Raw genomic sequence first — 56188 nt, 5'->3', positions numbered from 1 at the left:
AGTTGTGGCACCACCTGAATCCATTCCGAACTCAGAAGTGAAACGCAATATCGCCGATGGTAGTGTGGGGTCTCCCCATGTGAGAGTAGGTCATTTCCAGGCGCCTATTTAGATTTTCTAAGAAAATCGAGTCTCCTAGCCCTGACAAGCTAGCGACTTAAAAAGCATTTAGCATGATGCGTAAGCACTTTGCTAAAGGAGCGGTAGTTCAGTTGGTTAGAATACCGGCCTGTCACGCCGGGGGTCGCGGGTTCGAGTCCCGTCCGCTCCGCCAACATTACGATAAGCCCTGCTAGCAATAGCAGGGCTTTTTCGTGTCTCTAATTTAGTAATATACAGCGATAAGCTCTTTTTGATTGAGTTTTTATTCAGCTATCTGCGGTTGGTAAATTGTATACACTGATCACGCTTCTACAATATCGTGTGTCACTTGCTGTATAGTATGTGACTTCGCACAACTCTCTGTTGCTTTATAGAGCTATAATACCGCTCGAATGTAAAAAGGTTTATAAGATGGATTGCCGTTTAGGTTGTGGTGCTTGCTGCATTGCGCCTTCTATTACAACACCTATTCCTGGTATGCCTGATGGTAAACCTGCCGGAGTACGCTGTATTCAGCTCAATGAGCAAAACTTGTGTAAGCTGTTTGGTAAAGCTGAAAGGCCTGCTGTGTGTGGTCTTTTTGCTGCAACTGATGATGTATGTGGTAAAACAGATTCTGAAGCACTATGGCTAATAACTACGTTAGAAGCCGCAACAAATTAATGAAAGCTTAGTGTAGAGCTTCATCTAATATTTATTTTACGGATTGTCGATTAATGCAATTAACTCGTTATACAGATTATGGTTTAAGAACGTTGATGTACTTAGCGTTAAACTCTGAAAGAGAATCACTGTTTCGTATCTCTGAGATAACTGAAGTGTTTGATCTATCTGCTAACCATATATCAAAAGTGGTTCATCACTTGGGTAAATTGGGTTATCTACAAACTGTGCGTGGTAAGAGTGGCGGCTTTAAGTTAGCTAAGCCAGCATCTGAAATAAATATTGGTCAGGTGGTGCGCTCACTTGAAAATTCTTTGGCACCCATTGATTGCACTAAACCTTACTGCTTGTTTACCCCTGCTTGTAAGCTTAAAGGGGTATTAGGTGAGGCGGTTAATGCGTACTTAGCCGTGTTAGATGGCTACACTTTAGAGATGATTGTGGCTAATAAGCCAGAGCTTAAAGCTCTACTGCCTGATCTTTCGATCTCAATCCTGCAATAACCTAGTTTCTGCTGCCGCTGTGGCAACACTTGGTTGTGGCAGCAAATTCGATGCGTGCACCAATTGGATGTTCTCAGCATTCAACCTGAATAAGTTTGTGGTCAAAAAGGCTATTGTTTCAGGGTAAGGGTGCGCGATCACCACTATTTGCTCTTTGGTTTTTGCGAGTGCCATTGCTTGTTTGAATTGCTTTTCTAAACCTGCCTTTGACTTATCATTATCTAGAAATATTTCTCTTTTAAGTAAAGGTACACCTACAGACTGTGCCATCGCGCCTGCTTGGGTGTATTTGGTGGTTCTGCTATCGATAAAATAGATATTTTGTTGCTGTAGCGACTCCATGACCCAGCGCATAGGTTCACCTAACTGGGTGAGAAAACTACCCATATGGTTGTTGGCCCCACTTGCATGAGGAACACTTGCAACAGCATTGCTGATTTGGGTTTTAAGCTCGGTTTCGCTCATGGCATTGGTGAGCCCGCCGGGACCAATGGCTTTGCCGTTTAGTGCCTGCATTGGTAGATGCACTAAAATCTCATTCCCTTGTTGATAAGCTTTTGAGGCGAGCGTTTTCCCTAAAGGCGTATGCGGTAATATCGATAAGGTAATATTGGCAGGCAAAGTAAGTACAGCCTTATCTGATTGACGATATCCGATATCGTCAATAATGATGGCAATTTTGCTGGCGAACGCACTAGTGCTTGGTAACAAGAATAATATTAATAGTAAAAAATAACGCACTGGTATTTAGTTTTCTGCCTTAATCCATGCAATTGCCGAGCTGACCAACTTATCTTGAGCAACAGACTCACGGAGTGAATTTGTTGCGATTATAGGCATACTTTCTTCATCTGATACAGCCTCGATTTCAATTTTTATATCTGGTTCAATACCTTTCGAGTGGATATCTTTACCATTAGGCGTGGTGTATTTTGCTATGGTGAGCTTTATTGCATTGCCATCCATTAGGGTTGGAATAAGGCTTTGAATGGTGCCTTTACCAAAACTGGTTTGGCCGATAACGGTTGCGCGTCCATTATCTTGTAGTGCTGCTGCCAATACTTCAGACGCTGATGCAGAGCCTTTGTTGATTAGCACCGTAATCGGTGTATTCGCTGCCATGGTTTGCGGTGATGCGTAGTAATCTGAGTTTGCATCGAAGAATCGCCCTTCGGTAGCAACAATACGGCCTTTATCGAGAAACAGATCTGCTATGGTAATCGCTTGGTCAAGCAGTCCACCAGGGTTATTTCTCAGGTCGAGAATAATGCCGTTAAGCTCTGCTGATTGCCATGCTGACAATTGTTTAACAAGTTTGGGAGTGGTGTTTTCTTGAAAGCTGGATAAGCGAATGTAGCCTATTTTATTGTCTAAAATTGCCGCTTCAACTGAATTGATGGCTATGATGCTAGGTTGCAAAGTGACGGTGTAAGTATCTTCGCTATTGGCTCTAAGCATTTCTAGCTCAATAGGGAGCTTGTCATAGCTGTGCTGCTTAATTTGTTTTAGCAGACTTTCTAATTTATCAGCAGTCACTAGTTGGTCATTTAACTTGATGACACGGTCACCAGGTTTTATGCCCGCAGCAGCTGCTGGAGATTCAGCAAAAGGCGTGACGATGGTAATCTGATCATTATCGGTTGCTATCTCGACTCCAAAGCCGAAGTACTCACCGTTATTTGATTCTTGTACGCTGGTAAAGCTCTGCTTGTCGAGGAAGCTTGAATAGGGGTCGAGTTTAAGAAAAATACCTTCTATAGCGCCCTCTATTAACTCTTCTTCGGAAATTTTATCGACATAATAGGTTTCAATCGTGTCGATAACGTCCAGCAGCATAGGGTAATTGATACGTTGTTTATATTGTTGACTATGCTCTTGGCCAACTAAGGTTAGCGATATTCCTAGCGCTAACCCCGCGAAAACGCAGCAAAAATAGCGTATACATTGTGTCATAATAACCCCTTGCTTTATAAGGGGTTATTTGGTCTAACGTTTGCAATACCTTGCAGGATCGACAGCTTGCCCCTTGTGCCTTACTTCAAAGTATAGGCCAGGCTGAGTCTGTCCACCTGAACGACCGACTAAAGCTATCGATTCACCTTTGCTTACCGTGTCGCCAGCATTTTTAAGTAACGCTTGTGCGTGACCATAAAGGCTCATATATCCCTTACCATGGTCGACAACTAAAACCATACCGAAACCACGCAGCCAATCGGCATAAATAACCTTTCCGCCAGCAATAGCATTTACATTTTGGCCTTCAGCAGCGGAGATGGTGACACCTTTCCATTTTACTTGGCCTGAACGCTTACTACCAAAGGCTGATTTTATACGTCCTTTAGTTGGCCATTTGAGTTTATGTCGGCTCGATAAACCATCGAAAGAAGGATTATTCTTTGCTGCCGCCAACGCTTGCTTGATGACTTGTTTAAGGCTTGCTTCTTCGATTTGTAACTGCTCCAGCATTGCACCGCTGCTGTTTAGCGTGCGTTGAAGCTGAGTAAGGGTATTTTGTCGCTGAGACTGCTCTTGGTTTAACTTTTTAGCCTGCTGCTGTTGTTCAAGTACAAGCTTGTTGAGTTTACTTTGTTGTTCTCGTTGCTCAATTTGAATTTCATCAAGCTCTGTTAGCGTGGTTTGTAATTGGTTAATTGAGTCGATACGGGCGTTGTTTAAATATTGATAGTAGGCCAGTAGTCGCTCGATACTTGCAGGTGACTGTTGATTTAACAGCATTTTGCTGTAATCATGGTTACCAGATAAATAGGCGCTTTGTAGCTGACTTGATAGTGATTTTTGCTGTGCAGACTTGAGTTTGTTCAATTGCACTTGCTTGCTTTCTAGCTCGGTAATTTTTTTATCGGTCTGACTTAAGTCTTGCTTGGTACGATTGACTTTAGTTGCCGCTTGCGCGATCGCTTTTTCATCCTCTTTTAGAAGCGAGACTAATCTTTCCCTTTGCTTATTGGTGTTTTTCACCTCAGATTGTTGCTTGTTAATCTGCGCTTGAATTGATTTAAGCTCAGATTGACGACGCTCGAGATCCGTGGCGTTAACCGCTAAAGGAAGTGATAGAAAGCCAGCAATAATGCTGGCTTTAATAAAAAATCGAATGTTCACGTGTTGGTATACTACTCTTTGAGTTTTATTATCGAGCGGCCGGTCATCTCTGCAGGCACGTCTTGTCCCATCAAGGTTAACATAGTCGGCGCTAAATCACTTAAACGACCACCATTTTCGATTTCTGCGTCACGTCCAACATAGATTAGTGGCACTAATTCGCTGGTGTGTGCAGTATGTGCTTGGCCAGTAGATTCATCGGTCATTTGCTCTGCATTACCATGATCGGCTGTAATCAAACATTCGCCGCCCACTTTTTCTAATGCTTCCACAACGCGACCGATGCAGCTATCAACAGCTTCACAAGCTTTGACTGCCGCATCGAAATTACCAGTGTGGCCAACCATGTCGCCATTTGGATAATTACAGATAATCACATCGTAATCAGTCGACTCAATAGCGGCAACTAACTTGTCTGTTAGTTCTGCTGAGCTCATTTCTGGCTGTAAGTCGTAAGTGGCGACTTTTGGTGATTGGATCAGAATGCGGTCTTCACCTTTAAACGGCTCTTCTTTACCGCCGTTAAAGAAAAAGGTTACATGGGCATACTTTTCAGTTTCAGAAATACGTAACTGAGTCAGATCGCGATTCTGCAGTGTTTCACCTAAGGTATTAACTAAATCACTTGAAGGGTACGCAATTGCTGTGTCGATATCTGCTGCGTATTCAGTCAGCATCACAAAGTTAACTTTAGGCGTAACCTTGCGTTCAAAACCGTCAAAGTCTGCATCAACAAAGCTGCGAGTAATCTGGCGAGCACGGTCAGCACGGAAGTTCATGAAAATCAGTGCGTCATCGTCTTCAAGTTTGGCGATGTTACCAGCTGCATCAGGAATAGCGGTGCTGGCAACAAACTCATCATTTTCGTCGCGAGTATAAGCCGCTTCAATGGCTTCTACCGCGTTGGCAGCTTGATGCAAGCTGTTACCTTCGGTAATTAGCTCGTAAGCTTGCGATACGCGATCCCAGCGGTTGTCACGGTCCATTGCGTAGTAGCGACCGATAAGTGATGCAATTTGGCCGGTACCTAAGTTTTTAAATAATTCGTCGAAGTAAGCTAAACCAGGTTTAGCACTACGTGGCGGCGTATCGCGGCCATCGAGGAATGCGTGCAAGTAAACTTTTTTAGCGCCACGAGATACAGCTAAACGGCACATAGCTTCGATATGGTCCTGATGACTATGAACACCACCTGGAGATAGTAATCCCATAATATGCACGGCGCCATCGGCTTTAATTGCCGCATCAACGGCAGCGGTTAGTGCTGGGTTACTGTTGAACTCACCGTCTTCAATAGACTTGCCAATTCTCGTTAACTCTTGGTAGACAATTCGGCCTGAGCCAATGTTGATATGTCCGACTTCAGAGTTACCCATTTGGCCATCAGGTAGGCCTACATCTAAGCCAGAACCTGAGATTAAACTGTTTGGATATTTTGCATTTAACTGATCTAAAACCGGTGTTTTTGCATGAAAAACCGCATTTTTTTGCGTGTTTTCACGGTAACCCCAGCCATCGAGGATCAGCAATGCCAACGGGCGTTTGCGTGTCGTCATGGTAGTACCTTTAAGTTTAAAAAATTAAGTTTGAAATCGGAATTGGTTAAATATTACTACCAATTAGCATCGTGCATAAAGACATTTACCAAGATTAGGCTTATCGAATTGCCCTATTGATGTTATTTGAGAGGTGTTGGAAGGCGGCTAGCGTGACTAACGTTCTGTATTCTGGCCCAAGCGATGGTATACTCTGTGCCCTCATTATATTTGGCCCAGAAGAGTAGGCAGTTAACGATGCAAGAATATATGGAATTTTTTAAAGCGAACCCGATGCTAAGTATTGCTTGGGTTGGTTTGTTTGTCGGACTTATCGTGGTTGTATTTAAGTCTAGCGTGTCTAAAGTGAAAAATGTTAATCATCAAGAAGCCACTTTGATGATCAACAAGCAAGACGCCAAAGTCGTTGATGTACGCGGTAAAGAAGAGTTTAAGAAGGGCCATATCGTTGGTGCAATCAATTTACCATTAGCAGATATAAAAAATAATCAGCTTGGTAACCTTGAAAACGCAAAAGCGAGTCCCATTATAATGGTATGCAACGCTGGAATGACTTCATCTCAAGCTGCTCAGCTGATGGTTAATCATGGTTTTGAAAACGTGAATAACTTGAAAGGTGGTATGGGTGAATGGCAGTCAAATAACTTGCCTGTTTCAAAAAGTAAAAGATAGAAGTGTTAGCCTGGCCATTGATTTTTTGTTGAGTAATTGATTAGAGTGTTAACGCTTAACTTATTGTGGTTACCGGCATTGAACTGAGGGACGAGTTCCCTCCCAAAAAGCGTCTGTTGACTAAATAAATCAAAAACCGGGAGCGCAAATTGGATTGCCCAAGTTTGCAAAGCCCTGAGACTGGCTCTTTTGAAGTAGCCTCATTAACATTTTTTAAAGGTAGGATAGTATGGCTGAAGTAGCAAACAACGAACAACAAGGTCCACAATTCAACATTCAACGTGTTTACACAAAAGACATCTCTTTTGAAACACCAAACAGCCCAGCTGTTTTCCAAAAAGAGTGGAACCCAGAAGTTAAGCTTGATCTAGATACTCGCAGCAACAAACTATCTGATGACGTATATGAAGTAGTTCTGTCTTTGACTGTTACTGCTAAGAACGGCGAAGAAACTGCGTTCCTATGTGAAGTTCAGCAAGCGGGTATCTTCGCTATCGCTGGTCTAACTGAACAGCAGCTAGCTCACTCTCTAGGTGCATACTGCCCTAACGTTCTTTTCCCATACGCTCGTGAAGCAATTGGTAGCCTAGTTAGCCGTGGTACTTTCCCACAACTAAACCTAGCTCCAGTTAACTTTGACGCACTATTTGCTCAGTATGTTCAACAGCGTCAAGCTGCAGCAGCTGAAGCACCAGCAGAAGAAGCTAACGCTTAATAGCATGAAAAACACTGCCGACATTACGGTACTGGGGGCGGGCTCTTACGGGACCGCCCTTGCCATTTCTTTAGCAAGCAATGGCCACAGAACCATGCTTTGGGGCCATGAACCCGAGCACATTGAAAACCTGAAAAATGATAAGTCTAACGAAGCATTTTTGCCGGGTATTCCATTACCAGACTTACTGATCCCTGAAGCTGATTTAGCAACAGCACTGGCAGCATCTAACAATGTGCTAGTGGTAGTGCCAAGCCATGTTTTTGGATTAGTACTGACTCAAGCAAAGCCGCTATTACGTAAAGATTCTCGAATTGTATGGGCAACTAAAGGTCTAGAGCCTGAAACTGGCCGTTTAATTCAAGATGTTGCGCGTGAAGTGATTGGCGATGAGTTCCCGTTAGCTGTGCTATCTGGACCAACTTTCGCTAAAGAGCTTGCAGCAGGTATGCCAACTGCAATTTCGATTGCGGGTACCGATCCACAGTTCACTAAAGATTTAGTTGAATTACTGCATAGCCCTAAACGCTTACGTGTTTACGCCAACGACGACTTTATTGGTCTGCAACTTGGTGGCGCGGTTAAGAACGTTATTGCTATTGGTGCCGGACTTTCTGACGGTATTGGTTTTGGCGCAAACGCTAGAACAGCACTTATTACTCGTGGCTTAGTTGAGTTAACTCGACTAGGTGAAGCGCTTGGTGCTCAAGGTTCGACCTTTATGGGTATGGCTGGTTTGGGTGATTTGGTACTGACTTGTACAGACAACCAGTCGCGCAATCGCCGTTTTGGTTTAGCATTAGGTAAAGGCTGTGATGTTGAAACGGCACAAGATGAAATCGGTCAAGTGGTTGAAGGCTATCGCAACACTAAAGAGGTTTATACGCTAGCTAAGCGTTTAGGCGTCGAGATGCCAATCACCGAACAGGTTTACCAAGTCTTGTATAAAGGTAAGTCTCCAGTTGATGCAGCTAAAGAGTTACTTAGCCGTGAGCAAAAGTCTGAGACATCGTCGGCAGAATAGTATTTCAGCTATTAAACTGAATAACTAATACCGTTGATTAAAGCCGAAGCCTAGCTTCGGTTTTTTGTTTTTGCGGTATTGAGCTGCTGGCATCAGTACTTCCATTTACAACTATCACTTCATGCCATCCGTGGCGTAGATGTTGATAGCAGCATAAGTACTTCCATGTACAAATAACAATGCTAAAATAGCGCCCCTTTTATGCTCAGAACTTACCCTAGTTTTGAGGCTAACTACGTTTTTAGGAGTTATCGAGTGAAGCATCATGACGTCATCATTATTGGAGCTGGAGCGGCAGGCCTTATGTGCGCAGCCTCTGCGGGTTACCGTGGCCGTGATGTATTAGTGCTGGATAACGCTAAGCAAGCGGGACGTAAAATCCTGATTAGTGGCGGCGGTCGCTGTAACTTCACCAATCAGAAAGTAGAACCTAATAATTTTATTTGTGGCAATAGCCACTTTGTAAAATCGGCTTTAGCCCGTTACCGTTCAAGTGACTTTATCGAATTGGTCGAGCGTCATGGCATTGAGTATCACGAGCGCGATCATGGTCAATTGTTCTGCAATGACTCAGCGAAAGAGATTGTGACTATGCTGCTTACCGAGTGTGAGTGGGCTGGCGCGCAAATTAAACTGCGTACTGAAATTAGTGAGATCAGCAAAAATGCAGATGGCTTGTTTGAACTGATAACCGACAAAGAACACTACTCTTGTGAGTCGTTAGTGCTTGCCACCGGTGGCTTGTCTATGCCAAAACTGGGCGCATCTCCTTATGGTTATCATATTGCTCAGCAGTTTGGTTTAAAGGTGCTGCCAACCCATGCTGGATTAGTACCGTTTACTTGGCACAGCGATCAAAAGCAGCGCTTTGAACCGTTATCAGGTATTGCGGTACCAAGCACTATTACTGCTAAAGACGGCACTCAATTTAGCGAGGCATTGCTATTTACCCATCGTGGCCTTTCAGGGCCTGCTATTTTGCAGATCTCAAATTACTGGAACCCTGGCGAAGCCATTAGCATTAACTTGCTACCGGGGGAGGATGTGCGTGCCAAGTTACAGCAAGCGCTTGAGGCGAGTCCAAAACAAAGTCTGCGCAATGCGCTGTCGCAATGGTTACCTAAGCGTCTAGTTGAAGTGCTGTTTGAAGAGTCATTATTGAACAAAGCGCTTAATCAGTTAGTTCATGCTGAGTTAGAGCAATTGGCCGTCGATCTTGAGTCTTGGACCTTAGTTATGAATGGCACCGAAGGTTACCGCACAGCAGAAGTCACTTTAGGCGGTGTTGACACCAATGAGCTATCTTCAAAAACCATGGAAGCTAAAACCGTTTCAGGTTTGTACTTTGTTGGCGAAGTGATGGACGTAAGTGGTTGGTTAGGTGGCTTTAATTTCCAATGGGCGTGGAGCTCTGGAGTTGCAGCTGGCCAAGCTGTATAAGGTGTTTTGGAACAATAAAAACTATAGCCTTGAGATTTTAAATTGTTTTTTGTTTCCGCGCTTAGCGGTATATATTTGAATAATTAGCGTCTAGTTTAAGGAAGAACTAGCGCAATGAATTAGCTTTTTACCATATTTTCAGATACTTCCTGCCAAAGTTTTACTCTCTAAAAAGTCGTACCTTCCAAATACAGCCTTGTAAATCGTATTCGTCAATGTGATCCCTAGCGGTGGCAAAAAATCATGCTCTTTTTCTCTAGACTGCTGCACTTGTAAATAGACTAAGCTTTAGTCAATACTGTGTAGGTTGCTGGTTAGTTACTGAACTGTTGGTAATTATTGTAGTTGCTGAGGTTAAAAGGATATTTTCAGATGCCGACTCCAAATGCTGAGGTTATTTATTACGTAGAGCTTAACGCTGCATTTTGGGCGGTAACGGCTGATGGACAGTGGATTATGATTCTGCCCCATCAGATGTTGACGGATATACCAGTCCACGATCTGCAGACTGAAGCTATTCAAGTCGATAGTAACGGTAATAAATATAGTGTTATTGATGGTATAAAAGTTCCTATTCCTCAGAATGTTACTCAGTTAAGCACCATAGAAAATAATGCCGAGCCGCAAGAGCAAGAACAGCGGGAAAGTCGCAATCAAAGTGACTCTGCGAGTGAACAACAAGATGGCTTGAACTTAATTTATCAAGTGGTTCGATCTGATCACGACAGTGTTATTGCTGAATCAGGTTTTACCACCCAAGGAGATCAACTCACATCCCAAGCTAATAACCAGTTTACCGCTAGTCAGCAAGACACATTTATACCTATCACCTTAACCGTTGAATTTATTGATATCGACGGTTACCTCAATCAGTTTGAAGTACCTAAAGTCATTTTATCTGGTAGCGCTATTAACGCTGCCGATGGCCAAATTCTAGAGCTAACCATTACTGATAGTCTTGGTTTGTCTCAAAGTTTTAGCGTGACAGCTTTTAATCAACAGTGGCAGCTTGATGCTGTTGATTTGCAGTTATTTGCAGAAGGAGAGCTTAATGCTGTAATTACTGCTTCAACTTATCCTGGTGAAGTAACCAGTGATACAGATAGCAGTATCAAAGACACATTAGCCGAGATTTCTATCGAAGTTGATACTGGTAACGACACTGTACTTAATGCTCGCGAGATAAAGCGGGTCGATATGGAAGGTGTTGCCAAAAATATCGAAGATGGGCAAACCGTGACTATTACGGTAACTGATATTAATGGACTGCAGCTCACCTTTACCACAAGTGTATTAAATGGCTTGTGGCAGCTTGAAAATAAAGACCTTTCTAGCTTAGCAGAAGGTCCGTTGCAATTTACTGCCGATAGTATTGATGTGGCAGGTAACCCTGCAAATGGTTTAGCTGAAGCTTATAAAGAGAGTCAAGCAGCAATTACTATCGCCGCGATCGATAACGATGGTGTGCTCAATCAGGTAGAGGCTGGGCAATCAGTGTTGGCAGGTGTTGTACGTAATGTTGAAGATGGTCGCCCAGTTGAAGTGTTTGTTACCGACATTAACGGCAAAACCTTGGTATTTAATAGTATTACCCGCAATGGCACTTGGTTGCTCGACGGAGTTGACTTGTCGTCACTGGCTGAGGGGGAATTAACCCTTAGAGCGATAACTTCAGACTTTGAGGGCAATATTGGCACCAGTACAAATACCGTGCTGAAAGACACCTTGGCCTCGGTCACCGTTGAGATAGTTGACAATGATGAGGTGGTTAATAGCCAAGAGCAGCAATCGGTAACAGTGCGAGGCACGGTCAGTAACATTGAAGACGGCCAAACTATCACCGTTGTTTTAACTGATAGTCTTGGGAACGAGCGTAGTTTCACTACTCTTGTGTCTGCAGGAGCGTGGCAGCTTACAGACATTGATTTAACCGGTTTTGCTGATGGCAGCCTAACCGCAACAGTATCGGTTGCAGATGCTGCGGGTAATCAAGCAACGGCTACAGATTCTATCGCGGTGGATATTCTTGCCTCGATTACCATTGATGTCGATACCGGCAATGACACAGTTATTAACGCACGTGAGATGCTGCGCGTCGATATGTCTGGTGAAGTGACAGACATTGAAGATGGTCAAAGAGTATCGATTATCGTTACTGACAATGCGGGTCAGCAATTACAGTTTATGGCGACGGTAATTAATGGCCGCTGGCAACTCGAAGATAAAGACTTATCTAGCCTCGCTGATGGTCCACTGACTTTTAGCGCTAGTGCAACTGATCTCGCAGGTAATACAGCAAGTGCCACTGATGATGCCTACAAAGAAAGCCAAGCCGCGATAACAATTACCGCCATTGATAACGATGGTGTACTTAATCAAACCGAAGTCGGTCAGTCTGTGCTTGGGGGCTTTGTTTATAACGTCGAAGATGGTCGTCCAGTCGAAGTATTTGTAACTGACATTAACGGCAAAACCTTAGTGTTTAATAGCATCACCCGCAACGGCACTTGGCTATTAGATGGATTAGACCTGTCATCACTGGCGGAAGGTGAACTAACCCTTAGAGCGATAACCTCAGACTTTGAGGGCAACATTGGTGTAGATACCAATACCGTGCTTAAAGACACCTTAGCCTCGGTCACGATTGAGATTGTCGATAATGATCAGGTGATTAATAGCCAAGAACAGCAAGCTGTTACGGTTCGTGGCACGGTCAGTAATATCGAAGATGGTCAGACTGTTACAGTAACCCTCAGTGACGGCTTAGGTAATGAGCGTAGTTTCACAACAGTTGTGGTTGCAGGGGCATGGCAACTATCAGGTTTAGATCTATCAGGCTTTGCTGATGGCAGTTTAACGGCAACAGTATCGGTTTCCGATGCCGCAGGTAACCAGGCAACGGCTACAGATACAATCGCGGTGGATATCTTAGCTTCAATCACCATCGATGTGGATACCGGAACTGATGCGGTGATTAACGCTGCTGAGATGGCAATGGTTGACCTATCGGGCACGGTTACAGACATTGAGGCTGGGCAAACGGTTACGGTAACCGTCACTGATATTAATGGTAAAACCTTAACTTTTACCACTATGGTTGTGGGCTCTGGTTGGCAAATTGATGATGCAGATCTGTCGAGTCTTAGCGATGGAGCGTTAAGTTTCTCTGCCAGTGCAACCGATGTGGCAGGCAATGTGGTTGATGCGACAACCAGTGCCGACAAAGACAGCCTAGCCAGTATAACGGTTGAAATTGTTGATGATAACGGCCTGATTAATACTGCAGAGTCAATAGATGCAACTTTAGCCGGCACAGTTACTAATATCGAAAACGGTCGCCCCGTAGTGATCACTGTTACTGATATCAATGGCAAAACCGTAACCTTTAACAGCGTGGTGGTTAATGGCGCTTGGCAGGTTGAAAATGTCGATTTGTCGGTATTTGCAGACGGTCAGCTATCGTTACAAGCGAGCAGTTCAGATCTTGCTGGTAATCCGGCAACGGCGACTAATAGCGCTGTTTTAGATACTCAAGTCGCTATCGACATCGACACTGGAGCAAATGGTTTTGATGCAGCCCTATTTATATATGGCGTACAAAAATCCCTGAGCGGGACAACAACCGGAGTCGAGGCTGGCCAGACAGTAGTGCTAAACCTCTCTGATGGCGTTAATAGCATAAGCTTTAGTACAGTTGTTGCTGCAGATGGTAGTTGGCTATTTGATAACATTGATGTAGCTGGTTTAAATCGTCGAACCTCTTGGAGTCTAGACGTTACTGCTACCGATCAAGCTGGCAATAGTGCAACAGATGCTATGCCAACCTTGTTGGTTCCTGATATCGCCTCGTTATATGAAGTGGTGCTTAACGTAAGTTCAAGTACCAGTGTAGAAGTGCCGATTGATATTTTTGATGCCGACGTTAGCATCACTGCTGAACAAAGCCGTTTATTGTTGCTCACATCTGAGGGGCAAGCGCTCAGCATTAATGTTGCTGCGGATGGCCAGTCATTTGTTCTTACCCGTGATGGTGACGGTAAAGTCGTGATGACAGCAAGTTTATCGGCATCAAGTTTAAATGTGACCCTGTTTCAACCTATGGATGAGCTCAATAATAAGAATGTGCTCAGTTATATCCGCCTGAGTGGGGTACAACACGATGCTGACGGGACTTCAGAAGAGATCATTACCTATGCAGTGCTGAACATTCGCGACTCAAGAGCTTTTGCTTTTGATGATCATGCGTTTGTGGTCGAAGATACAGTGGCTGTGGGCTCACTACTGGGTAATGATTACACTATTGAAGGGCCGCTAACGCTAACATCGGTTAATTATAATGGTACTGACTATCCTGTTACCCCCGGTGCTGCAGCGGTAATCAACACTCCTCAAGGAGTGATCACTATTCAGTCTAACGGTAGTTGGAGTTTTAGCGTAGCAGACAACCTTGATAACTCGGTATTACAAGAGGTTGAGCTGGTCTATACCGTGGTTGATGTGGATGGCAGCAGCGCTAATGCCAATGCGACCTTCACTATTGCAGATGGCGTCGCTGGCAGTATGACTGATGTAATAGGAACAAATACTGAAGCTGATATTGATGCTGCAGTGCAAAGCACCTTGAAGACCTTCATGGTTACGGCTGGTTCAGATACGTTAATTGCAGACTCTATTCGATTTACCGCATTAACGCCGTTCCAGTTAGCCAATCTTGGCTTAACAAGTAGCGGAGTCGCGCTTAAATTTGAATTGTCGAATAACGGTAAAACCTTAACTGCGAAAACGGATAACGCATCAGCTACGGTAGTATTTAGCATTACGTTATCAGCTAGCAATACTGGTGATGACTTAAGCGTGGATGCCGTTTTTAATCAATCAGCTCCTTTGGATCATTTATCTAATGATCTGATTGAGATTATCACTCAAGTTACCGCCACCGATTTAGACGGTACCGATATCAACCAAGGCAATCTAACTTGGCAAGTCAGCGATGGTAACTCGCCAACATTAGTCAACATTAGCCAGCTTACTTTCGATGAAAACAATCTAATAGGCAGTGCCATTGTTAAAAATGGTAGTTTTGATGTGCTGGTGGGCAGTGATGCTGTTGCTTCCGTTGGTTTTGCCGCTTTAGGACTACAACCTAAATTGACCGCAGCTGGTGAGCTTATTCAGTATCAAATCAGTGCTGATGGTTTGACGCTAACGGGGCATACCGGCGATGTTAATTCACCTGTGTTTGTTATTGAGCTAAGTGAAACATGGAGCGCCACTAGCGACAGCATTAACCAAGCTTATAGTTTCACTTTGTTTAAAGCATTTGATCAAACGTTTAGCGAAGATATCGACTTTTCACTGTTAGTGACCGACTTCGATGGCGACTCATCGACAGCAACGTTAACGGTTACTGTGCAAGATGCTGATGCAGCGACGATAAACGATATCAATTTAAGCGTTAGTGAGCTGCCAAGTATTTCTGCCTTTGATAATACTGCAACGGGTTCTTTTAATGTCACTGCCAGTAAAGATCCTATTGTGGATATCAGTTTTGGTGTTACAGATGGAGCAGAAGTCAAAAATGCTTCCGGCATAACCTTAACTCAAAATGGTTCTACACTTTATTGGGTAGTAAAAGATGGCGGCGCCTCGATTGATGCTGTAACAGCAGACGGTGTATTGGTCTTTACCATGAGGTTACCAACAAATATTGATATCGGTGCTGAGACCAGCGGCACTGTTGAGCTCGATTTTAAATTAGTTAGCGCCATTGACCACTTAGGGGCTGCAGATGTCTTAGACACTCTTAATGTGATGGTCAATATTCGTGATAGCGATAATACCGTGTCATCGGCACAGGTTTCAGTTGCTATTTACGATGGCCAGAATGCCATCTTGCCTAATGCTCTGCAGCTTAATATCAACGAAGGTAACTTGACCACCGCCAATCCGATCTCCACCAGTGAAGTGCTTTCAACATCTTCTGGAAGTGACAAAATAATCGCGATCACACTAACGGACGGCTTCAGTTTTGGCAGCGTCTTTAGCGGTGGCGATAAAGTCATTCTTAATACAACGGCAAATAGTGACGGCTGGTATATAGCAACAACTGAAACTGGTGGCGATAAAGTATTTCAGATCCGCTTTAATGCCAATGGCAAAGTTGAGTTTAAGCAGTTTAAAGCGCTAGATCACGCCAATGCTAATGGCGAAAACTCATTAGACTTAGTATTTGAAGTCAATGCGATAGATGCTGATAACGATAAGTCTGCAGCGCAAACTATCACTGTTACTGTTAAAGATGATATTCCTGAAGACACAGCCAAAACATTAGCGTTCTTTGAAAGTAGCGGCGATGTGTACAGCGTGCAAATGTTCTCGGCCGCTCAGCAAGGTGCGGATGGCGCTAAAGTTACCCAAGTCACTTATAAAGGGGTAGTCTATGCTGTTGGGGCAACAATCGAATTATTTACCGATGCAAACCCTGCGGTTGTGAAGTATGGGGAGCTGGTGGTTGATGAGAATGGTCTCGCAACGGTAACTACTTTTGAATTTGCTTACAATGAACAGCAATTTAGTGAAGATGTGTTGCTGCAAATTACCGATGCCGATGGTGATATTGCCACCGACACCTTAACCATAATAGCTAAAGACGCTGAGGGTTCTGTCGAGGTCTTTAACACACAATTTATTGAAGACACCAATACTGTTTTTGGTGTTGAAGCTAGACCGGGTGATATCGACGAAAGTGAATTTGTTATCAGTATGGTGTTTGATGCTGCGGCACTACAGGGCGGGATTTTATTGCTCGATGGCGTAGAAGTTCCTAAGGATGCTGATGGCAATTATATCTTATCTATTTTAAATGGATTATTAACTGAAGACTTGCTGACGCGGGTGGCTATTCCCAATGGTGACTTAAGTTATCAACCAATTGAAGATGGCTCTGATGCTACGGCTAGTGCAGCATTTGTTATAACGGTCAATATCACTGGCAAGCCGCCGATTACAACGACTGTACCTATTACAGTTGAATCCGTGGCTGATACGCCAACTTGGGATCCAGGCAGTGAGTTTAGTTACTCAGTTAACGAAGATGCTAATGCTTTCAATATTAATATTCATGCCAGTTCTAAGGATGAAACGAACGTAGATCCGCAGGGCTCAGAAACCGTTACTTACGTGATTACTGATATCAGTGCAGGGTTAACGTTGACAGTGCTTGGCCTGACAGTTACCGATGGTATGAGCATTAGCCAAATGCAGTTAGATAACCTGCTTGCTACAGTGGGTGAAAACCTAGCTGGCAAATTTAGTTTTAATGTGCAAGCAAAAACCACAGAAAGTGATAACCGAGATAGCGCATTAAGTAGCGTAGAGACGGTTACCATTAATGTTGTGCCAATTGCGGATAAGCCAACCCTGACAACCCAAAACATACGTAGTGATGAGGATGCCCCGATCCTACTTAAAGCCGTTGTTTCTGGCACACTAACAGATACATCTGGCTCAGAATTTTTGAGTTTTGAATTTACCTTACCCGATGGTTGGTCGATAGACTCGCCTTCAGCTAGCTTTAATGGCAGTGTTTGGACTGTGTTAGCTTCAGAGGTTGATAGTGGCGTCGCCAAGCTTATGCCTGCTGATGACGTAAGCTCTGCCAATTTAGGTCAGTTCTCTATATCGGTTAGAAGTTTTGCCACAGAGACATCGCAAGATGGAGTGGATCCGGCCGACGGGGTTATTCATCCTAACCCAAGGTATAGCGATGCAAGTACGGTGACAGTGACCTTGACCGGGGTTGCGAATGATCAGCCAGTGATTAATGCCGACCCTAATATATGGGCGATAGATAACGCGACAGGGGTTATTTCAAATGTGGTGGCATTTAATGAAGATGACAATATCGCATTAGATTTTACCATTGTGAGTTCAGATGACGATGGGTCTGAGTCGTTAGATTTGCGCGTAACCGGTTTACCAGAAGGTGTTATTTTTGTTGATTCAACAGGTAATGTGGTTAATCTTCCGGTAGTTGATTTTATTAATAATCAGCCGGTATATGGCGTGTCAGCCTCACTACTTGCCAGCTTAAGTTTACAACCAGTGGCTGACTTTAGTGGCCAAATCAGTTTGAGTATATTTGTGCAAAGCACTGAGCTTGATGGTGACTCAGCTGATTACCAATTAACGCTTAATATTGATATCGCTCCTGTTATCGATGCCAATGCAGCTTCTTTAGCCACTCTCAGTTATGGTTACGAAGATCAAGCTATTCCCCTCGACTTTACGCCTAATCTAAATGCTGACACTGATGGTAGTGAAACCGTCACCGGGTTGATCATTCCTTTCCAAGGTGCTGATGGTTTTACTTTAACTTTAGATGGGTCAAAGGTAACGATTCCAGTTGGTGGTTTAGATGTAACGACCTTGCTCGACAGTACCAGCCCAACCTTAGAAGCCTTGCTGCAGTCGGGACGTTTAGCTGCGGTGCCGCCCCAAGATGCCGATGGTAGTTTCTCTTTTGCGGTTAGCTATCAAATTACCGATACCTCAGAAACTGGCACTGTTGTGAGTGAATACATTGCTACTGAAATAACAGTAGTGGTAGATGCAGTGGTTGACTTAACTACCCACTTGCAAAGCGAGCAAGGATTGCTAGTTAGCACCGATGGTAATGCCATTGATTTAACGGGCCAAGGCTTGTTTTTTGATGGTGATATAGATGGCTCAGAAGTATTAGATTATGTCGTTATTACCGTGCCAAGTGGTGACGGTTGGTATGTATATCATCCAAATGGGGCGATTGATGACGGCGATGGCCGTTGGATCATTCCGGTAGATGGCATGACGAGTGATACCGTGCAGGAGTACGCGTTAGATCTGCTTGCAGGAGCCACAATTATTAGTGAGTTTGCCACAGGTATAGAGCAAATAACGCTAGAAGCGAGAGTGCTAGATCGTGATGATGCCGAAATCATCAGCACTAGCTTTGAGGTGCAGTTTACCCAAGGTGCGGGCTCCAGTCAGGCAACGGCAGTGGGTCAATTACAGATTAACCCTGCAGATGCAATTGAAGACACCACTATCGATTTTTCTGGCCACCTAAACCAGGTGCTGAGTGGTGATAGCAACGATCTGATTAGCTTTAGGGTGTTGGCGTCAGATTTACCTGAGGGTGGCTACTTTACCGGTAGTGATGTTACCGCTGTTTATGATGCCAGTGGCGAGAATATTATTGAGTTTGTGTTTACTTCTGCCTCGCTAGGCAATTTAAAACTGCACAACATCAGCGAAGATTATGCTGGTGAACTGAATATTCCTATTCGAATTATTGCTACCGACACCCTAAGTGGTGACACCAAAATTGATGACAGTCAAAGCCTAGAAGTCGAAATTACGCCTGTCGCCGACGGCGTTGAATTGATAGTCGCCAATAGGGTAATGCAAGAAGATGCACCTATACCATTGGGCATTAGCTTGCTATTTGATGACCCAGATGCAAGCCCTACAACGGGTGGCTCAGAGCAAATCCTATTTGGTGACAGCAATAATCCCATCACGATCACCTTGCTTGATGGCGGTGTAATAAATGACATAACCGGGCTATGGTCATTAAAGGCTGGAACTACCGACACATGGGAGTTTACCGGCACCACCATGGCTGCGTTGAACTTGTCCCTAGGCCTGTTAGAGTTTGTGCCGACAGAACATTTAAGTCGTGATTTTAGGCTCAAGTTATCAGCTACAACCATAGATACCGCAAGCATAAACGGCGTAGATGTTACTGACCAATCTCCATTTGAAAACACCTTTACCATAGAGGTTACTCCTGTAACTGATGCGGCAAACTTACCCGGTGATACGCAAATCTTTACTGGTCAAGAGGACAGTTTGATCGCGCTATCGGGGTTGGACATGAGTAGTTTAGGTTTGATCGACCAAGATGGCTCTGAGGTTATTTATCTTACGATTCAAGGCGTACCAAGTGGTGCTGTGTTGTATTTTCAAGATGGCGCCAACTTAGTGCAACTGCCTAACGAAGGTAAAGATGGTGGCAGCTTTAATGGTTCGCCTACCTTTTCTTGGGCGGTCACTCCTGCTCAGCTTGCAGGGCTAGTACTGCAGCCGCCGTTAGATTTCAGTGGTGATATTCCGCTGTCAGTCCAAGCTATTACTCAAGAGTTGGGGACGACCGATTTTGTTACTTCAAGCGCCAATATAGTTGTTGGCGTGTCGCCCGTTGCCGATGGTATTGAAGTGATTACCGCGCCAGAGAGTCAATACACAAGTCTTGAAGATGAAGTCATTAACATCGACCTTAATGCCAAGATTAATGAGTTTGATGGTACAGAGCTTATCTCGGTCAAAGTCATAATCAGCTCGGCAGATGCCTCTGCACTCGTTGGTCTTGAAAGTATAAAAGTGGGCAGCAGTTTAGTGTCGCTGCAATATGACGCGGCTAATAATAACTATTTTGCAGTGGTGACGGTCGTGAGCCCAGTGACACAGTTACAGATTTTCCCTGGGGACTTGGCATTTGGCACCTTAGACGTGCAGTTAGAATTGAGTTCCCTCGACACTGGGGTAGTGCTTGGTAGTATCGAGACCGATACTAGCACAGCTGAAGTGCTTAACTTTGAAGTTGAGATTACGCCAGAAGTGGATGCACCTGTATGGACTCAGGTTGGTGACGTTATGGCGAATGATGTAAATAACGTGGCCTTAAATTTAGGTATAAGTTTACAAAATCCGGCGATGAATGAGTCAGGAATACTCACTATTTACGGTGTACCTGATGGGATGACGCTATCAGCTGGTAGCCAAAGTGGCGACAAATGGGTGGTTGATTTTATTGATGTAGGCTCTTTAAAAATTATTGGTGCTCAAGATGGCGACTCATTTGATTTAACTTTAGATCCAACCGCTGTTCTAGGGACCGATACAGCTGAAGGTGACGCCGAGGTGATTACCGTCACTGTTGATGTTCCCGCTCCTGCCACTATGTCTTTTGGGTCAATGAGAGCCTTTAGTTTGCAAGATGAGATGCGAATGGAGCAGATGCTTGAGCATAAAGAAAACTTTAGAGAAGCCATGCTGGCTAATGCTATTAAGCAAAGCTTAGAGCAGGATAATGAAACGCAGCCGTTAGTGTCTAATCAACATTCAGAATATGAATACGGTAGCCTGCCTAATGATGCGATATCTCGCCTTGAAGAAGATATGGCGCTATTGAGTCAGCAGCCATGATGAATAACAAGGCCGATATGCTTGCCAATGTCATTACTGAACTGTGCCAGCGTCTAGGGCTAGAATGTTCTGAACAAATGCTATTTAGTCAATTGCTGATCAAAGCTAACGGGTTAACCTGTAGGGAGTTGGTGCAAGCCTGTAATAATGTAGGTATTGAGGCGATAGAGCAAAAGCTAACGCTCACTAAAATGGCGTTACCGGCTATCGTATTTTCCAAGTTAGATGTGCCTGCTTTATTAGATAAAAACGCGGCGGGCGAGTGGCTGCTGTTGGCGGGTGATGGTCAGCAAACCATTATCAGCTCGGCGGAATTCAAGGCTAACTACCATCAAGATAGTTGGCACGTTAAGCGTAAACTGGTTACTGATGCCCGTAGCGAAGAACATCATTTTAGTGTTAAGCGTCACTGGTTATTAAGCGCCTTTGATGAAGTAAAACCTTTTTATGGCAGCTTTTTACTGGGGTCATTAGCGATCAATATTTTAGCTCTGGTTACGCCATTGTTTACCATGAATGTATACGACCGCGTTGTCCCCAATCAGGCTATTGACACGCTTTGGGTATTAGCAACCGGGGCTAGCTTAGCGATTATTTTTGACTGGTTACTAAAACAAGCTCGCACTCGCTTAGCCGATGTAGCGGGTAAGCAAGTCGATATCAAAATGTCGAATACCTTGTTTGCAAAAGTACTAGGTATGCGTTTAGAAAATCGGCCAGCCTCAGCAGGTGCTTTTGCCAAACAACTACAAGAATTCGATAGTATTCGCGACTTTATTACCTCTGCAACTTTAGTTACTGCTGTAGATCTCCCCTTTACTTTACTGTTTTTAGCCTTAATTGCTTGGCTAGGCGGTTACATGGTTTTAGTGCCTTTAGCCTGCATGCTATTGCTGTTAATCATAAGTTTTGTGATGCAGAAAAAGCTGATGGCAACGATTGAGCAAACTTCACAGCTTTCTACTCAGCGCCAAGCTCACCTAATCGAAACCTTAAATTTGCTGGTAGAAACCAAGCAAAACAACGGCGAAGCCAAAGCACAACGCATTTGGGATGACACTGTAAGTAGTTTGGCTGACTGGCAAAACGAATCGCGTATTGCTTCAAACACCTTAAGCCACAGCGTGATGAATAGTCAGCAGCTCGTCACCATAGGCCTGATTATCACAGGTGTTTATCAGATCCATGCGGGTAATTTAAGTATGGGGGGCTTGATTGCCATCGTGATGCTAAGCGGCCGAGCTGGCAATGCGATTAATCAAATTTCTATGTTGTTACTTAAGTTTAAGCAAACCCAATCGGCCATGACGGCGGTTAGTTCTATTCTTGAGCTTCCGCAAGAGCAGTACTTTGCTAGCCAGCCAAGCACTGCGGTTGGTTTTAATGGCTCAGTGTCGCTGCGTGATGCCAGCTTTACTTATCCAGACCAGCCATTACCAGCGTTTACCGCAGTAAATTTAGAGATAAAACCCGGCGAAAAAATCGGTCTGTTAGGGCCTGCGGGCGCGGGTAAGTCGAGCTTGTTATCAATCCTTGCTAGTCAATATCAGCTAAGCAGTGGTCAGCTGTTTTACAACAGGTTAGAAGCGCGTCAGTGGTCGGTGAGCGATATTCGAGAGCATGTTGGCTGGATGTCGCAGCAACCTACTTTGGTCTACGGCACAGTGTTAGATAACTTGTTATTCGGCTTAAAAGGCGTCGATGAGAACTTGCTCGCCAATACCATTATTAGCTCCGGTATCGACAAGCTTATGGACCGTTTAGGCAGTGGTCTCGATAGCCAAGTGGGTGAATTTGGCCGCCAGTTATCAGGTGGTCAGCGCCAGGCTATCGCTTTAGCTCGGGTGTTATTGCGCCAACCCAAATTACTGCTACTCGATGAGCCAACCAGCGCAATGGATGAACGCTCTGAAAATCAAATTATCGCGTGTTTATCGCAGGTTGAAACCTCAATGGTGATCGCTTCTCACAACCCAAGACTTCTTAGCCTATGCGATAGGATTTTAGTGGTAGATAAAGGCCGTATCACTATGGAGCAAACACCAGCTGAAATGAATCAGCGAGGTAAAAGCCGTATTAAAGCGGTTAATGTGCGCCAAAAAGGGGATGCCAAATGAGCGGGCGTTTGCACATCAAACATTTAGAGGGTGCCAAACGGGCGAATCAAGTGATCATGCTGGTGGCAGCACTGATAGTTGTCACCATTGTTTGGGCGTCTTTTGCCAAACTTGAAGAGGTGGTTGTTGGCGAGGGCAGAGTGGTGCCAACCCAAGCTGTACAGCAAATAGAAAGTCTAGATGGCGGCATCTTAAAACAAGTTTTGGTCAAAGAGGGGCAAACCGTTACGGCTGGGCAACCATTACTTATTTTAGATGAGCTGCGTTTTGCCTCCGCTTTCGACGAAGCCAGTATTCAGTCTGCGGCATTACAACGACAAAAAGCGCGTTTAGATGCTGAAATTGCCACTGTGGTAATTGATGACAAGGCAGATTTTTGGCGAGACAAGGTATTGATTGATGTGGTGGCAATTAGCGCTGCCGATGTCGCAGTGAGTAGCCGCTCAAAAGCCATATTTAGATCGCGTTTGTCGCAGTTATCTTCGCAATTAGAGCAATCTGCACAGGTGATAGAGCAAAAAATACAAGCCATTGAAGAGGCTAGAATCACTACTCAAGCGCAGTTAAGTGGCCTTAAATTGGTTAAACAAGAGATTGTGATGACTCGCGCTGCGGTGCGCGATGGAGCGGTTGCCGAGTTAGAGCTATTAAAGCTTGAGCGAGATGAGATCCGCCTTAAAGGTGAGTTGTCGGCGTCAAAGGCTAACGGCCGTCAGTTGCAAGCGGCACAAAGTCAGGCTGAGGCGGAGTATTTAACCGTTGCGCTAGACTTTTTGAGTCGCGCCGAGGCTGAGCGAAATGAGGTGGTTAATGAGCTAAATGCATTGACCGAAAGTATTAAAACATTAGCCGACCGTTTAGCGCGTACAAAAATTGTTTCGCCAATAAATGGCAATATAACCAATATATTATTACGCTCAATAGGAGCGGTAGTTGAACCGGGCGAGTCGATTATGGAGGTGGTTCCTCAAGATGGCGCATTGATTGTAGAGACCCGCATCGCCCCCAAAGATATTGCATTTGTACACACAGGACTCAAGGCGACCGTTAAATTTACCGCTTATGACTTTGTTATTTACGGTGGACTAGAAGGTGAAGTTATTTATGTGAGCTCGGATGCTCAGCAATTAGATGACGGCACCACCTATTTTGAAGCTCATATAAAAACTGAGCAAAACGTACTTAATGGCTGGCCGATTATTTCGGGAATGCAAGCCAGTACAGATATCTTAACCGGTGAAAAAACGGTTTTAAATTATTGGCTAAAGCCTCTATTACGCGCAAAAGCGAATGCACTTCGCGAACCATAAGGTAAGGATACGATGCGACGATTGCTACTTATACCCATACTAATATTATCAGCGCCAAGCCAAGCTCTTACGCTTGAAGAGTCTGTGGCTGAGGCGATTAATCATCACCCGAGTATTTTACAAAAATACGCCAGCTTTGAAGCTGCGGTTCGTTATAAAAGAGCGGCCGTGGGAGATTATCTACCACAAGTTAAGCTTTACGGTGGCATAGGCTATGAGAATGTGCGCTATAACAGCGGTCGACGTGTGGATACAGAGCTTGAGCGCAGTGAAATTGGCGTGCGTGTGTCGCAATTGATTTTTGACGGCTTTAGAACCACATCTGAAATTGATCGTCTCGACTTTGAAAAAGAAGCTGAGCGATTAGGGTTACTGTCAGATGCTGAAAACCTTAGTCTCGAAGTCAGCCAAGTTTATCTTGAGCTATCAATGGCTAATAAAATTGTAGAGCTATCAGAACGTAATATAAAAGAGCACCAAGAAGTGCTGAAAAATATCGAGTCACGTAAAGACAAAGGCCTGAGTAGTGAGTCTGATGTAGCACAAGTGCGAGCCCGTCTCGCTACCAGTCAGTCGGGTTACCTCTCGGCGCGTAATAACCAAATGGATAAACAGGCGCGCTATTATGATTTAGTCGGCCAACTGCCGAAAGACTTACATGATCCCCAGCCTGACTTTAATTACGTGCCAACTAGCCTACCTGATGCGATTCGACTGGCATTAGATAACCACCCCGAAATTGATGCAGCAATTTTAGATACCCAAGCTGCAAATGCTCAGCACGAGCGTGAAAAAAGTGACTTTTGGCCAACCCTGTCGCTTGAGTTGCAAGCTAATAAAAATGACAACATAGGTGGTATCGAAGGGCCTGATGAAGATGCTCGTGCCATGTTGATGTTGAGCTACGATCTATTTAATGGTGGCTCAACAACAGATCGCACAGAGGCGGCCTCTTGGCGTTATCAACAATCTTTAGCCATTCGTAACAATACCCAAAAGCAAGTTGAAGAGGGGACGCGTTTAGCTTGGAATGCATATGAATTTATCGGTCAACAACGTGGTTTTTACCGTGAAAATGTCGATCAAGCGGTTAAGGCTGAGCAAGGCTATAACAAGCAGTTTGAGCTGGGACGTCGCTCATTGCTTGATGTGCTAGATGCAAAAGTTGAGGTGTTTTTAGCGCGTAAGCATTACATCACAGCTCATTACAATTATAAGATTGCTGCTTATCGGTTAATCAATGCTACTGGCTACCTGATGGAGTCATTCCGTGTTGATACCCCAGAAGCTTGGATGGAGGAGAAATAACATGCGTATTTTTCTGACTCAGTTGCTTTTTATAACTGCACTGCTACTACAAGGCTGCGCAGAAACCGCAGCGCCTTTTGCTGTTGCGCCACAAACTCGTGATTTACTTGATAGTGATACAGACGGGGTAATCAATGCCCGTGATAAGTGCGCGGCAACGAGTAAAGGGGCAATTATTGATAACGACGGCTGTCCAAGCCCAAACATCACGGTGAAAGAAGACTTTAGAGTGATTATGTTTGGTTTCGACAGAGACACCTTAGATGCTCAGCAAGCAGATAAATGGCGCGGCATTGTCGGTCGCTTAGCGCAGAAGCAGTCGCCGTCACTCTATTTGGTGGGTGATACTAGTGTAGAGGGCAGTGAGGACTATAACCATGCGCTGGCTAAACGCCGGGTGGATTACATTACTCAACTTGCGGTTGAGCAAGGTTTTCCCGCAGATGCGATTAAAGAGGAAGTTTATTATAAGCAAAACCATATTCCTCAAGCTGTGTCAGGTCGGGAACACCGCCTAGTTGCAGTGGCTACATGGCAAGAGTCAGGCACTGCGATGATGTGGAATATCTATACTTCTGAGCGCAGTAAATAGCTTTAAGCTGATAAAGTTCAAAATCGGCGACACATGCAGATGTGTCGCCGATTTTTTATGTTTGATTTAACCAGTACCTAAATTGGCTAGGTAATTGTCCAGTCCAGCGTTTAAACGAGCGCCTGAAATTATTAGTGTCGGCAAATTTAAGTTGCTGAGCAACTTGCAGGTTCGTTTCACCAGTTACTGCTAATAAATAGATGGCATTGTGTAGATTCGCTTGGTCTTGCAGTTGCTGAAAACTCACATTGAAAGGCTTTAGGCGGCGCTTTAATGTCGCAGGACTTAGGCCGAGTTTGTGAGCAATATCAGGCAAAGAGTGATGCTGCTCTTTGGTTAGCAGGCGGCGGATCATGGCTGGCAATCCTATGGTAAATTCGGTTTGCTTTTGTTGTTGCTGTGCTTGTAATTCTGCCAGTCTAAATCCCTGCCTATCTGCCATTTGAAATGGCACATCATTTAAGGCTAAATCATAACTGATCACGCACAGAGGTTGGGTAAAGCTCAGTTTGTCGCCTAAGTATTTATGATACTGGTCGATATGTTTGGGCTTAGCATAGGGCAAGCTGAAATGACCTTGCCAAGCTTTATTGGCTAGGCGCTTATAGCTGGCGACTAAACTGGAAAGCGTTAGCTCAATAAAGAACTGTTGCTGTTTAGTGGTTGCAATGTCCAGTTGTAGTATTAAGTGCTGCTGTTGTTCTGTTTGCCAGCGCCAGCCTTGCAACCAAGGCTGACTTTGCCAGTGGTATTGCTGCCACAGATTTTGCATTTCGGTTAAGTTAGCACTACACAATAGGCCGTTAGTCAGGTTGCCGCTTTGGCTTGGTAGCCATTGCTGGCCTAATAAAAATGCCAGATCGTTACCAGGCCACAAATGTAGTGCGTTGTCGATAAGTTTGCCGAGTTGCAGCGGGCTTATTTTGTGGTTTAAGTGACGAAGATCTTGCTCAAAAATCCCTGTACCGCTAAGCAGCTGATGAATATTGAGTTGCCGATATTCAAATAAGCTGATTAAGCTGGCGACCAGTAGTGAACTGTTGATGCATTTATCTTGAGCATAAGCGATGCCTTGCATGCTTAGCCAGCCTTTGCAATTGGCCGAGCCAGTTTGATTTGCTTCATCTTGTTATTTAACCGGCTAATTAATTTATTTGCTTCAATGGCTTGCTGTTCAGTTTGAGGCTGATAGTGCACCTCGGCACAACTGGCTTGGCAGTTTAGTTGATTAATGGCTTGTTTGAGTTCCTTGGCCATCGCTTGGGTAAAAGTATTGGAAGCGTTGGGGAGTAACACGATAAAGCTGTCACCAGCGTAGCGACACACTAGATCTTGTGAACGCAGTTGGCTAGACAAGAGCTGGGCAATGTTAGTCAGTAAAATATCGCCCTCCTTAAAGCCTTGTTGCTGGTTGATGTCGTTAAAGTTATCTATATCAAACATAACCAGTCCAAGCTGTTTATCACGTTTAATATGCATGTCTAATTGGTGGCGAATAGCGCGGCAATCATAGATTTTGGTTACCCGATCAACTAATTGATGCTGTCGGAAAAATTGTTCTCGTGTACGCAGTTGCTCGTTGACTGTTTTCTGCTCTTCACGCCATAACCATAAACCTAAGGTTAGCGTCAGTAAGCCTATTGGCGTTGGCAGTTTTTCTAGCCAGCTAAACCAAGTTGGCAAACTACTATTGATAAAAAACTCATCTAACAAGTCCATATAGCAGCCTAAGCTGTAGCCGAGTAAGCCGATAATCAGCAGTCGAGTGACATTGCCGTCAGGTCTTGCTTGCAGCACCATAGTTAACCAACTTAGCCCCAGAATGAGCAGTGCACCTTCTGTGGCGACATCAAATAGATCTATGTTACTGCTGGGTTTGAGCTGCGCCTGCATCAGGCTAAAACTGAGTAAAAGACTAAAAGTGATGGCGATAGTGCATGCTGCTCGATAGATTTTTCCGTTAGCCATTGAGTCCTCTTCGCGCTAAGTTTCACGCGTGCTGATAGCAATATTGTTGCAATAAAATGAACACGCTAGCGCTTTTTGATGACGGTTTTATGATGCAGAAACAGTCAAATTAGCTCAGTGGATTTGTGGTTAATGTATGCATAGTGCAGGGGGGAACGGTAATGACTGCACTGGCTAACCTGCAACCATACGGATTTAAATCCCAATAAAACAATTGCTTGCGTGTTTTTCTTGCTCGGTTTTATCTGTTTTCTCTAAGGCTTAAACCGTTGCGAATGAGCAGGCAAATTGGCTCAGTAACACGGATAAACTATCGTAAGCTATTGAATTTAATTACAGTTAGATTTTCCCGTCATGTAAATGTCATCTAGCTATTCTAGCTTTGCCTGCAAATCACCTTTAGCAGAATAGGAACCAACACCATGAAGCAGCTCGGCTCGCTTTCACCGCTTTACTTAGCGCTCTTTGCGTCAAGCTTGTGCATACCTAACACCTCATGGGCAGGCAGAGTGGAAGGCTCAATTAAAGATGTCATAACGCAGATCCCGTTAGAGGGGGCCATGATTAGCATCGAAGAGTTGAACTTAAAGCAAGAATCTAATCGAGACGGTCGCTTTTTCTTTCAAGAAGTACCTGAAGGCCGCTACACCTTAGTGGCACAGTATCTTGGCGGCCAAACCTATAAACAACAGATCCAAGTCGGTGAGATCAGTTTGACTCAAACCGAAATTGAGTTGAGTGGCGATGGCGTTGAACATATTCAAGTGATTGGTCAGCGTGGTGCTTTAAGTAAATCGTTAAACCGCCAACGCGCTGCAGACAATTTAGTCAGTGTATTAAGTGCCGATGCACTGGGCAACTTTCCTGACACCAATATTAGTGAGGCGCTACAAAGAGTGCCCGGGGTGTCGATTGAACGTGATCAAGGTGAAGGCCGCTTTGTACGTGTTCGCGGCATGGCGCCAGACTATAACTCTGTATCTATGAATGGCACTCGTTTACCCTCGCCAGATAGTGACCGTCGTGCCGTTGCCTTAGATGTTGTGCCTGCTGACTTATTACAATCGGTTGAAGTGACGAAAACCTTAACTCCTGATATGGATGCCGATTCGCTTGGCGGTGCGATAGAAGTGAAAAGCCTATCGGCATTTGACCGTGATGAAAGGTATATCAACGTCAGTGCTGAGGGCAGTTATGATGCGATGACAGAAAGCAGTAACCCAAAGCTGGCGGCTAGTTTTAGCGACATTTACCAAGATAATTTCGGTGTGGCACTTGCTGCGAGTTGGTACGACAGGGACTTTGGTTCCGATAATGTCGAAACTGGCGGCAAGTGGAGCTTTGATGAGCCTGCACGCTTGGAGGAGGTTGAACAAAGAGATTACGACATTAATCGAGAGCGGATCGGGATCGGTGCCAATTTTGATTTTCGTCCCAACGATAATAATGACCTGTACTTACGCACCCTTTATAGCAGCTTTGTTGATAGCGAAACTCGAAATTCTAATGAGATTAAGTGGGATGAGGCGACCTTAGCTGATCAGCTAAGTGCCGCAGAAGCGACACGCTCACTCAAGTCTAGAGAGGAAGATCAGTCGATTATCTCATTAGTCTTTGGTGGTGAATCACGTTTTGATAAGTGGATTTTAAATTACCAAGCAAGTTGGAGTCGCGCTCAAGCTGACAAGCCTATGTATATCGGCAAAGCTGATTTTGAAGCTGGCTTTGATGAAGTGGGTTATCAAGACTCTCAAGTGCCAAAAATTATTGCCGACGATAGGTTTTATAGCGCTGATGAGTACCAACTGGCTAAGATTGAAATTGCAGATTCCAGTACCGTCGACAATATGATGTCAGGCAAATTTGATGCAAGTAAAACTATGTTACTTGGTGAGCGTCCGCTAGAAGTTAAGTTTGGCGCTAAATACAGTAGTCGTGAAAAAACTAACCGCGAAGACGTATGGATTTACAAAGATTTTGATGAGCTGGGCTTTACTGAACAGCAACTCAGTATGGCTGCATTTGCTGGCAATGAACCTAACTATAATCTAGGCCGTTTTGGGCCATCAATTAATGCTGATGCCGTGTGGGATCTGGTTCATCGCTTAGACAGCGATGCCGCAATAGATGATATTGAGTCGCAGATTAACGACTTTGATATCGATGAAGATATTGCCGCGGCCTATGTAATGGGTCACATCGATATCGACAATCTACGCATATTGGCCGGTGTGCGCTTTGAGTACACTGACATGTATTCCAAAGGCACAGGCTTTGATGCAAGCCAAGATGATTTCTTTGCTACGACTTACGACAGAGACTACCAACATTGGTTGCCTGGTTTGCACCTAAACTATAAATGGGGTGATAAAACCGTAGTCAGAGCATCATGGAATAACACGATTGTTAGGCCGACATTTGGTCAACTTGCACCAGGCTATTTAATTGAGCAAAGCGACGATGAACTTGAAGCTGCGTTTGGTAATCCAGATCTAAAGGCGCTGGAATCCATGAACTGGGATATTAGTGTTGAACACTATATGGGCGGTTTAGGCGTGGTCTCTGTAAGTGGTTTCTACAAAGACATTAGTCACTTTATTTATGAAGCAGATTTAGGTGGCTACGGCAAATACCAAGACTTCGATAAAGCTGACACCTTCGTCAACGGCGACGACGCCAATATTTTGGGGATGGAGTTGGCCTATGTGCAAGAGTTTGGCTTTATGCCTGAGGGCTGGCGTGGCCTGATATTTACCACCAACCTTACCTTAAGTGATTCAACGGCTGAGATTAACTGGCAAGATGATGGCACTCAAACTCGTGATATCCCACTACCTAGCCAATCCGAAGTATCTGCCAATGCATCATTTGGCTATGAAAACGCCTATGTTAGCTTTCGTTTTTCTGCCGCTTACAAATCAGAATACTTACTAGAAGTGGCTGAGCTTGATGATGCGGCATTTGATATCTATCAAGATGCGCATACTCAATATGATTTTGTTGCCAAAGGCTTTATCACTGAAGACTTAACTGTCTATTTCAAAGCGATAAATCTCAGCGATGAACCTTTCTATGCCTATACCGGGCAAAACCGTTATAACGCGCAGTATGAAGAATACGGCCGTACTTTCCAGCTGGGTATCCAGTACATTAACTTTTAAGGAACCAGCTAATGACTTTTAAACATGTTCTCACTCAGTCGGCACTCGGATTAACCCTGTTAAGTTCGGCGCTAATTGCAGTCCAAGCGCAAACCGCAGAGGTTGTGCAACCTAGCCCTGCTGGTGGCAGTGAAGTGGCAAAATGGCAAAGCCACTGGTTATACGCCAGCGAGCAGCAAGGACTATTACTTACCGATAACGCTGGGCTTAAAACCGTGGTGCCGGGGCAATTTGAGTATTTAGCCGTACATAACAATATTGCCCTAACTTACGATACTCAGGTCGACCAAGTGCAAGGTATTAAGCTTGATCTCAATAATATGCAGCGATTAGTTTTGTTACCAAAACGCAGCTTTCAAGTTGAGTGGCTTTGCTTACAACCGCGTCTTGCAGATGGCAACCTCTATGCATGGATTGGCGATGAAGCAGGCCGTGCAGAGCAATGGCTTTTAACAAGCGATGAGCAATGGAAACCACAGCTAGTGCGCAGCATGTCAGTAGCAATGGGCGCGCTAAAATGCCGTGTTGACAGCAATGAGCAGCTCTATGTTATCGATAATGGTCAAGGCTTATGGCGCTATGCCGCAGCGCCTCATAGCCCTGATGAATCTGCACTCGTTGTCAGCTTGCCCGACAATTCGCTAACAGGACTGGCAATGGTTGCGGACCAACCTGTGATGCTGGATGAGTCAGGTCAAATGTTTGATGCTCAAGGCCAGCGGTTAAACTCACCGTTTACTCAAAACTTAGCTTTAGAGAGCCTGTATATCGCAGATAATCAAGCGCAGGCGTACTCAGATGAGGATGGCTACTTTTACCTAGGTCAGTTTGAGCAAGCGCAGTTGTATGGTTCGCACCCAGCAGGGACGCCGAGTAAAGACGTAATTAAAGAAGTACCTACAGCGGTTGAAAGCAGTATTGCAGATAGAGCTGGTGATACCATGGATGATCCGGCCATTTGGATCCATCCAACGGCACCAGAAAAAAGTCGCATACTTGGCACGAATAAGCGTTGGGGATTATTGAGTTTTAATATGCAGGGTCAACAAGTTCAAGCCTTGGCTGTGGGGCGGGTGAATAATGTTGATATCCGCCAAGGTGTTAACTTAGGTGGTAAGCTTAGGGATATTGCAGTGGCAAGCAATAGAGACCGTGACAGTTTAAGCTTGTTTGAGTTAAACAACGAGGGTGAACTCATTCAATTAGCTGAGCAAGCCACGCCGTTAACCGACATCTATGGCCTATGCTTGTATCAACCACAGGCTGATGAGCTGTATGCTTTTGTTAATAATAAGGCCGGAGAGATCAGTCAAATGGCGCTTCGCTGGCAAGACGGTCAATTAACGGCAACAGAAGTTCGCCGCCTCACTGTACCTAGCCAACCAGAAGGTTGTGTGGCTGACGACAAACAACAGCGGTTATTTCTAGGTGAAGAAAATAGTGGTATTTGGCTATTTGATCTCGCTAGCGACACCCCAAGCAACCGTCTGCAAATTAACGCTGAGATGATTATTCAAGCTGGTGGGCCATTGGTGGCTGATATTGAGGGAATAGCCCTATATCAAACGGCTAGTGCAGACTATTTAGTTGTATCTAGCCAAGGCAACGATAGCTATTTGCTATACCAAAGCCAAGCGCCATATGAGTATGTAGGGCGTTTTCGTATCGGGGTGAATGCTGCTAAAGGTTTTGATGGTAGTGCGGAAACCGATGGCTTAGATGTTACTACGCAAGCCGTTGGCAGTGGGCGTTGGGCGCAAGGTATGATGGTGGTGCAAGATGGCCGCAATCGCATGCCGGATCAAAATCAGAATTTTAAGTGGGTGCCTTGGAGTGAAATCAGCCAAGCGCTCGAGCTAAAATAGTCTTAATAAACAACAAGGCGGTCTAGCCGCCTTGTTGTTTATTTAAGCTAACTTGTTTAAGGTCGGCTGAAAAACAGAGTTTGATCGACTTGGTTATCACCATTCTCATCGACGCCTAAGCTTAACACGTCATTACTAACTGATAAGAAGAGTCCTAATGTTGGATCAAGCGTGAAGTCTGTCAGTCCTGTATCACCGTTTGCATCAAAAGTGATATCTACAGAGACTTTATTGTTATCAGGGTCAATGCTGTATTTGCCCCATTCCATGCCAGACTTCTCATCTTGGTCACTAAAATCCACTTCTGCATGGACATATGTTCCATCTTCATAGAATACAAACATAAGCAGGTCGTTTTCATCTGGTTCGCCGTCAATATCTCTGATTAACCAAGGCCCAAGTTCTACAGTGTTTGCTAATGGAGCAAAGATGAGTGTTTCATCAATTGTGCCGTCTGCGTCTTCATCAACATTGAGAGTTAACTGGCCATCGACAATCGTCGCAAAGAGTTGTGGGTTGCCAGCTGTTTTGTCAAAGTCATTAAGACCGATATCGCCATTGCCATCAAAGTCTTGGGTGGCATAAACGCGATTCGTTTCGCTATCACGCTCATAAGTTCCCCACTCCATGCCGGCATCTTCTGTAGAGCTAGCATCTTCGACTTCAAATAACACATAAGTTCCGTTGTTAAAGAAGGTGATACTGAGCAGATCAGTTTCACTATTAGTGATTGACCAGCTGCCGACAATTCCGAGTTGGATCGCATTTTCATCGAGTTGCTCTGCTAGGTGAGCAAGCGCAGACTCCTCACTGATAAGTTCAGAAGTTACGTTATCTTGACCACCGTTTGCGATTGTGTTTTTTACCGCATCGGCGGCAGCAAAATCAGCGGTAGAGAGGCTGAAGTCTACCGGTTCGGCTGTATCAATAGCAGTTTGTGTGATTGTTATACCGTTATCGGGGTCGCCATCTTGATCTAAGGTTTGCAGCAACCTAGCCATATTGACGACCTTATCGTCTGTAATATCTTCTGTGTTGGCTATATTGAGTGGTGTAACTACGCCAGAGGCCGTTGTTGCTGGGAACTCAAGATCGCCAATGAAGAAAGTGACTGTTTCGCCATCGACATAGTCGTAACGCCCTTCGGCATCGGTCACCCCTGATAGGGTTTCAGTTTTATAACCTATGCCAATTACAGGGCTATCGAGAAACACACCAGATTCATTTGGTGTGGTTACTGGTTGGGTTACGGGTTGTTCAATCTCTGCATTGTCATTGTCGTCACTACTGCAAGCGCTGAGAAAGCTGATTAAGAATAAAGAGCATACAATGCGTTGAGCACGCGGGTAGGTCTTAATTGACATAGGAACTCCTTTTCTTGCCAAAGTCATTAGAAGTGATTTATCGAAAGCGGTTGATACTGACTTTTAAAAATACGGTAATTGATTGGTTAATAAAGTCGATTCAAGTTATTTCAAAAAATTTCAAAAAAACGCTATTCAAAAGGGATTAAATCAATACTTTAGTGTATAAAAAGAGCGGTTGTGATTAAATAATCAACGGTTTAAGCAAGATACCTAAGGATGGAAATTGTGCGCATATTGATGATTGTGTCTGTATTATTTTTATTAACAGCATGCGATAGCGGCTCAACATCTATGGCATTAGGTAGCCTTGAGCGGCAGCGAATCGCCTTGACGGCAACCACCAATGAGGTCGTGGTTTCTTTGCCAGTTGCGCAAGGAAGTCAGGTAACTCAAGGTACTGTGTTAGTTCAGCTTGATGATACGCTGCAAAAAGCTAATGTGGCTAAAGCGTTAGCTGATGTGGCTCAGGCGACCGCCAATTATGAAAAGCTACTAAAAGGTGCGCGAGAAGAGGAGATTGCCGCCGCAAGAGCCAAAGTCTCAGGGGCTAAAGCCACCTTGCAAGAAAGTGAGGCAAACTATCGCCGTATTGCTAGTATGGCGAAAGATAACTTGGCCAGCAAAGCGGATTTAGATCGTGCTTTAGCGACGCGAGACTCTGGTGTGGCCAACTTAGATAGTGCGCAAGAGCAGCTACGCGAATTAGTTGCGGGCTCGCGAGAAGAGGATATCCGATTTGCGCTGGCTAATTTAGATGCAACCGAAGCGGTACTTGCTGGTGAGCAGAAAAAATTAGCGGATTTAACCATTCGCGCTACCCGTGACGGTATATTAGATAACTTACCGTGGAACTTAGGCGAAAGGGTTACACAAGGTAGTCCGTTAGCTGTGGTGTTAGCCGGTAAAGCACCGTTTGCTAGAGTTTATGTGCCTGAGCCTTATCGTGTCAAAGTGAGCGTCGGGGATGCTTTGCTTGTGCATGTGGATGGCGTAGATCAACCTATCGAGGGTAAAGTTAGTTGGATTGCTAATGAACCTGCATTTTCACCTTATTATGCGCTCAACCAAGAAGAGCGTGCCCGCCTGATGTATTTAGCTGAAGTGCAATTACCCGATAGTGCAGCGCAATTGCCAAGTGGTGTGCCTGCTCAGGTTGAAATGCCATGAGCCAGTCATCAAATCAGCATCAACAATCGGTCATCAAAACTAAAGGTTTATGTCGGCATTTTGGTAGCTTAAAGGCGATTGAGAATCTCGACTTTGAAGTCGGTAAAGGTCAAATTTATGGCTTTCTTGGGCCTAATGGTTGCGGTAAAACCACAGCGATTCGTATGCTGACGGGCTTACTGCTGCCAACATCGGGCGAGATAGAGATCTTAGGGCTTACTTTGCCCCGAGACGCTGAGAAGTTACGCCTTAAAATCGGTTACATGACGCAAAAATTCTCCTTGTACGATGACCTTACCGTAAAAGAAAACCTCAAGTTTATCGCCAAAATCTATGGTTTATCTCGCAGCGAACAACAGTCGCGGATAGATGAGTTACTAGAGACATATGGCTTAGATCAAAAAGCGCATCAGCTTGCTGGCAGCATGAGTGGCGGACAAAAGCAGCGTTTGGGTTTAGCGGCGGCCACCATGCATAAACCTGAGTTACTGTTTTTGGACGAACCCACTTCGGCAGTTGATCCTGAGAACCGGCGTAATTTTTGGGAGAAGCTATTCGACCTGTGCGAACAAGGCACCACTATTTTAGTGTCGACCCATTATATGGACGAAGCTGAGCGCTGTCATAAGCTGGCAATTCTTGAAGCTGGCGTGAAGCGCGCTGATGGTTCTCCCGATGAACTTATGCAAAATATGGGGGCGCAAGTGGTCGAGATTGAGTCGAGTCAACTACGGCAACTTAAACAGCAGCTTATAGTACTCCCTGAAGTCATCTCTGCCGCGCAGCTTGGTTCAAGATTACGAGTGCTAGTGCTAGTGCAAGATAGCTGTGATGACCCTCTCGACTTTCTTGTTCAGCAAACGGCGTTAGATAAATCGGCTTTAACTTTAGTGCGTCCAAGCCTTGAAGATGTATTTGTAACTTGTACCGGTAAGGGGCGACAATGAAAACACTTTACCGATTGCAGGCAATAGTCACCAAGGAACTCACCCAGCTTAAGCGAGATCGAATGACCTTTGGCATGGTGATTATGATCCCGCTGATCCAGCTGATGCTATTTGGCTTTGCCATTAACACTAACATTCGTGATATTCCGGTAGGCGTCGTCGATCAAAGCCAAACAGCTTTAAGTCGAGTGCTAATTCAAACCGTTACAGCCACCCAAGTGGTGGAGTTTACTGAACATTTTTATGATGTTGAGGCGGCTCATGCGGGCATTGCGCGTGGTGAAGTGCGGGCAGTAATGGTGATCCCTAAAGATGTTAGTCAGCGTTTAGTGCGGCATAAAACGGTTGGCTTAGGTACGCCTCCCTCCAGCGACGAGGAAACCAGCCGCCCTGTTGCGCAGTGGATTGTTGATGGGTCAGATACTATGATTGCCGCTGCAATTAAGGGACTAAGGGCAATGCCATTAACTGAGCTGCTCGGACTGCCTGCAAATCGGATAACGCCGACCTTTGAGGTGGCTCTGTTTTATAATCCTGAGCAGCGCACCGTAGTGAATATTGTGCCGGGGCTGGTGGGCGTAATCTTAACTATGACCATGATTATGTTTACCTCAGCTGCGATTGTGCGTGAACGAGAGCGCGGTAACTTAGAGATGCTAATCACCACGCCTATCCGTTCAATTGAATTAATGCTGGGCAAAATTATCCCTTATATGCTGATTGGTATCGTGCAGGTGGCTATTATTCTGGGGTTGGGCTATAGCGTGTTTAATGTGCCTATCAATGGCAGCTTGCTGCAGTTAGCGGGGGCTACCTTGTTGTTTATTATGGCAAGTTTAACCTTGGGGTTGGTGATATCTACCATAGCCAAAAGTCAGCTACAGTCGATGCAAATGACAGTTTTTGTTTTATTGCCATCAATTTTGTTATCTGGATTTATGTTCCCGTACGAAGGAATGCCGATAGCGGCGCAATACATTGCCGAGGCGTTACCAGCAACCCATTTCATGCGACTTATCCGCGGAGTCGTATTACGCGATGTAGAAATTATAGACATGACTTACGATGTGACTTGGTTGGCTATTTTCACGATTATTGGCTTAATCGTGGCGTCGTTACGATTTAAAAAGAACTTAGGTTAGCCAGCCTTTTGTGAATTTATATTGTGTATAACCGATTAATAACCATTTATATGGCTTTTAAGATGCATAAATATTGTTGAGTCAATATTTATAAAAGGACTTTTAATTATTTAATCAGGCATTGCGGTGAGAGTTTCTGTTTTGCTGATTCACTGTGGGATAAAGTTAAATAAACAGATATTTCAATTGAATGGATAGCTTGAAATAGATTTGGCTGCTTAAAATATATGTAGAATGAAACTGGGTAGTGAAGGTTTTAGGTATATCGCCGCGCTAATAACAAACACATTAGCAGCGGCGTTTTTATCAATTGTAGCCAAGGATATAACTGCAGTTCTCCTCCTCTTGCTCCTCAGTGCTGGCATGTTCCTCTACCATTGTAGATTCTTCATCTTCAAGTTTAGAAACAGCAAATTGATTATGGTGATGATGACCAAATAAAAATTTCTCCATGGGCGGATCCTGTCATTAACTAGCGCGTATATTTAGGTATAGTTTAAATACATGAATTTGATAGCCACTTTGAGTATTTATTTTTGTTAATTAAGCTACTTTTAAAGTTTTATGGCGGGGCTAGTTAGTGATTTTAATATTGGAATGCAGATGAAGTTTTTAATTATTGTGTTGTTAAGTGCGTTATTAACCGCCTGCTCAAGTGCGCCTCCAGAGCCGAGTCGTGGTTCGAGTAAGCACTCATTATCTAACTCAGCGCAAACAAAAAGTCAGTTATTACAAATGCATCGAGAGTGGCAGGGGGTACCTTATCGCTTAGGAGGCAATAGTAAGTCTGGTATCGATTGTTCTGCTTTTGTGCTGCTTACCTTTCAAAATCAGTTTGGCAGGCAGCTACCAAGGACCACTGAACAACAGAAAAATATCGGTAGCAGCGTGAGTAAAAGTCAGTTGCGAGCGGGGGATTTAGTGTTCTTTAAAACTGGCTGGAGTACTCGTCATGTGGGAATTTATATTGGCGACTCGCAGTTTTTACATGCATCAACTAGCCAAGGGGTGATGATCTCAAGCTTGAATAATAGCTATTGGAAACAAAAATATTGGCTAGCGAGAAGACCCTAAAAGAGACTCTCAAGGTGCCAATGAGCACCTTGAGGTTGCAAGTCGATTAGAAGCGGCGACCAACTGAAAGCAATACCTGATCCCAGTTTAAGAAACCGTATTCAACAAAGATATTCCACTCATTTTTAGGGCCAAAGTCATACACCATACTGACCGACATATTGTGGCTTTCAGAGCTAACTAAGTGCACATCATAGTCAATGGCTAGGCCGCCAGGTTTATTGAATAGTGGCACATTAAAATCGTAACTACCGCCGATTTTCTGGTTAATCATTTGGTAGTTATAACCTAATAAGAAGGCCAACTTATCGCCGCCAACATCGTATCTTTGCCCCATACGGATTGAGCCAATATAGGTTTGAATCGTGCTGTCAGTGGTGGTGGTCCATGAGTTAGTAAATGCCGCCACGCCGGTAAATATGAACGGATGCATACCCGGAATCACTTCCGCTTGGCCAGCAAGTACAGCACCTACACCTAAGTTGTATGCTGTGTACTCAATAGGAATTGGTAGCACCATATTGATGCCATTAGGGCCTAAACCTTCAGCATTACTTAGGTCTGCCAAAATATCTTTATGGCCTTTGGTGTAACCCGCTAAACCGTAAATATTTAAAAACGGTAATACCCAAGCATCGGCTCTTAGCTGAATGCTTTCATCTTCACCGGTAATGATCACATCATCAGCTGGGATAACTACGTTAGCATTGATATTGTGTAGCCAACCGCTGCCGGTTAGACCTAGATTGAAATTGTCTTTCGCGTCGTAAGCAACCGACTGCTTGTTGTAATAAATATTAAAACCGACAGGAATAGGTAGTTCATAACCCAACTCGCGGGCTTTGTCGCCCCAAATTGGTAGGTGGCTCCAGTGAGCAGGTTGCTGGCGCTCAATATCAGTGGTGTCGCTACTGTCGTCTGCCCATGCGTTTAGGCCGAAAGTCGCTAATAGCATCACAATCACAAGGTGTTTGTTCATTTGGTTTTTTCTCAAGATATTAATTAAAAGGCTTCGGTAAAGGTCAGGTAAAACCCGCTGTCGCCGTCACTTAAACCAAGATCAACGCGCACGTTCATTCTTGGCTGTAACTCGTAGCGGTAACCAACGCCGTAGCTATATAAAAGCTTTTCATAAAGGTGAGTATCTGTGCCTGCAATAGAGCCAACACCTGCCCACAAAGTCATGCCATGAGCCGACAATTCGCCGTTATGGCGTAAAAAGGTATGGCGGTATTCAACGGTGTGCTCAATTGCTTCACTGTCGCGGTAACGCCCTTGATACAGGCCGCGTAGCGATGCTTGGCCGCCTAAAGTCGGTAAGTCATAGTAAGGAACATCGCCATCACTCCATTGGTAGGCATTGTAAAATGCTAATACCTTGCCTAATGCCAGCGGTAAGTAATATCTATGGTCGATAAGCGCCTTTTGATAGCGATTATCGCTGCCAAAACTTGGGTTGTAGTTGATGTACTCTAGGTTAAGGAATTGGCCTTGCCATGCGTTAACCGCAACATCGCGACTGTCGTAGCTGACCGAAAAGCCTAAACCCATAGACAAAGGTTTATCTTTGTATTGTTGGAAGTTTTCATCATCAATTGCATTTTGCGGCAGGCTAGTTTGATCTGGCTTAAAGTAGTTTAAGCGCAGTGCTGGGCCAAAGTAGAAACCGTAGTCACTCTTAAAGTCTAAGTTTGCGTGGTAACTTAGTGATGTTTTGTTTAACAAAGTGTCATCAGATGCAGCCTGTTGCTTACCTGCGTTGTAACCGACTCCCCAAAAGTTTTCACTTTGGTCAGCCAATACAAACAGGCCGTTGTAACGAATATCGTCGTTATCAAAAAACAGGTTCTGTTTTGAGCGAATGCTATAACCCACATCGCCGTCACCTTTATTTACAATACCGAATAGTGACACGCTCGAGCGTTGTAATTCTGTTTGCTCGCGCTCGGTTTTAAAGGAGTACAGGCCGCCAAGAGCCATCATCATACCGTTTTCAGGGGTAAATGCGGGGCCGCCCAAAATATCGAACATGGCTAGGCCATTTTTAGCGATATGATTGTGCTTGCCGTACTCAAGATCAGTGATTGCAGCGTCAAGCTCATCGCAAACCTGCTCTGTGGTGCAGTTATCTTGTTGAGCGTCGAGTTCTTCAATTGCATCATCGTAAGCCTTACTGCGTTCTTCAGCTTGTTGTTGGTTGCTGAAAAAAGGCTGTTCACTGCTTTTGGTTGGTAAGTTTTGCTGACTTGAAGTGGCAATACTCGTCGTTGAAAAAAGCATTGCGATTAAGGCTAAGCTTGCTTGCCATAAGCCTGATGTGCTGTTCAATTATTGTCCCCTGACATGGTGCGAATTCAGCTGAATTCGAGAAGACGCAAGAGTACGGCAGAATTTGTCGAAAACAAGTGTTGTTAGAGGCTGGAACTTCAAAAAAAATGCGAGCTATATCGCGTTTGCAGCAAATGTCGTCACTTCAGTGTGTTTTTTGTACAGACAGACTTGGTTGGTTAGCAAATAATCATAAAATAGCCTGTGATTGGTTTTTACTGCGAACGCCACAATAATCAAATCCAAATAGTTAACTTTATGCTACTTTAAAGCCAGACTATAGAGACGCTAACGTTGACGATAAACTCTCAATGAAGCAGTTTATCTAGATCAGATTGAAGGAAGAGAAATGAGCAAAGCTAGAATCGGTATTGTAACGGTAAGTGATAGAGCCAGCGCTGGTGTTTACGAAGATATTTCTGGTAAGGCAATTATCGATGTGCTGAACGAATACCTGACATCTGAGTGGGAGCCTGTTTATGAGGTGATCCCTGATGAGCAGGACGTGATTTCAGCAACGTTAATTAAGATGGCTGACGAGCAAAACTGTAGCCTTATCGTCACAACCGGCGGCACAGGCCCTGCTAAGCGCGATGTTACACCGGAAGCAACAGAAGCTGTATGTGATCGCATGATGCCAGGCTTTGGTGAGCTAATGCGCGCTGAATCATTAAAGTTTGTACCAACGGCTATTTTGTCACGTCAAACAGCAGGTCTACGTGGTGACTCTCTGATTGTAAACTTGCCAGGCAAGCCAAAGTCGATCCGTGAATGTCTGGATGCAGTGTTCCCAGCAATTCCATACTGTATCGATCTAATGGATGGTCCTTTCTTAGAATGTGATGAGTCAGTCATTAAGCCGTTCAGACCTAAAGCTAAGTAATCTTTTTACTTAGTTTTTACTAAATCTTGAATAAAAATAGCGTGTTTCGGCACGCTTTTTTGTGGCTGAAATCCCGCCAGTTTTTACTGTTGTTTCTGCGTGAATTGACTATCTAACTTGGTACTAGACCTATCTAGTTTCTGTCAAAGTTTACAATTTAATTATAATCATTTTTAACGATATTAAGTGTTTAACACTATTGATTACTCGAGTCATTTTGGCTTTTGTTATAGGTAATCAAAAGTGGATTAGGTGCTTTTGGTTATTCTTTGGGCTTTTATGGCTAAAGAGATATAAATCCTTTCACCAATTTGAGTATTTTTCTTAGTGTGAACTATCGCCAAATAACGCTTTATTAGCCTTTTATATTTTTTCACAAACTTTTATATCGCCAAGGTATTAATATCTCAATAATTTAACAACTTATGTTCTATTCTGGGGCAAATTTGCGTTTGTGCATTGATAAAGTATTCGGAGTAGTAAAATGGATTGGCTAGCTTCATTAAGTATTAAACGAAAGCTAATGGCGGTAATGCTGGTATTTGGTATGGCAGCGTGTGCGATTTTGGTTGATGTTGTGTACAGCACTCAAGATGTAGAACAACGTTTCGATGAATATGATCAGGCGGCGGTAAACAGCCAGAAATATTTGCTGTCAATTAACCGCGATATGAATTACGTATCACGACTATCACGTAGCATCATGCTTGGTGATGATTTCACTAAAAATTACGGCTTACTCGAAACCCGTATTGAAGATATTTATAGCCATTTTGAAGGTTTAGACTTAGCCATTAACGCAATTAATAATCAGGCTGAACGTCAGAATATTCGTCAGCTAGCCGACCTATCTCAACAAGCAACTGAGGCATTTTTGGAAGATGGCCGTCAACGTATGTTAGCGCTAAAGTCGGTTGATCGTACTCCCGAAGTATTGCAAGTTGCTTGGGTTGAATACAGTAAAGGTGCTAGCCCATTTGCTAATGAAGCAAGACGCACTTTTCGCGACTTAACAGATGCCGAACAGGTGTTACGCACCGATATTCAAGCAGAGGCTCTTGATGCGCTAGCTTCTATGCGAGTGCAGCTATTTGCGATTACTTTCTTTGCGTTTTCCCTTGGTGGTTTGATTCTATTCTTTGTGTCGCGCGCTATTTTAAGTTCAATTGAAAGCATGAAGCAGTCTATCGTCACTATTCAGGCCGATTCAGACCTTACCCGTAGAATTGATATTACGACCAAAGATGAATTAGGCCAGCTTTCACGTTCATTTAACCTGATGTTAGATAAGTTTCAAACGAGTCTATTAAGCGTGGCTGAAACGTCTAGCTCATTGGCTGACTCTTCTCGCGGTATGGCTGTAACCACGGCTGATGCGGCGATCTCTGTCCAGACCCAACGAGATGAGTTGGAAATGGTTGCCACCGCAATGAACGAGATGACTGCGACAGTTGTGGAAGTGGCTAAAAATGCCAACGACGCCGCAGACGCAGCTGTGCAAACTGACACTCAGTCTCAAGCTGGTTTACAAGTAGTAAATAACACAGTGCAAGCGATTGAGGGCTTAGCGGTTGGTATTGAGCGTGCAGCGCAAGTGGTTAAAGATCTTGAAGATGATAGCCACCAAATTGGCTCGATTCTCGATGTGATTAAAGGCATTGCCGAGCAAACCAACTTATTGGCATTAAATGCGGCAATTGAGGCGGCGCGTGCGGGTGAACAAGGTCGAGGCTTTGCCGTAGTTGCTGATGAAGTCAGAACGTTAGCGAGTCGCACTCAAGAATCCACTGAAGAAATTCAACGTATGATTGAGAAGTTGCAGGGCGGTGCTAAATCAGCTGCCAATGCAATGACTGATAGTCGCCAATACGTTGATGACAGTGTTAATCATGCCCGCAGTGCAGGTGAGGTGCTGCAAAATATTGCCAAAGCAATAGCAACGATTACTGATATGAATACCCAAATTGCAACTGCAGCTGAAGAGCAAAGCACGGTTTCTGAGGAGATTAACACCAATATCGTCAACATTAGTAATGCTGCAGAACAAACCGCAGAGGGCACCAATATTAGCTCTAAAGAGGGTGAGAACTTAGCCGTTATGGCTCAACGTTTATCGGTACTGGTACAAGAGTTTAAAATCTAGTAATCAGTTAAGTACACAAAGTCAGCTGGTTAACGACGATTACTCAAGCCGCTAGCGAATGCTCGCGGCTTTGTTGTTTTTAATTGTAATTAAATACGCACTGTAGCCGCTTAATAAGCCTAGGCTGGGAATTGCGATAAAGTGACCAAATAGATTGGGTTCAATATTGAAATTTAGCCATACAAGTAGGCTCCAGCTAAGCAGCAAGTAACCTAAGCTAAATAGTCGATTGGTTGCGGTTCTCTTATTGCTCACCTCTGAATTAATGTTGTTTCTCATTGTTGTACTCCTTTATTACAGCGACATAAGTGATGCGCCGAATCAATACTCCTTCCAATACTGATTAGTATAAAAACTGGACAACTGAGCTTTAAGTGTCATTATTGACAAAATAAAGGTGATAAGTGACAGTCGGTGTTTGCAATGCGTGACTGTAAAGGGAGGAGTGATGAAGCGAATAGTGGTTTTGGCGGCCGATAATGCAGTCGCAGGTGGGATCTTAAGCTTTATGGACGTGTTTAGCTTTTGTAATACTTACTGGAAGGTGACTCATCCTAACGCCGACGAAATGCTATTCGAGTGTGCCATCATTTCCCCTAACGGTAAGCCGATAAACAGTGATTACCATGTTGTGTTGCCTGTGGTCTCCCATGATGAAGCTGAGCATTATCTTAGCCATGCCGACGCTGTGGTAGTTGCTTCGGCTACCATTACAAATCGGCAAGAGTTTAATGCGTATATGCAGGACTTTAAGCCTCATTTAGATACGCTACGCAAATTTGCTACCACAGGTAAACCGATAGCCGCTTATTGCTCTGGCACTTTGATGTTGGCGGCATCTGGGGTGCTGGATGACAAAAAGGCCACTTGCGTTTGGTGGTTGGCAGAGCTGTTTAAGCGCAGTTTTCCTCAGGTCAAACTCTGTAGTGAACATCTGGTGATGAATGATGGTGAGTTTTATACCGCGGGGGCGACCAGTGCTAATTTGAGTTTGGCTTTGCAGTTAGTGCATAAGCTGGCAGGCGAGCAAATAGCAACGCAAATGGCCAAGGTGTTGCTAATCGATCCTAATCGCACCTCACAACAAGCATTTGTTACATTAGCTGCCGACCCTAAGCACAATGATGAATTAGTTAAACGCATTCAAGACTGGATGCAGCTGCACTTACAAAGTCATATGCAGTTAGATGATATTGCCGATAAGTTTGCTGTGGGAAAACGCACGTTAATCCGCCGCTTTAAAAAAGCCATCAACGAAACACCGGCTAGCTATATACAAAGGCTTAGGATTGATGAGGCGAAGAGATTGCTAGAAACCACCGAGTTGGCGGTTGAACAAATAGTTGCACTGGTTGGCTATGAAGATGTGAGCTCGTTTAGAAAGTTATTTATGCAAATAACCAGTTTAACGCCGCGAGCCTATCGGCAAAAATTTAATACCCATGACTGCTGCTAACGCCTAGTTAGCACTATGAGTATTGAGGTTGTGTAGATTTATAATGCGTTAATTTGTGACTTTAGCTCATAGCTATTATCGGTAACGATTTTCTCAAGCACTTGTACGCGTTGTTCTAAATGTTTGTTTTGCTTACGCAGCAGTTCTAGCTCGTTGTTAGTGATCTCTGAGCTAGTAATTTTTCGCGACTTTAAGTAGTGCTTAAACGCTTCTCCGGCAGTGGCAATCGCAACAACAGCCACAATAAGTACAATCATAGGAATATCCATAATTTGCTCCTTAGTATAATTGGCTAACTTTGGGTGTTAGCACGATTAGCATATTTATCAACGACTTTACCTGTTGTGGCCCATACCATGACCCCCCCAAGCAAAGAGTGAAAACCCTGCTGGAATACAGGCGAGTAAAACTCGCCATTCTGGAGCGTTTTTGGCTGCCTACTTCTGCGTTGATTAGCTTTATAAGGGAATAACCATTATTGCAGCTATTCGCCTTGAATTAGTTTGCCAAAAACCGCTCTGAGTTGATCAAATTCTTGTACTGATTGGTATAGGCGAGCATGGCAGGAAGAAACCACAGAACTACAACAACGAGCCCTAATAGCAGCATAAAGCCGGTGTTATCATTGGTTAAAATCTTATCAATAAATTCCATATTTATTTCCTTATTCCTTATTCCTTATTCCTTAATCCTTAAAAAATAACGCTCAATGGCAGGGCTTAATGAGTGATTAAGCCCTGCCGCCTAGCTATAAACCAAACACTATTTTCTCGCTCTTGAGTGATTTTTGCATGCCAATAGCAAGGCCAGTGGCAATGGTTAAAGTGAATGCCGATGACACTGCGATTTGAGTTAGCGGTAGTTCACGGCCTTTAATAAATTCAATTAACGCCTGCATTTGTCCTGATATTGGTAACCATTGAATGGCTTCCGGGGCGATGTTGTAACTAGCCGCCATCGCAAGCATCATAGGTACCATTAACACGATAGTGATGTATGACTGCGCTTCTTTAAAGCTCTTGGCCATAAAGGATACAAATAGCTGTAAGCAAGCTGCCATAATGGCTACCGGTAAGCCCACAAGCAGCATCATTACAATAAAGCTAGTGTTCACGCTCACGGCAAAACCGAGTTCTTGCCAAGGTACAAAGCTGTAGGCCACCTTAGAGATAAGCAAGGTGAGCACTAAGCCGACCATGGCAAAAATAGTCACAGCAGTGATTTTGGCAATCACAATCTCCCAAGTCGAAACCGGATGACTTAATAGCAATGCCAGTGAATTACGCTCACGCTCACCGGCGCTGGTATCGATAGCTAGGTTCATACCCGAGATAAATACCGCATAAATCATGGTCATAGTCGCAAGACCTAGAATCATGCCCGCTTTAGAGTCTGGGGTGGCTTCATCTTTGACATTCACTTTAATCGGCTGCATTACGCGTGGATCAATGCCCCGCGCAATCAGACGTAAGCTACCCATTTCTCCGCTGTATTCCTGTAAGCTTCTTTCTAAACGACGAATTGAGTTTTGTAATTTTTCATTAGAGGCATCAGCGATTAGCGTGACTTCAGCGCTGAGTCCTTTTGCCATGTTGGCGGCGTATTCATCACTGATTATCAGCTGAATATCTTTGGTGTCTTTGGCATCACTCTCACCGTGGGTAATGCCGCGGCTAGCAAGAAATTTCACTAGGTCCGGAGCGCCTTTGGCATTATCAATTTTGATATTGAGATCTTCCGGGCTGGTTAGCTGGCCGATCAACAAAAAGAACATGCCGCACATTAATAGTGGTGTACCTACCGCGTAATATAATCCCGCCATTACCGAGCGTTTATCTCGGGCTGCATCGATAAGCTCTTTGCGGATCATTGAAATTATTTTATTACTCATGTTGAAATCCTTTTATCAGCCTAATTAGGCTGCAATGCCTTCGTCGGTACCAATTAATTGAATAAAGGCATCTTCGAGCGAGTCCTTTCCGGTTTGCTGGCACAGTGCATCTGGGCTGCCAACGGCAACCACTTTGCCTTCAGCCATTACAATCACTTGGTCGCAGAGCGCAGCAACTTCCTGCATCACATGGCTAGAAAACAGTACGCAGTGACCTTGGTTTTTAAGGTCGCGCAAAATATCACGCAGCACTCGAGTACTCATTACGTCTAAGCCGCGGGTTGGCTCGTCAAGAATGATATTGGTAGGCTGGTGCACTATGGCTTGCGCTAAAGCAGTTTTCATTCGCTGGCCTTGAGAAAAGCCTTTACATTGGCGGTCGGCAATATCAGCCAGATGCAACTTATCTATCACGCTGCTGGTGGCAAGCTTAGCCTCTTTGCGTGATAAACCATTGAGTTCGGCAAAATAACTAATGTATTCACGCGGAGTTAAACGCTCATATAAACCAAATGGATCTGGAAATAATCCCAGTTGCTGTTTAGCTGCAACGGGAGATTTGGCGATATCGATTCCGTCAATTTCAGCAACACCTTGGTCTGGCTTTAGTAACCCAAATACGGTGCGTAAACAGGTGGTTTTACCCGCGCCATTTGGGCCTAGTAAGCCAGTAATTTGGCCGTCTTGTGCTGAAAAGCTTAAGTCATTCAGCGCCTGCACATCTCCGATGCGTTTTGATAAGTTTGATACTTGGATCATGGTGGTTTCCTTACTGATTCAGGGCTGTTTGTTCGTCTGGCTTTGAAGCATCATCACTGGGGATTGCTTCTACTGTGCTGGCGTTAAGATAAAAATTACGACGAATATCTTCACTTAAACACGCCGCATCTAGTTCGGCTACCGAGCCAGTTTCGACTAAATCGGCGATCAAGTCGTTACCACATGACTGATAAGCCACACCATGAGTCGCATAAGGCGCTACAAAGTGTTTGGCATTAGTGAGTTTTTCCATAGCGAGTTCGCCCCAGCTTGGTGGCGTTGCAGGATCTAATTCGCCCGATAACAACAAGGTTGGAATATCGCCGGCAATCGCATCGCCAAAGCTGGCATCAACTGCAGGCATGTTCCACACGGCACAAGACTCGGCAAAAGTTTTTAGCATCTCATGACCAAAGTAGCTTTGATTGGTTTGCTCACGTAGTTCTGGCGTGAGTCGTTGCCAATCTTCACCGCATACCACTGAAGCATGCATACCCATCGCGATCCCCGCGTTATCCATGCTCATGGCATACAGGCCGGTGATAGGTTGAAAGTTGCCATTGGCTGCTTGATGTATAGCGTGAGGAATAAGCGAACGCGTGGCTGGTGAATATAAGGCCATGCGCAGTGCACCTTTAAACTTACTACGAGTCATTGTCAGCTTAGTGGCCTCACCGGTTAATGGGTCAGGTACTAAGCTGATTTTCGGCGCTTGAGTTAACTCTGCATCGACTTTATCCAGATCGGCTTTTAAGTCTGGAAACTGCTTATTGCACAGCTGGTTATTACTACAATCTTCAATCAATAAATCGAATGCACGAGCAATAGCGTTACCTATGGCTAATACGCTTTGTTGCATAGGCACGACACCATCAAGAGTCACGGTTGCTAGGCTTTCTGGATAATGACGCATATAAAGTTGCGCCATACGTGTGCCGTAAGATACGCCGTATAAATGCAGTTTTTGGTAACCTAAATGGGCGCGTACAGCTTCAAAATCTTTCAGTGCATTTAGGCTGCCATATTGAGTGACATCGGCATCTAGCTCATCCAAACATTTTTGGGTTTCTACTCGGGTATCAAAAAGACTTTCGTCAATGGCGAGTGCGCTATCAAAGGCGTCACCAATGCATTGCAGTTGATTAGATTGGCCGGTGCCGCGCTGGTCGATAAGAATAACATCTTCGGTTTGGCGCACTTTACTTAGCATGCGATCAAAGCCTTGGGCATTCTCAATCGCCGATTGACCTGGGCCGCCAGCAATAGCGAGTAGGGCCTCTTGCCTGTTGCTTGGCTTGGTGGCTGGCATGACTACATAATGAATTTGGATCTGCTTACCATCTGGCTTGGCGTAGTTCTCAGGTACTGAGATCGCGCCGCATTGCATCTGCTCTGACAGGCCATCGACATAACAAGCTTGTTGCGTGGTGGCCGCATTGTTTTCTTCGGCGTGAACTGCAAGGGGGATCATGCCCACAGCCATTAATATGGCTGCGCTGGCGGACTTATGGCGCCAAAGCACAGGTGAAATCTGTGCGCGTAATTGAGAGTACATTCCATGAAGCATGATACTGATTCCTTTTTGCAATTTAGCGTATCTATGTTAACTTTGTTACTGTATCGGTGTATCAATGTATTAATACAGTGACTAAAGGCTAATGTTAGAACTACTAAATGTCAACCCCAGCAGCGGTGAACCAATTTATCGACAATTAAGCGAGCAGATCGTACGTTTGATTGTGGGTGGCCAGCTGCAAAGTGAACAGGTATTACCGTCAGTACGGCAAATGGCTGAACACTTAACGGTAAACCCAATGACGGTGTCGCGTGCTATCCAGCAATTAGTCGAGCAAGGTTGGCTAGAGCGCCGCCGAGGCCAGCCAACCCGTGTGGCACAAAGAGCGAAAAATGAATCCGATAACAGTAGTCAGTTATTACTCGCACCTGTCGATGCGCTAATTAAACAAGCACAGCAGTTGGGTATTGATCTCGATGGATTAAAACAGCTTTTAGGAGAGCGCTGGCAAAAATAAGCCGGATCTCGCTAGGATAAGCAAGACGAAAGGACAAGTTTCGATGGAGATGAATCAAACAGCGACTTTGGCTTTTAGTCAGGTCAGCAAGCAGTTTGAACAGCAAACAGCACTCGATGATCTAAGTTTGCAGCTTTACCCCGGCATGGTGGTGGGTTTATTGGGGCAAAATGGTGCCGGTAAATCAACCTTGATGCGCTGTGCATTAGGCATTATCGAGCCTAATGTTGGCGAGGTAAGCGTGCTCGGTAGCTCCGTAAAAGAGCTAAGTTCTGAGCTTAAAACCCAAATAGGCTATGTACCTCAGCAGCCTTTTGGCTACGAGGGTTTTACTGTTGTTAAAGCTCTCGACCTGCACCGCAGCTTTTATCCTGATTGGGATAGGGGGTTAGAAACTGAGTGGCTGCAGCGTTTCGATTTAGATCCCAAACAACAAGTACAACGCTTATCTGTTGGTCAGCGCCAATCGCTTGCATTAATCATGGCGATGTCATATCGGCCAAAATTGCTTATTTTAGATGAACCTGTCGCTAGCTTAGACCCTATTGCGCGTCGCAAATTTATGGCGGATCTATTTGATTTAGCCCTAGAGTCAGGTTCTTGCGTGCTGTTTTCCTCTCATATCACTTCCGATCTCGAACGCGTTGCCAGTCACTTGGCCTTGTTGAAACAAGGCAAGTTAGTGCTATTTAAAGAAATCGATGCACTGCGCGAACAAGTGAAGTTGCTGACTCTGGCAGAGGGGGCGCAGTTACCAGAGGAGTTACAGGTTCTTAATCGCCAAGGCAATAAAGTGCTGGTGGATAATTTTAAGCAAGAGTTTACTGGCTTGATTCAGGCCGAATCACTTAACCTAGAACAGCTATTTATGGAGTTACATTCATGAGCTGGGCCCATATCCGCTCAGGCGCTTGGTTAAAAGGCAGTATACGTCTGTGGTTATTCGATCTTGGTTGCGTCAGCTTTCTGGGGGTTGCCCTACTTGGCTTGGTCATGGTACTAGGGTTACCTTTAATATTGCCCGCTGATGCGCAGAGAAAAGTTGATACCTTAGTTTTGCTGATGAATATGTCTATCGGCTCTATCTGTATTGCTATTGGTTGGCAAATGAATCGATTAGCGGCGACTGAATGGGCCTGTATCGTCCCGCAATATCGGCTTAATGTGATGCTGCAAGCCGCAGCTTTGTTATTGTTGATGCTGAGTGTGGTGTGCGGTTTTTTTATTGCCTATGACGCATTCGATAAAATTACTGAGTCGTTGATAAGTTTACTATTAGGTTTGAGCTTTTTATATTTCAGCTTAGCGAGAAAAAATGCGTTTCATTTTTCCTTTTTCTTGTATATCTCACTGCCAATGCTGCCTTACATAGAGCAAATCTTGCCTCAAGGGGCAAATATTGTCTTAGTGCTGTTAAATCTGGCGCTAATGCTGTTGGTTAGTAAAAAAATGCTGGGATTAACTTGGAATAACAAGGCACGTTCTGTGTATCTAAATGGCTTAGAGATGGGCTGGATTTGGTTGCCATCGCCACGTTCAATGGCTTTGCTAAACCGAATAGAACGTAGTCTGCACCCTGCTAATTACTTTATTGGTCCTGTGTTTAGTATGTTGCTATTGCTTATGCCATTAACAACACTGCTGCTGGCTGGTATTGGTCATTATTATGCAGTCGAGATCCCCGTGCTGGTTTTTCTCGTGCAATTTAACTGTATTTTATGTGGCATGTTGCATTGGAGTCGCATTCAGCGGTGGCGTGCGGTTGAGAGCCTATTTGTACTGCCGGGATTTGATGGTAAGCAAGGCATGATAAACGCGTTTATGCAGGCGCAATATCGTTTGTTGGCTATTTTGGTGGTTAGCATGATGATTACGGCCAGTATCGTTAGCCTGTTGGATCAGAGCATTAACTTGTCTGTGTGGCTGCACATGGTATTAACTACCTTGTTTGCTTGTGCAGCGACCTTAGGTTTAGGCTCTATGTGTCGTAACTCAATACAGATCTCAGGACTTATCTTTTTGATTGGCTTGTTATCCGGCTGGAGCTCTGTTGGTATGTCATCGGCAGAACAAACGCAGGTATGGGATCTTGTTGCATGGGATCTATTATTTTTACTCTTATCGATTGCTTCATTGTGGCGCGCAAAACAGTGTTTATGGCGTGAAGATCTGCTGAGTCGATAAGTTTAATTACGTACATTAGCGTGTAATCCTGCAAAATGATTAAAAATTAATCTAACTTGTTACGTGAATAATCGAGATTAATGCGTACACTTGTTAATTAAAAAATTCTTTTTTAATTAATGTACTTAGCTTAATTGCTTGCTTGTTAATTACGGGCCACCTAGTTCTCAGGTTGGCCTTTTTTTGTGTATTAGTTAACAGAAATAGAGCAAAAACTCTTAGTGTTTATAGATTCTTCGAGTAAACTTGCGCCAAAGCGGAACACTTGTAAGCTAAAAGGTAGTTATTTTATGTCGCTCGAGCAATACCACGTAGTACGATTAATACAACAACAAAGCCAAGCACTTGGCGATGCTATTGCGCTCGAAGGATTTGAAACGCTAGCGCCTTGGCACCAAGTGAGCTGGTCTCAATTTGACGTTATTACGTCTAAAATTGCACGCGTGTTGATTCAGTTCGGTATTGAATCACAAGATCGTGCAGTGATCCTGTCACAGAACTGTCCACAGTGGACTTGTGCTGACTTAGGCCTATTAAAAGCCAAAGCAGTGGTAGTGCCTATTTACCCAACTAGCACCATTGAGCAAGCCTCTTATATTGTTAACGATGCGGCGGCAAAACTGATATTCGTTGGTGACGCTGACCATTATGCAATGGCGTGCGACTTAGTGAGCCAGTGTGACAGCTTGACCAAAATTGTAGTGTTCAATAAATCTGTTGAACTACAAGATCCACAAAATCATTTCTATCTAGATGACTTGCTTGCGCAAGAAACTGATTTAGCGGCAGACGCTGAACTTGAAAAGCGCCTAGCAGCGTTTGATTTAGATGACTTGCTAACCCTTATTTATACTTCGGGCACCACAGGTGATCCAAAGGGCGTCATGCTGGATTACCGCAATATTGCCTCTATGGTGCGTCAGCACGATAACTTCTTACCGTTTACACCGGGCGATGTGTCGTTAGCTTTCTTACCATTAAGCCATGTATTTGAGCGTGGTTGGAGCTTCTACGTATTATCACGTGGTGGTCATAACGTTTACTTGTCTAACCCAATGGCAGTGAAAGAAGCGATTGTTCAAGTACGTCCACATACGCTTTGTGTAGTGCCACGTTTCTTAGAAAAAGTGTACAGCGCAGTACAAGATAAAGTGATTAAAGCGCCAGAGATGCGCCAGAAGATGTTCACATGGGCGATGTCTGTTGGTCATAAGCAATCTGAAGTTGGCCAAGGTCGCCATAAAGCCTCAATCGGTTTGAGCTTACAGTGGAAGCTAGCAAACAAACTAGTATTCAGTAAGTTAAAGCAAGTGTTAGGTGGTCGTCTTAAATTTATGCCGTGCGGCGGTGCAGCACTTGATCCAAACGTAAGCGCTTTCTTCCAAAGCATTGATGTACCAGTGCTTTGTGGTTACGGTATGACCGAAACCACAGCTACTGCGACTTGTAATACTTTGGCTAATCGAGTGCCTGGATCAAATGGCCAAGCGATTCCGGAAGTGGAAATCAAGCTAGGTAAAGACAACGAGATTTTGGTTCGTGGTGATACCGTCATGCGTGGTTACTACAATCGCCCTGAAGAAACGGCTGAAGCGTTTGAAGATGGTTGGCTAAAAACCGGTGATGCGGGTCGTATAGACGAAAACGGTAACTTGTTTATTACCGACCGTATTAAAGAGCTAATGAAAACCTCAAACGGTAAGTACATTGCACCGCAACGTGTTGAAGGCAAAGTAGGTTGTTGTCCGTTCATCGAGCAAGTGGCCATCGTTGCTGATGCGCGTAACTATGTAACGGCACTGATTGTACCGGCATTTGAGTCATTAGAAGCGTGGGCAAAAGAGAAAGGCTTAAGCTATGAGTCGCAAATTGAATTGCTGCGTCACTCTCACGTAGTTGAACATTTTGAGCAACGCCTTAAGACACTGCAAAGCGAGCTTGCTGGCTTTGAAAAGATTAAGAAGTTCACCTTGTTACCAGATGCGTTTTCAATGGAAGCGGGCTTAATTACCCCAACCATGAAGCTTCGTCGTAAAGTGATTTACAACAAGTACGCACGTGAAATCGACAAGATGTATAGCCGCTAACTAAGTGAGCTTTACTACTAAATAAGGGATGCAATGCATCCCTTATTTATTTTCAGCTTTAAACTGCTGTAGTCAGAAGCTGTAATACCATTTCACTCCGCCTTAACGCTTGTGAGCTTTGCCTAATCCCTCTGTCAAAGGTAAGCATTAAAACAAAGATTGGTGCTTAAACTGATAAATTACGCTTTCGGTGCAAAGTCTGCAGCAGCTAGGCGGTGAGCTGTGTAGATTGCTTCACCATCACTTTCTGCATCAAAAATAACTGTGACATCAGGAGAGAAAAGTAATACATCGCCAACTTCAGCAACGTATTTAACATTGTCTGTATCGCGTACTACTATTTTACCTTTGGTGATCACTTTGTACTCTACTGAATCATAGAAGTACTCAAACTCAGTGCCTGGCGCCATGGTGAAGTGACCAATAGTCAGTGCGTTGCTGTTGTTAGTGACACTCACTTCAGCCATGTCACTTTTTAGGTTTTCAATATTTAATAGCTGGCTTAGATCATTCAGTGCGAATGAACCAGATTTGATCAGTGTAATTTTGTTGTTTTGAGCAGTTAATGTTGTCATGGTAATCCTTAAATAATTGGCTAAGGGAAGGCCATGTTCTCCCCTTAGCTTGTTTGCATCAGTGTTAGTTATAAACGTGCTTTAAAGATTTCGATGATTTCTTCAAGGCTTGCTTTACGTGGGTTAGTTAAAGAACATGCATCGTTTAGGGCGTTTTGCGCCATAAATGCTAGCTTGTCTTCTGTAACACCTAAGTCAGCTAGACGTTGTGCAGTGCCAACTTGTTGAGAAAGTGCTTCGATAGCGGCAATACCGGCTTCAATGGCTTGCTCTTGGGTCATATTTGATACATCTACGCCCATGGCTTTAGCGATATCAACAAAACGTGCAGGTGTGGCAACAGCGTTGAAACGTGATACTTCTGGAAGAAGAATAGCGTTACATAGACCGTGTACTAAGTCGTAAACACCACCGAGTTGGTGTGCCATAGAGTGCACATAACCAAGTGAAGCGTTAGAGAAGGCCATACCTGCAAGGTATTCACCGTATTGCATAGCATCACGAGCTTGGCGATCTTCACCGTTTTCAACTGCAGTCGCTAAGTTCTGTGAGATTAACTCAATTGCCTTAATAGCAGAGGCATCTGTAATTGGCGTTGCTGCAGTAGAAACATAAGCTTCAACAGCGTGAGTTAACGCATCCATACCGGTTGCAGCAGTCAGGAACTTAGGCATAGCCACCATAAGTTCTGAGTCGTTTACCGCGATAATTGGAGTAAAGTGCTTATCAACCACTGGGTATTTGGTTTCATCAGCTTCGTTAGTGATGATGGCAAATACGGTCATTTCT

42 protein-coding genes, 1 tRNA gene and 1 rRNA gene are annotated in these 56188 nt (G+C 44.3%); 26 read left to right on the top strand and 18 right to left on the bottom strand.

Translation table 11 applies throughout. The annotated features are described in order from the left end of the window. The 4 genes from rrf to L2740_RS20580 all read left to right on the top strand — a co-directional run. Positions 1–102 (top strand): 5S ribosomal RNA (rrf, locus tag L2740_RS20595); the annotation flags it as partial. Positions 103–197: 95 nt separating this feature from the next. Next, positions 198–274, top strand: a tRNA-Asp gene (locus L2740_RS20590). A 239-nt stretch (positions 275–513) separates the two neighbouring features. Beyond that, complete coding sequence (locus L2740_RS20585) at positions 514–765, top strand: YkgJ family cysteine cluster protein (RefSeq protein ID WP_248470257.1); 252 nt, start codon at positions 514–516, stop codon at positions 763–765. 53 nt (positions 766–818) lie between these two features. After that, complete coding sequence (locus L2740_RS20580) at positions 819–1268, top strand: Rrf2 family transcriptional regulator (protein WP_248470259.1); 450 nt, start codon at positions 819–821, stop codon at positions 1266–1268. On the opposite strand, the gene L2740_RS20575 is transcribed toward L2740_RS20580, so the two are convergent. Genes L2740_RS20575 through gpmM form a run of 4 tightly spaced genes read right to left on the bottom strand, consistent with a single transcriptional unit; the run spans position 1254 to position 5944 of the window. Continuing rightward, positions 1254–2009 carry a divergent polysaccharide deacetylase family protein gene (locus L2740_RS20575; RefSeq protein WP_248951913.1) on the bottom strand — a complete coding sequence of 252 codons (756 nt, stop codon included), beginning with the start codon at positions 2007–2009 and terminating at the stop codon, positions 1254–1256. The genes L2740_RS20580 and L2740_RS20575 overlap by 15 nt on opposite strands. A 6-nt stretch (positions 2010–2015) precedes the next feature. Next, a complete protein-coding gene (locus L2740_RS20570; protein WP_248951908.1) occupies positions 2016–3221 on the bottom strand; it encodes a S41 family peptidase in 1206 nt (401 codons plus the stop codon). Between the two features lie 33 nt (positions 3222–3254). Next, on the bottom strand, positions 3255–4388 hold the full coding sequence (locus L2740_RS20565) for a murein hydrolase activator EnvC family protein (protein WP_248951906.1): 1134 nt from the start codon (positions 4386–4388) through the stop codon (positions 3255–3257). An 11-nt stretch (positions 4389–4399) separates the two neighbouring features. Continuing rightward, positions 4400–5944 carry a 2,3-bisphosphoglycerate-independent phosphoglycerate mutase gene (gpmM, locus tag L2740_RS20560; RefSeq protein ID WP_248951904.1) on the bottom strand — a complete coding sequence of 515 codons (1545 nt, stop codon included), beginning with the start codon at positions 5942–5944 and terminating at the stop codon, positions 4400–4402. A gap of 237 nt (positions 5945–6181) precedes the next feature. On the opposite strand from gpmM, the gene L2740_RS20555 reads away from it, so the two are divergent. The 9 genes from L2740_RS20555 to L2740_RS20515 all read left to right on the top strand — a co-directional run bounded on the left by L2740_RS20555 (position 6182) and on the right by L2740_RS20515 (position 26369). After that, positions 6182–6616 (top strand): rhodanese-like domain-containing protein, encoded by a 435-nt coding sequence (locus L2740_RS20555; RefSeq protein WP_028766646.1) that lies wholly within the window; start codon positions 6182–6184, stop codon positions 6614–6616. A gap of 229 nt (positions 6617–6845) precedes the next feature. Then, on the top strand, positions 6846–7331 hold the full coding sequence (secB, locus tag L2740_RS20550) for a protein-export chaperone SecB (RefSeq protein WP_012157402.1): 486 nt from the start codon (positions 6846–6848) through the stop codon (positions 7329–7331). A gap of 4 nt (positions 7332–7335) precedes the next feature. After that, positions 7336–8355, top strand: a complete 1020-nt coding sequence (gene gpsA, locus L2740_RS20545; RefSeq protein ID WP_248470265.1) for an NAD(P)H-dependent glycerol-3-phosphate dehydrogenase — start codon at positions 7336–7338, stop codon at positions 8353–8355. A 255-nt stretch (positions 8356–8610) separates the two neighbouring features. Beyond that, entirely contained in the window at positions 8611–9795 is a 1185-nt protein-coding gene (locus L2740_RS20540) for a BaiN/RdsA family NAD(P)/FAD-dependent oxidoreductase (protein WP_248951902.1), read from the top strand. Between the two features lie 372 nt (positions 9796–10167). Then, positions 10168–21042 (top strand): T1SS-143 repeat domain-containing protein, encoded by a 10875-nt coding sequence (locus tag L2740_RS20535; RefSeq protein ID WP_248951901.1) that lies wholly within the window; start codon positions 10168–10170, stop codon positions 21040–21042. Next, the gene (locus L2740_RS20530) at positions 21039–23159 is read left to right on the top strand and encodes a type I secretion system permease/ATPase (protein WP_248951899.1); all 2121 of its coding nucleotides are present in this window, start codon (positions 21039–21041) and stop codon (positions 23157–23159) included. The genes L2740_RS20535 and L2740_RS20530 overlap by 4 nt, the downstream gene beginning before the upstream one ends. After that, positions 23156–24469, top strand: coding sequence for an HlyD family type I secretion periplasmic adaptor subunit (locus L2740_RS20525; RefSeq protein ID WP_248951897.1), 1314 nt, complete (start codon positions 23156–23158; stop codon positions 24467–24469). Before L2740_RS20530 ends, L2740_RS20525 begins: the two co-directional genes overlap by 4 nt. Positions 24470–24481: 12 nt before the next feature. Continuing rightward, positions 24482–25777: a TolC family outer membrane protein gene (locus L2740_RS20520; protein WP_248951895.1), complete on the top strand. Its 1296-nt coding sequence runs from the start codon at positions 24482–24484 to the stop codon at positions 25775–25777. Position 25778: 1 nt separating this feature from the next. Continuing rightward, positions 25779–26369, top strand: coding sequence for an OmpA family protein (locus tag L2740_RS20515; protein ID WP_248951894.1), 591 nt, complete (start codon positions 25779–25781; stop codon positions 26367–26369). Between the two features lie 55 nt (positions 26370–26424). On the opposite strand, the gene L2740_RS20510 is transcribed toward L2740_RS20515, so the two are convergent. Together L2740_RS20510 and L2740_RS20505 are read right to left on the bottom strand one after the other, a co-directional pair. After that, complete coding sequence (locus L2740_RS20510; protein WP_248951893.1) at positions 26425–27447, bottom strand: AraC family transcriptional regulator; 1023 nt, start codon at positions 27445–27447, stop codon at positions 26425–26427. A gap of 2 nt (positions 27448–27449) precedes the next feature. After that, positions 27450–28337 carry a GGDEF domain-containing protein gene (locus L2740_RS20505; RefSeq protein ID WP_248951892.1) on the bottom strand — a complete coding sequence of 296 codons (888 nt, stop codon included), beginning with the start codon at positions 28335–28337 and terminating at the stop codon, positions 27450–27452. A 422-nt stretch (positions 28338–28759) separates the two neighbouring features. Between L2740_RS20505 and L2740_RS20500 the strand changes: the two genes are divergently transcribed. Next, complete coding sequence (locus L2740_RS20500) at positions 28760–31498, top strand: TonB-dependent receptor (protein ID WP_248951891.1); 2739 nt, start codon at positions 28760–28762, stop codon at positions 31496–31498. A gap of 11 nt (positions 31499–31509) precedes the next feature. Then, complete coding sequence (locus L2740_RS20495; protein WP_248951890.1) at positions 31510–33363, top strand: phytase; 1854 nt, start codon at positions 31510–31512, stop codon at positions 33361–33363. 56 nt (positions 33364–33419) lie between these two features. Here the strand turns inward: L2740_RS20495 and L2740_RS20490 are convergent, their stop codons facing one another. Beyond that, the gene (locus L2740_RS20490; protein ID WP_248951889.1) at positions 33420–34727 is read right to left on the bottom strand and encodes a hypothetical protein; all 1308 of its coding nucleotides are present in this window, start codon (positions 34725–34727) and stop codon (positions 33420–33422) included. Between the two features lie 219 nt (positions 34728–34946). On the opposite strand from L2740_RS20490, the gene L2740_RS20485 reads away from it, so the two are divergent. Genes L2740_RS20485 through L2740_RS20475 form a run of 3 tightly spaced genes read left to right on the top strand, consistent with a single transcriptional unit; the run spans position 34947 to position 37986 of the window. Then, positions 34947–35897, top strand: coding sequence for an HlyD family secretion protein (locus tag L2740_RS20485; RefSeq protein ID WP_028766657.1), 951 nt, complete (start codon positions 34947–34949; stop codon positions 35895–35897). Then, the gene (locus tag L2740_RS20480) at positions 35894–36844 is read left to right on the top strand and encodes an ABC transporter ATP-binding protein (protein WP_248951888.1); all 951 of its coding nucleotides are present in this window, start codon (positions 35894–35896) and stop codon (positions 36842–36844) included. Before L2740_RS20485 ends, L2740_RS20480 begins: the two co-directional genes overlap by 4 nt. Further along, positions 36841–37986, top strand: coding sequence for an ABC transporter permease (locus L2740_RS20475; protein ID WP_248951886.1), 1146 nt, complete (start codon positions 36841–36843; stop codon positions 37984–37986). Before L2740_RS20480 ends, L2740_RS20475 begins: the two co-directional genes overlap by 4 nt. A 306-nt stretch (positions 37987–38292) precedes the next feature. On the opposite strand, the gene L2740_RS20470 is transcribed toward L2740_RS20475, so the two are convergent. Then, positions 38293–38439, bottom strand: a complete 147-nt coding sequence (locus tag L2740_RS20470; protein ID WP_248951885.1) for a hypothetical protein — start codon at positions 38437–38439, stop codon at positions 38293–38295. 150 nt (positions 38440–38589) lie between these two features. On the opposite strand from L2740_RS20470, the gene L2740_RS20465 reads away from it, so the two are divergent. Then, positions 38590–39060, top strand: a complete 471-nt coding sequence (locus L2740_RS20465) for an NlpC/P60 family protein (RefSeq protein ID WP_248951884.1) — start codon at positions 38590–38592, stop codon at positions 39058–39060. A gap of 46 nt (positions 39061–39106) precedes the next feature. Here L2740_RS20465 and L2740_RS20460 read toward each other — a convergent pair whose 3' ends face one another. After that, a complete protein-coding gene (locus tag L2740_RS20460) occupies positions 39107–40039 on the bottom strand; it encodes a hypothetical protein (protein ID WP_248951883.1) in 933 nt (310 codons plus the stop codon). A gap of 23 nt (positions 40040–40062) precedes the next feature. Continuing rightward, positions 40063–41388, bottom strand: a complete 1326-nt coding sequence (locus L2740_RS20455) for a BamA/TamA family outer membrane protein (RefSeq protein ID WP_248951882.1) — start codon at positions 41386–41388, stop codon at positions 40063–40065. A 349-nt stretch (positions 41389–41737) separates the two neighbouring features. Between L2740_RS20455 and mog the strand changes: the two genes are divergently transcribed. Continuing rightward, positions 41738–42271: a molybdopterin adenylyltransferase gene (gene mog, locus L2740_RS20450; RefSeq protein WP_248951881.1), complete on the top strand. Its 534-nt coding sequence runs from the start codon at positions 41738–41740 to the stop codon at positions 42269–42271. 484 nt (positions 42272–42755) lie between these two features. Beyond that, positions 42756–44414 carry a methyl-accepting chemotaxis protein gene (locus tag L2740_RS20445; protein ID WP_248951880.1) on the top strand — a complete coding sequence of 553 codons (1659 nt, stop codon included), beginning with the start codon at positions 42756–42758 and terminating at the stop codon, positions 44412–44414. A gap of 51 nt (positions 44415–44465) precedes the next feature. Here the strand turns inward: L2740_RS20445 and L2740_RS20440 are convergent, their stop codons facing one another. Continuing rightward, positions 44466–44693: a hypothetical protein gene (locus L2740_RS20440; protein ID WP_248951879.1), complete on the bottom strand. Its 228-nt coding sequence runs from the start codon at positions 44691–44693 to the stop codon at positions 44466–44468. Positions 44694–44862: 169 nt separating this feature from the next. On the opposite strand from L2740_RS20440, the gene L2740_RS20435 reads away from it, so the two are divergent. Further along, complete coding sequence (locus L2740_RS20435) at positions 44863–45870, top strand: GlxA family transcriptional regulator (RefSeq protein ID WP_248951877.1); 1008 nt, start codon at positions 44863–44865, stop codon at positions 45868–45870. Between the two features lie 38 nt (positions 45871–45908). Here the strand turns inward: L2740_RS20435 and L2740_RS20430 are convergent, their stop codons facing one another. The 5 genes from L2740_RS20430 to L2740_RS20410 all read right to left on the bottom strand — a co-directional run bounded on the left by L2740_RS20430 (position 45909) and on the right by L2740_RS20410 (position 50087). Continuing rightward, entirely contained in the window at positions 45909–46139 is a 231-nt protein-coding gene (locus L2740_RS20430) for a hypothetical protein (protein WP_248951875.1), read from the bottom strand. A gap of 229 nt (positions 46140–46368) precedes the next feature. Continuing rightward, positions 46369–46524: a hypothetical protein gene (locus L2740_RS20425; RefSeq protein WP_248951874.1), complete on the bottom strand. Its 156-nt coding sequence runs from the start codon at positions 46522–46524 to the stop codon at positions 46369–46371. A 94-nt stretch (positions 46525–46618) separates the two neighbouring features. Then, a complete protein-coding gene (locus L2740_RS20420) occupies positions 46619–47761 on the bottom strand; it encodes an ABC transporter permease (protein ID WP_248951872.1) in 1143 nt (380 codons plus the stop codon). A 24-nt stretch (positions 47762–47785) separates the two neighbouring features. After that, positions 47786–48520: an ABC transporter ATP-binding protein gene (locus tag L2740_RS20415; protein WP_248951871.1), complete on the bottom strand. Its 735-nt coding sequence runs from the start codon at positions 48518–48520 to the stop codon at positions 47786–47788. A gap of 10 nt (positions 48521–48530) precedes the next feature. Continuing rightward, a complete protein-coding gene (locus tag L2740_RS20410; protein ID WP_248951870.1) occupies positions 48531–50087 on the bottom strand; it encodes an alpha/beta hydrolase in 1557 nt (518 codons plus the stop codon). A 91-nt stretch (positions 50088–50178) separates the two neighbouring features. Between L2740_RS20410 and L2740_RS20405 the strand changes: the two genes are divergently transcribed. From L2740_RS20405 to L2740_RS20390, 4 genes are all read left to right on the top strand, one after another. Beyond that, positions 50179–50553: a GntR family transcriptional regulator gene (locus L2740_RS20405; protein ID WP_248951869.1), complete on the top strand. Its 375-nt coding sequence runs from the start codon at positions 50179–50181 to the stop codon at positions 50551–50553. A gap of 43 nt (positions 50554–50596) precedes the next feature. Further along, the gene (locus L2740_RS20400; RefSeq protein ID WP_248951868.1) at positions 50597–51439 is read left to right on the top strand and encodes an ABC transporter ATP-binding protein; all 843 of its coding nucleotides are present in this window, start codon (positions 50597–50599) and stop codon (positions 51437–51439) included. Then, the gene (locus L2740_RS20395; protein WP_248951867.1) at positions 51436–52737 is read left to right on the top strand and encodes a hypothetical protein; all 1302 of its coding nucleotides are present in this window, start codon (positions 51436–51438) and stop codon (positions 52735–52737) included. Before L2740_RS20400 ends, L2740_RS20395 begins: the two co-directional genes overlap by 4 nt. Positions 52738–53027: 290 nt before the next feature. Further along, positions 53028–54824 (top strand): AMP-dependent synthetase/ligase, encoded by a 1797-nt coding sequence (locus tag L2740_RS20390; RefSeq protein ID WP_248951866.1) that lies wholly within the window; start codon positions 53028–53030, stop codon positions 54822–54824. A 179-nt stretch (positions 54825–55003) separates the two neighbouring features. Here L2740_RS20390 and L2740_RS20385 read toward each other — a convergent pair whose 3' ends face one another. Together L2740_RS20385 and L2740_RS20380 are read right to left on the bottom strand one after the other, a co-directional pair. Further along, positions 55004–55399, bottom strand: coding sequence for a cupin domain-containing protein (locus L2740_RS20385; RefSeq protein WP_248951865.1), 396 nt, complete (start codon positions 55397–55399; stop codon positions 55004–55006). A 68-nt stretch (positions 55400–55467) separates the two neighbouring features. Next, a partial coding sequence (locus L2740_RS20380; RefSeq protein ID WP_248951864.1) for a dehydroquinate synthase/iron-containing alcohol dehydrogenase family protein occupies positions 55468–56188 on the bottom strand: 721 nt, incomplete at its 5' end.

The organism is Shewanella pneumatophori, assembly GCF_023283895.1.
GTDB lineage: Bacteria > Pseudomonadota > Gammaproteobacteria > Enterobacterales > Shewanellaceae > Shewanella > Shewanella pneumatophori.
Note: the sequence above shows the minus strand (reverse complement) of the source record. Positions and strands in the feature narration are given on the sequence as shown.

Coding starts and splice junctions, on each gene's coding strand:
- L2740_RS20480 (WP_248951888.1), top strand. CDS start 35,894: ATGAGCCAGTCATCAAATCAGCATCAACAATCGGTCATCAAAACTAAA.
- gpmM (WP_248951904.1), bottom strand. CDS start 5,944: ATGACGACACGCAAACGCCCGTTGGCATTGCTGATCCTCGATGGCTGG.
- L2740_RS20385 (WP_248951865.1), bottom strand. CDS start 55,399: ATGACAACATTAACTGCTCAAAACAACAAAATTACACTGATCAAATCT.
- L2740_RS20495 (WP_248951890.1), top strand. CDS start 31,510: ATGACTTTTAAACATGTTCTCACTCAGTCGGCACTCGGATTAACCCTG.
- L2740_RS20490 (WP_248951889.1), bottom strand. CDS start 34,727: ATGTCAATTAAGACCTACCCGCGTGCTCAACGCATTGTATGCTCTTTA.
- secB (WP_012157402.1), top strand. CDS start 6,846: ATGGCTGAAGTAGCAAACAACGAACAACAAGGTCCACAATTCAACATT.
- L2740_RS20400 (WP_248951868.1), top strand. CDS start 50,597: ATGGAGATGAATCAAACAGCGACTTTGGCTTTTAGTCAGGTCAGCAAG.
- L2740_RS20390 (WP_248951866.1), top strand. CDS start 53,028: ATGTCGCTCGAGCAATACCACGTAGTACGATTAATACAACAACAAAGC.
- gpsA (WP_248470265.1), top strand. CDS start 7,336: ATGAAAAACACTGCCGACATTACGGTACTGGGGGCGGGCTCTTACGGG.
- L2740_RS20395 (WP_248951867.1), top strand. CDS start 51,436: ATGAGCTGGGCCCATATCCGCTCAGGCGCTTGGTTAAAAGGCAGTATA.
- L2740_RS20530 (WP_248951899.1), top strand. CDS start 21,039: ATGATGAATAACAAGGCCGATATGCTTGCCAATGTCATTACTGAACTG.
- L2740_RS20470 (WP_248951885.1), bottom strand. CDS start 38,439: ATGGAGAAATTTTTATTTGGTCATCATCACCATAATCAATTTGCTGTT.
- mog (WP_248951881.1), top strand. CDS start 41,738: ATGAGCAAAGCTAGAATCGGTATTGTAACGGTAAGTGATAGAGCCAGC.
- L2740_RS20440 (WP_248951879.1), bottom strand. CDS start 44,693: ATGAGAAACAACATTAATTCAGAGGTGAGCAATAAGAGAACCGCAACC.
- L2740_RS20445 (WP_248951880.1), top strand. CDS start 42,756: ATGGATTGGCTAGCTTCATTAAGTATTAAACGAAAGCTAATGGCGGTA.
- L2740_RS20460 (WP_248951883.1), bottom strand. CDS start 40,039: ATGAACAAACACCTTGTGATTGTGATGCTATTAGCGACTTTCGGCCTA.
- L2740_RS20510 (WP_248951893.1), bottom strand. CDS start 27,447: ATGCAAGGCATCGCTTATGCTCAAGATAAATGCATCAACAGTTCACTA.
- L2740_RS20535 (WP_248951901.1), top strand. CDS start 10,168: ATGCCGACTCCAAATGCTGAGGTTATTTATTACGTAGAGCTTAACGCT.
- L2740_RS20425 (WP_248951874.1), bottom strand. CDS start 46,524: ATGGAATTTATTGATAAGATTTTAACCAATGATAACACCGGCTTTATG.
- L2740_RS20515 (WP_248951894.1), top strand. CDS start 25,779: ATGCGTATTTTTCTGACTCAGTTGCTTTTTATAACTGCACTGCTACTA.
- L2740_RS20435 (WP_248951877.1), top strand. CDS start 44,863: ATGAAGCGAATAGTGGTTTTGGCGGCCGATAATGCAGTCGCAGGTGGG.
- L2740_RS20405 (WP_248951869.1), top strand. CDS start 50,179: ATGTTAGAACTACTAAATGTCAACCCCAGCAGCGGTGAACCAATTTAT.
- L2740_RS20485 (WP_028766657.1), top strand. CDS start 34,947: ATGGAAATTGTGCGCATATTGATGATTGTGTCTGTATTATTTTTATTA.
- L2740_RS20430 (WP_248951875.1), bottom strand. CDS start 46,139: ATGGATATTCCTATGATTGTACTTATTGTGGCTGTTGTTGCGATTGCC.
- L2740_RS20415 (WP_248951871.1), bottom strand. CDS start 48,520: ATGATCCAAGTATCAAACTTATCAAAACGCATCGGAGATGTGCAGGCG.
- L2740_RS20555 (WP_028766646.1), top strand. CDS start 6,182: ATGCAAGAATATATGGAATTTTTTAAAGCGAACCCGATGCTAAGTATT.
- L2740_RS20500 (WP_248951891.1), top strand. CDS start 28,760: ATGAAGCAGCTCGGCTCGCTTTCACCGCTTTACTTAGCGCTCTTTGCG.
- L2740_RS20580 (WP_248470259.1), top strand. CDS start 819: ATGCAATTAACTCGTTATACAGATTATGGTTTAAGAACGTTGATGTAC.
- L2740_RS20420 (WP_248951872.1), bottom strand. CDS start 47,761: ATGAGTAATAAAATAATTTCAATGATCCGCAAAGAGCTTATCGATGCA.
- L2740_RS20520 (WP_248951895.1), top strand. CDS start 24,482: ATGCGACGATTGCTACTTATACCCATACTAATATTATCAGCGCCAAGC.
- L2740_RS20505 (WP_248951892.1), bottom strand. CDS start 28,337: ATGGCTAACGGAAAAATCTATCGAGCAGCATGCACTATCGCCATCACT.
- L2740_RS20410 (WP_248951870.1), bottom strand. CDS start 50,087: ATGCTTCATGGAATGTACTCTCAATTACGCGCACAGATTTCACCTGTG.
- L2740_RS20570 (WP_248951908.1), bottom strand. CDS start 3,221: ATGACACAATGTATACGCTATTTTTGCTGCGTTTTCGCGGGGTTAGCG.
- L2740_RS20465 (WP_248951884.1), top strand. CDS start 38,590: ATGAAGTTTTTAATTATTGTGTTGTTAAGTGCGTTATTAACCGCCTGC.
- L2740_RS20475 (WP_248951886.1), top strand. CDS start 36,841: ATGAAAACACTTTACCGATTGCAGGCAATAGTCACCAAGGAACTCACC.
- L2740_RS20525 (WP_248951897.1), top strand. CDS start 23,156: ATGAGCGGGCGTTTGCACATCAAACATTTAGAGGGTGCCAAACGGGCG.
- L2740_RS20585 (WP_248470257.1), top strand. CDS start 514: ATGGATTGCCGTTTAGGTTGTGGTGCTTGCTGCATTGCGCCTTCTATT.